The organism is Oceanobacillus senegalensis, assembly GCF_900176885.1.
Lineage (GTDB): Bacteria > Bacillota > Bacilli > Bacillales > Amphibacillaceae > Oceanobacillus > Oceanobacillus senegalensis.
Window position 1 is genome coordinate 2708834 of sequence record NZ_LT839648.1, and the last position, 57671, is coordinate 2766504.

At 36.3% G+C, this 57671-nt stretch carries 55 protein-coding genes, 1 pseudogene and 1 riboswitch (1 of these 57 cut by a window edge); of the genes and pseudogenes, 20 read left to right on the forward strand and 36 right to left on the reverse strand.

What is annotated here, in order from left to right:
- Positions 1-661: 661 nt before the first annotated feature.
- Complete coding sequence (locus CAO17_RS13075; protein WP_085993152.1) at positions 662-1534, reverse strand: nucleotidyltransferase-like protein; 873 nt, start codon at positions 1532-1534, stop codon at positions 662-664.
- 243 nt (positions 1535-1777) lie between these two features.
- Between CAO17_RS13075 and CAO17_RS13080 the strand changes: the two genes are divergently transcribed.
- Complete coding sequence (locus CAO17_RS13080; protein WP_085993153.1) at positions 1778-2152, forward strand: YgzB family protein; 375 nt, start codon at positions 1778-1780, stop codon at positions 2150-2152.
- Positions 2153-2300: 148 nt separating this feature from the next.
- Here the strand turns inward: CAO17_RS13080 and perR are convergent, their stop codons facing one another.
- From perR to CAO17_RS13105, 5 genes are all read right to left on the reverse strand, one after another.
- Entirely contained in the window at positions 2301-2741 is a 441-nt protein-coding gene (gene perR / locus CAO17_RS13085) for a peroxide-responsive transcriptional repressor PerR (RefSeq protein ID WP_085993154.1), read from the reverse strand.
- 268 nt (positions 2742-3009) lie between these two features.
- Entirely contained in the window at positions 3010-3570 is a 561-nt protein-coding gene (locus CAO17_RS13090) for a cob(I)yrinic acid a,c-diamide adenosyltransferase (protein ID WP_085993155.1), read from the reverse strand.
- A gap of 1 nt (position 3571) precedes the next feature.
- Positions 3572-4519, reverse strand: coding sequence for a D-2-hydroxyacid dehydrogenase (locus CAO17_RS13095; RefSeq protein ID WP_085993156.1), 948 nt, complete (start codon positions 4517-4519; stop codon positions 3572-3574).
- 280 nt (positions 4520-4799) lie between these two features.
- On the reverse strand, positions 4800-5267 hold the full coding sequence (bcp, locus tag CAO17_RS13100; protein WP_085993157.1) for a thioredoxin-dependent thiol peroxidase: 468 nt from the start codon (positions 5265-5267) through the stop codon (positions 4800-4802).
- Between the two features lie 55 nt (positions 5268-5322).
- Positions 5323-5760 carry an ion channel gene (locus CAO17_RS13105; protein WP_085993158.1) on the reverse strand — a complete coding sequence of 146 codons (438 nt, stop codon included), beginning with the start codon at positions 5758-5760 and terminating at the stop codon, positions 5323-5325.
- A gap of 185 nt (positions 5761-5945) precedes the next feature.
- Here CAO17_RS13105 and CAO17_RS13110 point away from each other — a divergent pair, with 185 nt between their 5' ends.
- Positions 5946-7235, forward strand: coding sequence for a glutamate-1-semialdehyde 2,1-aminomutase (locus CAO17_RS13110; RefSeq protein ID WP_085993159.1), 1290 nt, complete (start codon positions 5946-5948; stop codon positions 7233-7235).
- A 190-nt stretch (positions 7236-7425) separates the two neighbouring features.
- Here the strand turns inward: CAO17_RS13110 and CAO17_RS13115 are convergent, their stop codons facing one another.
- From CAO17_RS13115 to CAO17_RS13125, 3 genes are all read right to left on the reverse strand, one after another.
- Positions 7426-9195 (reverse strand): ABC transporter ATP-binding protein, encoded by a 1770-nt coding sequence (locus tag CAO17_RS13115; RefSeq protein ID WP_085993160.1) that lies wholly within the window; start codon positions 9193-9195, stop codon positions 7426-7428.
- Positions 9196-9276: 81 nt separating this feature from the next.
- Positions 9277-9804 (reverse strand): nucleoside tri-diphosphate phosphatase, encoded by a 528-nt coding sequence (gene ntdP / locus CAO17_RS13120; protein ID WP_085993161.1) that lies wholly within the window; start codon positions 9802-9804, stop codon positions 9277-9279.
- A gap of 150 nt (positions 9805-9954) precedes the next feature.
- Positions 9955-10416: a gamma-type small acid-soluble spore protein gene (locus CAO17_RS13125; protein WP_425435882.1), complete on the reverse strand. Its 462-nt coding sequence runs from the start codon at positions 10414-10416 to the stop codon at positions 9955-9957.
- 92 nt (positions 10417-10508) lie between these two features.
- On the opposite strand from CAO17_RS13125, the gene CAO17_RS21095 reads away from it, so the two are divergent.
- The gene (locus CAO17_RS21095) at positions 10509-10679 is read left to right on the forward strand and encodes a hypothetical protein (RefSeq protein WP_179151956.1); all 171 of its coding nucleotides are present in this window, start codon (positions 10509-10511) and stop codon (positions 10677-10679) included.
- 27 nt (positions 10680-10706) lie between these two features.
- On the opposite strand, the gene mutY is transcribed toward CAO17_RS21095, so the two are convergent.
- The gene (mutY, locus tag CAO17_RS13130) at positions 10707-11777 is read right to left on the reverse strand and encodes an A/G-specific adenine glycosylase (protein ID WP_085993163.1); all 1071 of its coding nucleotides are present in this window, start codon (positions 11775-11777) and stop codon (positions 10707-10709) included.
- Positions 11778-12043: 266 nt separating this feature from the next.
- On the opposite strand from mutY, the gene CAO17_RS13135 reads away from it, so the two are divergent.
- Positions 12044-13030 (forward strand): metal-dependent hydrolase, encoded by a 987-nt coding sequence (locus CAO17_RS13135; protein ID WP_085993164.1) that lies wholly within the window; start codon positions 12044-12046, stop codon positions 13028-13030.
- Positions 13031-13078: 48 nt separating this feature from the next.
- Here the strand turns inward: CAO17_RS13135 and CAO17_RS13140 are convergent, their stop codons facing one another.
- Positions 13079-13417 carry a YfhH family protein gene (locus CAO17_RS13140; protein ID WP_085993165.1) on the reverse strand — a complete coding sequence of 113 codons (339 nt, stop codon included), beginning with the start codon at positions 13415-13417 and terminating at the stop codon, positions 13079-13081.
- 193 nt (positions 13418-13610) lie between these two features.
- Between CAO17_RS13140 and CAO17_RS13145 the strand changes: the two genes are divergently transcribed.
- Positions 13611-14270 carry an SDR family NAD(P)-dependent oxidoreductase gene (locus CAO17_RS13145; RefSeq protein WP_085993166.1) on the forward strand — a complete coding sequence of 220 codons (660 nt, stop codon included), beginning with the start codon at positions 13611-13613 and terminating at the stop codon, positions 14268-14270.
- A gap of 44 nt (positions 14271-14314) precedes the next feature.
- Here CAO17_RS13145 and recX read toward each other — a convergent pair whose 3' ends face one another.
- Positions 14315-15133 carry a recombination regulator RecX gene (gene recX, locus CAO17_RS13150; RefSeq protein ID WP_085993167.1) on the reverse strand — a complete coding sequence of 273 codons (819 nt, stop codon included), beginning with the start codon at positions 15131-15133 and terminating at the stop codon, positions 14315-14317.
- A gap of 433 nt (positions 15134-15566) precedes the next feature.
- On the opposite strand from recX, the gene CAO17_RS13155 reads away from it, so the two are divergent.
- From CAO17_RS13155 to CAO17_RS13175, 5 genes are all read left to right on the forward strand, one after another.
- A complete protein-coding gene (locus CAO17_RS13155) occupies positions 15567-16124 on the forward strand; it encodes a GNAT family N-acetyltransferase (protein ID WP_085993168.1) in 558 nt (185 codons plus the stop codon).
- Positions 16125-16259: 135 nt separating this feature from the next.
- Complete coding sequence (locus CAO17_RS13160) at positions 16260-16388, forward strand: YfhE family protein (RefSeq protein WP_085993169.1); 129 nt, start codon at positions 16260-16262, stop codon at positions 16386-16388.
- A gap of 292 nt (positions 16389-16680) precedes the next feature.
- Positions 16681-17076 carry a GntR family transcriptional regulator gene (locus CAO17_RS13165; RefSeq protein WP_085993170.1) on the forward strand — a complete coding sequence of 132 codons (396 nt, stop codon included), beginning with the start codon at positions 16681-16683 and terminating at the stop codon, positions 17074-17076.
- The gene (locus tag CAO17_RS13170; RefSeq protein WP_143833762.1) at positions 17073-18182 is read left to right on the forward strand and encodes a DUF1648 domain-containing protein; all 1110 of its coding nucleotides are present in this window, start codon (positions 17073-17075) and stop codon (positions 18180-18182) included. The genes CAO17_RS13165 and CAO17_RS13170 overlap by 4 nt, the downstream gene beginning before the upstream one ends.
- Before the next feature lie 188 nt (positions 18183-18370).
- On the forward strand, positions 18371-18613 hold the full coding sequence (locus CAO17_RS13175) for a hypothetical protein (RefSeq protein WP_085993171.1): 243 nt from the start codon (positions 18371-18373) through the stop codon (positions 18611-18613).
- A gap of 514 nt (positions 18614-19127) precedes the next feature.
- Here CAO17_RS13175 and CAO17_RS13180 read toward each other — a convergent pair.
- Complete coding sequence (locus CAO17_RS13180) at positions 19128-19985, reverse strand: ComEC/Rec2 family competence protein (RefSeq protein ID WP_085994481.1); 858 nt, start codon at positions 19983-19985, stop codon at positions 19128-19130.
- A 459-nt stretch (positions 19986-20444) separates the two neighbouring features.
- Here CAO17_RS13180 and CAO17_RS13185 point away from each other — a divergent pair, with 459 nt between their 5' ends.
- Positions 20445-21644 carry a CynX/NimT family MFS transporter gene (locus CAO17_RS13185; RefSeq protein ID WP_085993172.1) on the forward strand — a complete coding sequence of 400 codons (1200 nt, stop codon included), beginning with the start codon at positions 20445-20447 and terminating at the stop codon, positions 21642-21644.
- 46 nt (positions 21645-21690) lie between these two features.
- Here CAO17_RS13185 and CAO17_RS13190 read toward each other — a convergent pair whose 3' ends face one another.
- From CAO17_RS13190 to CAO17_RS13205, 4 genes are all read right to left on the reverse strand, one after another.
- On the reverse strand, positions 21691-23829 hold the full coding sequence (locus tag CAO17_RS13190; protein ID WP_085993173.1) for an ATP-dependent Clp protease ATP-binding subunit: 2139 nt from the start codon (positions 23827-23829) through the stop codon (positions 21691-21693).
- 339 nt (positions 23830-24168) lie between these two features.
- Positions 24169-24966 (reverse strand): delta-lactam-biosynthetic de-N-acetylase, encoded by a 798-nt coding sequence (gene pdaA / locus CAO17_RS13195; RefSeq protein ID WP_085993174.1) that lies wholly within the window; start codon positions 24964-24966, stop codon positions 24169-24171.
- 75 nt (positions 24967-25041) lie between these two features.
- A complete protein-coding gene (locus CAO17_RS13200) occupies positions 25042-26355 on the reverse strand; it encodes a Na+/H+ antiporter family protein (protein ID WP_085993175.1) in 1314 nt (437 codons plus the stop codon).
- 183 nt (positions 26356-26538) lie between these two features.
- A complete protein-coding gene (locus tag CAO17_RS13205; protein ID WP_085993176.1) occupies positions 26539-27345 on the reverse strand; it encodes a YfkD famly protein in 807 nt (268 codons plus the stop codon).
- Positions 27346-27533: 188 nt separating this feature from the next.
- Between CAO17_RS13205 and CAO17_RS13210 the strand changes: the two genes are divergently transcribed.
- A complete protein-coding gene (locus tag CAO17_RS13210) occupies positions 27534-28700 on the forward strand; it encodes an MFS transporter (RefSeq protein ID WP_085993177.1) in 1167 nt (388 codons plus the stop codon).
- 588 nt (positions 28701-29288) lie between these two features.
- The gene (locus tag CAO17_RS13215) at positions 29289-31223 is read left to right on the forward strand and encodes a heavy metal translocating P-type ATPase (RefSeq protein WP_085993178.1); all 1935 of its coding nucleotides are present in this window, start codon (positions 29289-29291) and stop codon (positions 31221-31223) included.
- A 76-nt stretch (positions 31224-31299) separates the two neighbouring features.
- On the opposite strand, the gene CAO17_RS13220 is transcribed toward CAO17_RS13215, so the two are convergent.
- From CAO17_RS13220 to CAO17_RS13230, 3 genes are all read right to left on the reverse strand, one after another.
- On the reverse strand, positions 31300-32121 hold the full coding sequence (locus CAO17_RS13220) for a YihY/virulence factor BrkB family protein (protein ID WP_085993179.1): 822 nt from the start codon (positions 32119-32121) through the stop codon (positions 31300-31302).
- Between the two features lie 71 nt (positions 32122-32192).
- Positions 32193-32483 (reverse strand): hypothetical protein, encoded by a 291-nt coding sequence (locus CAO17_RS13225; RefSeq protein WP_085993180.1) that lies wholly within the window; start codon positions 32481-32483, stop codon positions 32193-32195.
- 15 nt (positions 32484-32498) lie between these two features.
- A complete protein-coding gene (locus CAO17_RS13230; protein ID WP_085994483.1) occupies positions 32499-32975 on the reverse strand; it encodes a low molecular weight protein-tyrosine-phosphatase in 477 nt (158 codons plus the stop codon).
- Between the two features lie 280 nt (positions 32976-33255).
- Between CAO17_RS13230 and CAO17_RS13235 the strand changes: the two genes are divergently transcribed.
- Positions 33256-34620 carry an alanine/glycine:cation symporter family protein gene (locus tag CAO17_RS13235; protein ID WP_085993181.1) on the forward strand — a complete coding sequence of 455 codons (1365 nt, stop codon included), beginning with the start codon at positions 33256-33258 and terminating at the stop codon, positions 34618-34620.
- 92 nt (positions 34621-34712) lie between these two features.
- On the opposite strand, the gene CAO17_RS13240 is transcribed toward CAO17_RS13235, so the two are convergent.
- Both CAO17_RS13240 and CAO17_RS13245 read right to left on the reverse strand, forming a co-directional pair.
- Positions 34713-35378, reverse strand: coding sequence for an SOS response-associated peptidase (locus CAO17_RS13240; protein WP_085993182.1), 666 nt, complete (start codon positions 35376-35378; stop codon positions 34713-34715).
- Positions 35379-35430: 52 nt separating this feature from the next.
- The gene (locus CAO17_RS13245) at positions 35431-36426 is read right to left on the reverse strand and encodes a glutaminase (RefSeq protein ID WP_085993183.1); all 996 of its coding nucleotides are present in this window, start codon (positions 36424-36426) and stop codon (positions 35431-35433) included.
- 874 nt (positions 36427-37300) lie between these two features.
- On the opposite strand from CAO17_RS13245, the gene mreBH reads away from it, so the two are divergent.
- From mreBH to CAO17_RS13260, 3 genes are all read left to right on the forward strand, one after another.
- On the forward strand, positions 37301-38308 hold the full coding sequence (gene mreBH / locus CAO17_RS13250; RefSeq protein ID WP_085993184.1) for a rod-share determining protein MreBH: 1008 nt from the start codon (positions 37301-37303) through the stop codon (positions 38306-38308).
- 330 nt (positions 38309-38638) lie between these two features.
- On the forward strand, positions 38639-39796 hold the full coding sequence (locus CAO17_RS13255; protein WP_085993185.1) for a CaiB/BaiF CoA transferase family protein: 1158 nt from the start codon (positions 38639-38641) through the stop codon (positions 39794-39796).
- Positions 39796-40992, forward strand: coding sequence for an acyl-CoA dehydrogenase family protein (locus tag CAO17_RS13260; protein ID WP_085993186.1), 1197 nt, complete (start codon positions 39796-39798; stop codon positions 40990-40992). Before CAO17_RS13255 ends, CAO17_RS13260 begins: the two co-directional genes overlap by 1 nt.
- A gap of 122 nt (positions 40993-41114) precedes the next feature.
- On the opposite strand, the gene CAO17_RS13265 is transcribed toward CAO17_RS13260, so the two are convergent.
- The 5 genes from CAO17_RS13265 to CAO17_RS13285 form a co-directional block, all read right to left on the reverse strand.
- Positions 41115-41432 (reverse strand): DUF3870 domain-containing protein, encoded by a 318-nt coding sequence (locus tag CAO17_RS13265; protein ID WP_085993187.1) that lies wholly within the window; start codon positions 41430-41432, stop codon positions 41115-41117.
- A 32-nt stretch (positions 41433-41464) separates the two neighbouring features.
- Positions 41465-42610: a saccharopine dehydrogenase family protein gene (locus tag CAO17_RS13270; RefSeq protein WP_085993188.1), complete on the reverse strand. Its 1146-nt coding sequence runs from the start codon at positions 42608-42610 to the stop codon at positions 41465-41467.
- A 109-nt stretch (positions 42611-42719) separates the two neighbouring features.
- Positions 42720-44213, reverse strand: a complete 1494-nt coding sequence (locus tag CAO17_RS13275; protein ID WP_085993189.1) for an aldehyde dehydrogenase family protein — start codon at positions 44211-44213, stop codon at positions 42720-42722.
- 23 nt (positions 44214-44236) lie between these two features.
- Positions 44237-45895, reverse strand: a complete 1659-nt coding sequence (locus tag CAO17_RS13280) for a thiamine pyrophosphate-dependent enzyme (protein WP_085993190.1) — start codon at positions 45893-45895, stop codon at positions 44237-44239.
- Positions 45892-47067, reverse strand: a complete 1176-nt coding sequence (locus CAO17_RS13285; protein ID WP_085993191.1) for an aminotransferase class I/II-fold pyridoxal phosphate-dependent enzyme — start codon at positions 47065-47067, stop codon at positions 45892-45894. Before CAO17_RS13285 ends, CAO17_RS13280 begins: the two co-directional genes overlap by 4 nt.
- Before the next feature lie 271 nt (positions 47068-47338).
- On the opposite strand from CAO17_RS13285, the gene CAO17_RS13290 reads away from it, so the two are divergent.
- The gene (locus CAO17_RS13290) at positions 47339-48682 is read left to right on the forward strand and encodes a sodium-dependent transporter (RefSeq protein WP_085993192.1); all 1344 of its coding nucleotides are present in this window, start codon (positions 47339-47341) and stop codon (positions 48680-48682) included.
- Between the two features lie 253 nt (positions 48683-48935).
- Complete coding sequence (locus CAO17_RS13295) at positions 48936-49100, forward strand: aspartate/glutamate racemase family protein (protein ID WP_085993193.1); 165 nt, start codon at positions 48936-48938, stop codon at positions 49098-49100.
- Positions 49101-49240: 140 nt separating this feature from the next.
- On the opposite strand, the gene CAO17_RS13300 is transcribed toward CAO17_RS13295, so the two are convergent.
- The 7 genes and pseudogenes from CAO17_RS13300 to CAO17_RS13330 form a co-directional block, all read right to left on the reverse strand.
- Complete coding sequence (locus tag CAO17_RS13300) at positions 49241-49909, reverse strand: hypothetical protein (RefSeq protein ID WP_085993194.1); 669 nt, start codon at positions 49907-49909, stop codon at positions 49241-49243.
- Positions 49910-50101: 192 nt separating this feature from the next.
- The gene (locus CAO17_RS13305) at positions 50102-51985 is read right to left on the reverse strand and encodes an ABC-F family ATP-binding cassette domain-containing protein (protein WP_085993195.1); all 1884 of its coding nucleotides are present in this window, start codon (positions 51983-51985) and stop codon (positions 50102-50104) included.
- Between the two features lie 41 nt (positions 51986-52026).
- Positions 52027-52179 carry a hypothetical protein gene (locus tag CAO17_RS13310; RefSeq protein WP_245831846.1) on the reverse strand — a complete coding sequence of 51 codons (153 nt, stop codon included), beginning with the start codon at positions 52177-52179 and terminating at the stop codon, positions 52027-52029.
- Between the two features lie 214 nt (positions 52180-52393).
- A complete protein-coding gene (ribH, locus tag CAO17_RS13315) occupies positions 52394-52864 on the reverse strand; it encodes a 6,7-dimethyl-8-ribityllumazine synthase (RefSeq protein ID WP_085993197.1) in 471 nt (156 codons plus the stop codon).
- Between the two features lie 51 nt (positions 52865-52915).
- Positions 52916-53512, reverse strand: a pseudogene (gene ribB / locus CAO17_RS13320) (3,4-dihydroxy-2-butanone-4-phosphate synthase); the annotation flags it as partial.
- A 13-nt stretch (positions 53513-53525) separates the two neighbouring features.
- The gene (ribE, locus tag CAO17_RS13325; protein WP_085993199.1) at positions 53526-54176 is read right to left on the reverse strand and encodes a riboflavin synthase; all 651 of its coding nucleotides are present in this window, start codon (positions 54174-54176) and stop codon (positions 53526-53528) included.
- A 155-nt stretch (positions 54177-54331) separates the two neighbouring features.
- Positions 54332-54478, reverse strand: a riboswitch (FMN riboswitch).
- A gap of 59 nt (positions 54479-54537) precedes the next feature.
- Positions 54538-55053 (reverse strand): TlpA family protein disulfide reductase, encoded by a 516-nt coding sequence (locus CAO17_RS13330; RefSeq protein ID WP_085993200.1) that lies wholly within the window; start codon positions 55051-55053, stop codon positions 54538-54540.
- Positions 55054-55313: 260 nt separating this feature from the next.
- Between CAO17_RS13330 and CAO17_RS13335 the strand changes: the two genes are divergently transcribed.
- Complete coding sequence (locus tag CAO17_RS13335; protein ID WP_085993201.1) at positions 55314-56303, forward strand: DmpA family aminopeptidase; 990 nt, start codon at positions 55314-55316, stop codon at positions 56301-56303.
- A gap of 54 nt (positions 56304-56357) precedes the next feature.
- Here CAO17_RS13335 and CAO17_RS13340 read toward each other — a convergent pair whose 3' ends face one another.
- Both CAO17_RS13340 and CAO17_RS13345 read right to left on the reverse strand, forming a co-directional pair.
- Positions 56358-57242 (reverse strand): RluA family pseudouridine synthase, encoded by an 885-nt coding sequence (locus CAO17_RS13340; protein WP_085993202.1) that lies wholly within the window; start codon positions 57240-57242, stop codon positions 56358-56360.
- Between the two features lie 208 nt (positions 57243-57450).
- On the reverse strand, positions 57451-57671 hold the 3' portion of the coding sequence (locus CAO17_RS13345; RefSeq protein ID WP_085993203.1) for an excisionase family DNA-binding protein. The gene runs 10 nt beyond the window's last position; the window shows 221 of its 231 coding nt (coding positions 11-231); its start codon lies off the right edge, out of view; its stop codon occupies positions 57451-57453.

A 57671-nucleotide genomic window follows, 5' to 3' on the forward strand; every position in this document is an offset into this window, starting at 1 on the left:
CTGTAAGTGACAGCCGAAGCCGTCTTTCAAACTCTCCATCATGCGATGAAAAGTATTATCCGGTATTAGCTCACGTTTCCGCAAGTTATCCCAATCTTACAGGCAGGTTGCCCACGTGTTACTCACCCGTCCGCCGCTCGTTCCACTAACGTCACCCCCGAAGGGGATCAGTTAGCTTCCCGCGCTCGACTTGCATGTATTAGGCACGCCGCCAGCGTTCGTCCTGAGCCAAGATCAAACTCTCCAAAAAAGTTTGATTTGCGATTAACACCAATTAATCACAATTTAAATTCTTAGCTTCAAAAATTGATACAGGGTTTAGAAATTATCATTTATCAGATTACCTGATATCCAACCTCTATTACCACTGACATCTGTTTCATACTGGTTGTTTTATTCAGTTTTCAAAGAGCAAATTTATTTAACGCTTTCTTACAGCGACAATTAATAATATATCACACGAAACATTAAGTTGTCAACATGTAATTTTTAATTTTTTGTCGTCAATTAAATTCATTATGTCTTTTAACGACAGGAAATACTTTAACACGGTTACGAAATGATGTCAATATTTTTCTTTATTTTCATTATCAACCTATAATAAAGTTGCTTTCAATTTCCGTAACCGTGTTTATCATATGCCATTTACCTAAAGGTGTTACTAAAAATCACTAATTTTATACTTACGTTGAAACACTCCTGTTCCTTTCGTTTCCTCTAAAACAGAAAGAATAAATTCCTTTTCTTCCAAATAGGATATGATTGCCGAAAGATCCAAAGTATATGGTTCTATTTCCGAAACATTCTTTAGTTCTGCATAAGACCATGGTTCATCCCTTGTTCTCATAATCTCTAAGAAATGCTCAGCAGATACTGCTGCACGATTATTAATTACATAGTCCATTGCGAGAATCATTAATTCAATTCGTTTTTTGATTTCTTCTCTGCTTTCAATAAATTCTTCATATAATTTATATATCTCTAAATCTATATTCTTTACTTGATTCCATACGGTTACTTCCGGATAAAAACCTTTTTCAATAACTGCTAATCTAGCAAGGTAGTGAAGGGAGTACAGGATTTTACTATTTGCATCCTTATAATTCCCAGATGAAAAGAGTTCCTTTGCTTCATTATAACTTTTTACTAATTTGCCAAACTCAATAGCTTTTCGTAAATTACGTTTTTGAGTTGGAAATGCTCTTAGTTCCTCCTTTAGATTATTAATATACTCATTCCTATCAAAAACAATCTTTCCATTAATTATCCATTCAACAGCTCTCCGATATGTACTTGTATCAATCCATTCCAATAATGTATCTTCTCTTACAATATGTAAAGCTGCTGTTTCACTTGCACTTTCGTAGTGCTTAACAAACCATGCTTGTTTTGCTTCTTTCACGATGATTAATAAAATCATATCAAAATCATCCGTTAGCGGGCTGTTCGGGTTTATTTTTTCTAATGTAAGGATTCCTAAGGTGTTTATATCACTAGCACGCTCCTGATAAATCGGTCTTAGGAAATTTTCCATCCTATTTTCCTCCACTCCCATAATTTCTAATTGCCAATTTAGATTTTACAACCATTATATTCTATCACTAAAAGCAAACAAAATTAATATTTGTTATTATATTTCGTTATATTTATGCGAATTCCTTTTTCAAAATGAAATTCGCAAATAATATGCTATACTAGACCATGAGGAAAAGCGAATCCAAATTCGATATTAGTGAAATAATAACACTTTTCGGGTGACTATCATAGGAGGAAAACCATGGCAGAACCAAGATTAGTCTATTCCAGCAAAATAAACAAAATTAGATCCTTTGCATTGATATTAATTTTCGTTGGGATTCTACTTATGTATGGTGGAATAATGGTTAAAAACATAGAATGGTTAATGCTAATCTTCTTTTTAATAGGAGTACTAGCCATTGTATTTAGTTGTATTGTTTATGTATGGATAGGTACGTTATCGTTACGAGCTGTATCGGTTGTCTGTCCAAATTGTGAAAAGCCTACAAAAATGCTTGGACGTGTAGACGCATGCATGCACTGTAAGCAACCATTAACGATGGATAAAGATTTAGAAGGAAAAGAATTTGACGAGAAATATAATTCTCCACGATACAAAAAAAAGAAATCATAAAAAAATCCAAATGTGACTTTTCACATTTGGATTTTTTTTATAAACGATGTACGGTGGATGTTGTCATTAAAATTTCATCATTTTTCTTTTCATATTATATTAGACAAAATAACACTATCTGTATATAAAATTGCTTTGTCATGATAGGTTAATGCTTTTGCGTTACTTTTTGGCAATCTTCACATAAACCATATATTTCTAGACGGTGATGACTAACATCAAATCCTGTTACTTGTTCTGCTAAAGCTTCAACCTCATCCAATGATGGATAATGAAAGTCAACGATTTTCCCACAGTCATTACAAATAACATGATAATGATCCGTTGTATTGCAATCAAACCGACTAGAAGAATCACCATAGGTCAGTTCCCGTACTAAACCAACTTCACGTAGCACACGCAAATTATTATAGACGGTTGCAACACTCATATTTGGAAATTTCCCTTCCAATGCTTTATAAATTTCATCCGCTGTGGGATGTATCATTGCATTTAAAAGATACTCAAGTACCGCATGACGCTGTGGAGTAATACGGACGCCTGATTCTTTTAATGTATCAATCGCCTCTTGTAATCGTTTATCAGACAAAGTCATCCACCTCACTTTCAATATATAAATGCCTATCTTATAATATTAATTAATTTATAATCTTTATAATCAGTTTACTCCTCCAAATAGTCTTCTGTCAATATAAGTAACTTAGTTATAGTAATAAAGCATGATGTGAAACCAACTATATCTCAGATTAAAGGAAAGGAATCCACTCACTGATTATATATCCACTAAATCTAAATATCCATTTCTTACTATCTCATAGTTCCCCATTTATATACGATATATGATGGTAGATAAACTTTTATACATCCGTTTTAAGTACTCGTTCTTCCCCACCTAGACATTTATTTACATAACGAGCTGCAACGAATAAAAAGTCCGATAAGCGGTTTAAATATTGTCGAACATTTGGATTATCCAGTTCATCTCCAAGCCCAACTACTGTTCGTTCTGCTCGCCTTACAACCGTTCTCGCTGTATGAAGGGCACTTGAACCCTTATTCCCTGACGGTAAGATGAAATTTTTTAGCGGTTCCAAATGACTATCCCATTCATCAATCTTAGCTTCTAATTCATCGATATGCTTCTGCTTTAACTTCCAGTTAACCTCTTTTCCTTTAGGGGTGGATAATTCTGCACCTACATGGAACATAACTGTTTGTACTCGATGCATCACTTCCAGAAAATCTGCTTTTCCATCCCATGATTCCTCTTCAATATAGCTTAAAGCAAGACCAATAAAGGAATTCGCTTCATCACAGGTACCATACGCTTCTACACGCATATGGTTTTTGGGTACACGATCCCCATAAACCAATGAAGTCAGTCCCTTATCCCCTGAACGAGTATATATTCTTGCCATATTAATACCCCCTTGATAAATTAATTTGATTAATATAACAATCTTTTCCTTCTATAAAACAATTCAAATTGTCTTCAAAAACTGCTAATGCACGCTTAACATATTCGGGAGAAACTCCAGAAAAATGTGGTGTAATCGTTATGTTCTCTTCCTTCCAAAATGGATGACTTTCCGGTAACGGCTCTTCTTTCACAACATCTAAGATAGCATGAGAAATTTCCTGTTTTCGTATTGCAGTTAATAAATCATCCTCAACAACCGCATCGCCTCTTCCCATATTTAAGAAGACCGCTCCATTTTTCATTTTTTTAAATTGTTCCCAAGCATAGATATCTTTTGTTTCACCAGTACTAGGCAATACAGATACAATAAAATCAGCCTTTGGTAAGACCTCATTTAGCATGTCCATCGAATAATTTTCATCGAAAAATTCAAGTGTTCTACCAGTTTTAGAAACTCCAATTGTATGCATTCGGAATGCTTTAGCTAATCTTGCAACTTCACTACCAATGGCTCCAGTCCCTACAATAATCATAGTCTTATTTGATATTTCATTTATCCGGACTGATTTATCCCAAACCTGTTTTTCTTCATTTCGAATAACTTCCTTAGCCTGTCGATATACTTGAAGGAGCATGGAAATGGCATACTCAGACATCTGTATCCCATGAATTCCACGTGCATTGGTTACTATAATATTTCTATTCTGCAGTACATCAAATGGCAAGCCATCAATCCCCGCTGAAAGAATTTGAATCCATTTTAATTTTGACGCACTTGCTAAAAGAGCTTCATCCACATCATCCCCAAAAGTTACATATACTTCAGCTTCACCGATATGTTGTTTCACTTCTTGAGCTGAATCACAGAAAACAAATGATTGATTAGGAAAGCTAGTCTGTAATTTATCCTGATGCTTTTTAGAAACCTTCGCAGAAAAAACTATCATTTTTATATCCTCCATAAACTTCTATTTCTCTTTATTGTACCTAAAACTATAAAAATTGGGAATTTATTTTATTCAAGTCAAACAGCATCCGATAATAATTATATCGTAGGTTAAAGGGCGGTAATACCCACACCTCAAAAATGGAGGAAAAATGAATCCTTTTAGGACCCTAAAAGCCCGATTCGTTTAGTCCTACTGAACATAGGTCTTAGGAAGGTTTTCCAACGACACATAAAAAAAGAGAAGCAACCAAACCGTCACTTCTCCCTTTATTCTATAATTATAAATTCTCCTTTATGAAAGTTAAGGCATCTTCTACATGTCCATCGACTTTTACTTTACGGTACTCTTTTTGCAGTACTCCTTCTTTATCAAGAATAAAAGTAGATCGCTCAATGCCGTAGTATTCTTTTCCAAAATTTTTCTTCAATTTCCATACACCGTAATCTTCCGCTAATTTGTGCTCTTCATCTGCTAATAGCTGAAATGGTAAGTCATGTTTAGCAATAAACTTCTGATGTCTTTCTACAGGATCTGGACTCACACCGATAATTACAGCATCCAATTCCCCAAAGCTTTCATGTTTATCACGGAAATCACAAGCTTCTGTCGTACAGCCTGGTGTCATATCTTTTGGATAAAAATAAAGGACAACATTTTTTCCGCGAAAATCAGAAAGACTTACATTTTCCCCATCTTGATTTGGTAGTGTAAAATCTTCTACTTGTTTGCCTACTTCTATTGTCACAGTTAATCCCTCCACTAAATTGTTATCATCACTATATCACAGAGAAACGGGTAATTCATTTTTCCCGGCTCTTCTCTTTCGTTTGAATTAATTTCATGACAAAGGCAGTTGGTAAGATATACCCAATTAATGCCTCTGTCACGGCAATGAACCGACCAATCCCAATGGGGGTAATATCTCCATAGCCAATCGTTAGTAAGGTTACACCACTAAAGTAAATCGAATGAATGATTGACCCTAATACACTAACCTGCCTCAATTCCCCGTTTTCTACTAAAATAATCCCTTGAAATGACAAAATGAAATATATTAAACCGAACCCTAGAATGACAATAATAAAAATAATCCATAAAGCAATAAAAAGTTCTGTTGAAAACCGTGTTCCCCCAACTTCTAGATTCACGTTTAAAATCTTTACTTTTATAAATTCCAGTAAACTCATAAAGATGACAAAGCAAATAAGAACAAAGATTACCCATGGAATAAGAAACATATTTCACTGCTCCTTTTATTTCTCAGTAATACATAATATATGCGAATGAAGGTGCTAGCTTGTCTACTTTTATAAAAAAGCTACACAGAAACAAAAAATTCATCTCTTTCGTTTTTGTCACCATTTTTTGGTATAGTTAGGAATGGAAACCATTTAGTGGTTGCACTATTAGGGGAGGAATATCAATGAATTTCACAAAATCTGAAGAACTACATCAAGAAGCCCTAGAGCATATTGTTGGGGGAGTAAACTCTCCATCGCGTGCATATAAAGCTGTTGGCGGTGGAGCACCTGTGTACATGGAACGTGGCGAGGGTGCTTACTTTTATGATGTAGATGGTAATAAATATATTGATTATTTAGCAGCATATGGACCGATTATTACTGGGCATGCCCATCCTCATATAGCAAAAGCAATTACAAATGCAGCAAACACGGGAGTCCTTTTTGGTACACCAACTAAATTGGAAAATCAATTTGCCAAAATGTTAAAGGATGCCATCCCATCTTTAGAAAAGGTTCGCTTTAATAATTCAGGTACAGAGGCAGTGATGACAACCATTCGTGTTGCACGTGCTTATACAGGTCGGACTAAAATCATGAAGTTTGCTGGATGCTACCATGGACATTTCGATGCAGTGTTAGTTGAAGCCGGATCGGGACCTTCTACATTGGGAACTCCAGATTCAGCAGGTGTCCCTTCAACAACAGCCAAGGATGTGATTACCGTTCCGTTCAATGATTTAGACGCACTAAAGGTGGCATTAGAAAAATGGGGAGATGACATTGCAGCTGTTTTAGTAGAACCTATTGTTGGGAACTTTGGTATTGTAGAACCGCATGAAGGATTCTTACAAGGAGTTAATGACCTAGCCCATAAAGCTGGTGCTTTAGTGATTTATGATGAAATCATCACTGCCTTTCGTTTTACATATGGAAGCGCTCAACAGTTATACGGAGTGGAGCCCGATATGACAGCAATGGGTAAAATAATCGGTGGAGGGCTTCCAATCGGTGCCTATGGTGGTCGTAAAGATATCATGGAACATGTTGCACCGCTAGGACCTGCCTACCAAGCAGGTACAATGTCCGGAAATCCAGCATCCATGGCATCAGGTATAGCCTGCCTAGAAGTTTTAGGACAAGAAGGTGTCTATGAAAAATTAGAAGAACTTGGAGCACGTCTAGAAAAGGGAATCTTAGAAAAAGCAAAAGAACACAACATTCGAATTACCGTAAATCGTTTACGCGGTGCATTAACAGTATTCTTTGGTGTCGACAAAGTAACCAATTATGCGGAAGCGGATGCAAGTGATGGAGAAGCATTCGCCAAATTCTTCAAGCTTATGCTTGATGAAGGAATTAACCTTGCCCCATCCAAATATGAAGCATGGTTCCTAACCATAGAACATACCGAAAAAGACATCGACCAAACCATCGAAGCAGTAGGACGGGCATTCTCAAAAATGGCTTAATGGTAACTTCGATGTAAGATATCGTCGTGATTAATAGGATGTCGGGTTCACATCGAGAATACCGGGAATCACGCTTATCAGGTTTCACATATCATTTCAGAAGTTCCAACCGCACCCTAATAAATTTTGGCATTCAAATCACCAAATTTTAATTAAAAAATGCTCCCCCAACTAATGGCGGAGCATTTTTTTAATTCTTCACTACCTCTTTTGTATTATCTAAGTTCTGAACCTGATATAAACTGTAATAACTACCTTGCTTTTGCATGAGTTCATCATGTGTTCCTATTTCTGTAATTTCTCCATTTTCTATAACCACGATGCGATCTGCATGGGTAATTGTTGCCAATCGATGTGCAACAACAAAAGTTGTTCGATCAGAAGCAAGTTTTTCCATCGTTTCCTGAATTAAATGTTCACTTTCTAAATCTAATGCAGAAGTTGCCTCATCAAAAATTAAGATAGGAGGATTTTTAAGAAAAACCCGGGCAATAGCTATACGCTGCTTTTGTCCTCCAGATAGCTTTACACCACGCTCACCTACAAGGGTATCATAGCCATTTGATAACCCTTGGATAAAATCATGTGCATTCGCCGCCTTAGCAGCAGCAACCACCTCTTCATCCGTTGCATTTGGATTTCCCATGCGTATATTTACAGCAATTGATTCACTGAATAAAATATTATCTTGTAATACCATACCGATATTATTTCTTAAACTTCTCGCATTAACATCACGAATATCGATACCATCTACTTTTATCGAACCTTGAGTCACATCATAGAAACGTGGAATTAAGCTGACTATCGTAGACTTTCCTCCACCACTCATACCTACAAAGGCTATGGTTTCTCCTTTTTCCACTTTTAAATTGATATTTTTCAATACATTGTCCTCATCCTCTTCATAGCGGAATGAAACATTTTTAATCTCAATATTACCTTCTACACGGCCAAGCTCTCTGGCATTTACTTTATCCTTTACATCATATTTTTCATTCATAAATTCCATGACACGGTCAATGGAGGCAATGGCCTGCACAAGAGTTGTTGATGAATTAATCAATCGGCGTAATGGGCTATACACCCTTTCCATATAGCCGACAAAAGCTACAAGTGTACCAATACTTAAGTTGCCACTAATCACTTGGTAGCCACCAAAGGCTACTACTAAAAGTGGTGCAAGGTCTGTTATTGTATTTGTTACCGCAAACGTTTTTGCATTCCAATCCACATGCTTCATTGCACGATGCAAAAACTCATCATTACGTTTACCGAATTGACTTTGTTCATATTCCTCCAGTGCAAAACTTCTTGTAACCGGTATTCCTTGTACTCGTTCATGAAGATGACCTTGAACCTCTGCCAACGCCTGAGATCTCTCCCGTGTTAAACGACGTAATTTCCCATAAAAATATTTGATGGAGAAACCAAATAAAGGAAATAGAATAATAGAAACAATTGTCATACCAACATCCATTGTAAGCATGATACCAATAGCAATAAATATTGTTATCAAATCTAGCCAAACATTCATTAATCCTGTTATCACGAAATTCTTCGTCTGTTCGACATCATTTATCACCCGGGAAATAATTTCCCCGGTTTTTGTCTGAGAATAGAATTTCAAACTAAGCTTTTGAATGTGATCAAACAGCCTATCCCTTATATCGTAAAGGACTTTATTCCCCACCCATTGTGCCAAATATTGTCGAACGTATTCGATAGGTGGACGTAATACAAGAAATACAACAAAAGCAATTCCCATAATCCATGCAAGTTCCGTTGTTTTTTCTGCATTTGTCATATCCCCTGCAGCAATAATATCATCAATTACATATTTCAGGATTAAGGGCATTAATAATGGAATACCAAATTTGATAATACCAACAATAATTGTCCAAAATATTTTCCATTTATATGGTTTTACAAACTGCAAATACTGCTTTACAGAACTCATCATTTATCTTCCTTTTAAAAAGTTATTTAATAAGAAAAGCCCTGCTACATTGGTGTAACAAGGATTTCATTCCTATTAGCTTTATCGATATGTTAAAAATCTTTCATACCAATTATCAACAAATTCAGGGGAAAAAGGACCTTTTCGTTGGCGGACCCACCTTAGTAAGTAATCCACATTGTTATGTAAAATCCGATCTAAAACAATGGGGTAATTCATTACTTGTTTATGTTCTTCATATTCATCCTCATCTAAGAGGTCATAGGTCATGTCTGGATAAACTTTAACATCTAAATCATAATCAATATATTTTAATGCTTCCTCATCATATACGAAAGGTGAACTAATATTACAGTAATAGTAGATCCCATCATTGCGAATCATCCCGATGATATTAAACCAATATTTAGCATGAAAATAACAGATTGCGGGCTCTCTTGTAATCCAAGTGCGGCCGTCACTTTCCAATACCGGTGTTTTATCGTTGGCACCGATTACTATAGACTCTGTTCCTTTTAACACTAAGCTGTTCTGCCATATTCTATGTAGTTGCCCATTATGTTTATAACTATGAATTTGTATTTTTGTTCCTGCTTTTGGAGCAACCATCTTATCTCCCTTTCTAATTGTTCCATGATACCTTTCATCTATTATATAGACAATACGCCTAAATATAAAGTGATTGCATTTCTAATTGAAAAAGAACCTCCTAACAAGATAGTTAGGAGGTTCTTTCAAAGCAAAGTAAATATGAAATATTTACTTTTTGTTAGCTTGAGATTGTTGGTTTTGTTTTCTTACTTCTTGAGCATTTGTCTCAGAAGCAAATTCAGTACCGAATTGGCCTGAACCTTTTGCTGCTTGTTGGTTCTGTTTTCTTACTTCCGCAGCGTTAGTTTCAGAAGCGAATTCAGTACCAAATTGTCCAGCACCTTGAGCAGCCTGTTGATTTTGTTGTTGCACCTTGTTAGCTTGAGATTGTTGGTTCTGTTTTCTTACTTCCTGAGCATTTGTTTCAGAAGCAAATTCAGTACCAAATTGTCCAGCACCTTGAGCAGCCTGTTGGTTTTGCTGTTTTACATGCTGAACGTTAGTACCAGAAGCTGTTTTTTTAGGATTTTTTGCCATTGATATCACCTCCGCACTAATTAATTTGTCCAGGAATAAGATTGTTATCCAATGAAAATGATTGTAAAAAAATGGATTTTTAACCTTCCCCATCTTACAGGTTTGGTAATAAGTCCCTAGAGATAAATTGTGAAAAATACATAACTTAGTAAAGAGTCAGTATTTCTCATAATGGAGGAAAAACGATGGATACACTAAGAGATTTTTCTGAGCTTTCCATGATGAGTAAAACAAAGTGGAAAGATGAGGAATTAGAATATTATCAACAATCCTTATCACAAGTACTACCATATATAAATGCGGAGGGTTTAAGCATTTTGCATGAAATAAACGAAGAATTACACAGCAGAAATTAAGAAAAGGCTCCCAACCTGGAGCCTTTTCTATTCTAAAAAATTTATCATTTTCTGATGGGAAACAGGAAATGGAAATTCTTCTATTTCCTCCTTGCTTACAAGTTTCAAACGTTCATCCTTCAATTCCGTAACATCTGTTTCAGCTTCAAATATATCTAAATCCCACTTCAAATGGGAAAACACATGATTTAAGCTGCCTTGCTTGTCTTTCACTCGAATAGAAATCCCGTATTCCTTCCGCATATAATCAACTACCCCATCCAAACCTACTTCCTTCATATGAATCATGGGGAACTGCCACAAGTTTGCTAAGAGACCTGAATCCGGTCGTTTTTCAATGATATATGAACCCGCTTTATTCTTTATTTGTAATACAATATAAGGAATAACTTTTTGCTTTTTCGTTTTTTTCTTTATTGGAAGCTTCTCCTCTACTCCATCTGCAAAGGCCCTGCAATATTCTTGAACGGGGCATAGGAGACATGCCGGTGATTTAGGTGTACAAATTGTCGCACCTAAGTCCATAATAGCTTGGTTAAAGGATGACGGGTCCTTCTCTGAGATAATCTCACGAATAATAGACTCCATTTTCTTTTTCGTTTTTGCTTGAGAAATATCGTCCTCTAACTTCAATACACGAGAGAAAACTCTCATAACATTCCCGTCCACAGCTGGTTCTGGTTGGTTGTAGGCAATGGATAAAATAGCCCCTCTCGTATAGGGACCGACCCCTTTTAATTTGCCCAATTCCTCTTTAGTATCAGGAACCTTTGCATCATAAGATTCCACAACTTCTTTTACAGCCGCTTGCAAATTCCTCGCACGTGAATAATATCCTAGGCCCTCCCATACTTTTAATACTTCCTGTTCTTCTGCTTCAGCTAGGTCATAAAGAGTTGGGAATTTTTCCAAAAAACGATAAAAATATGGAATAACAGTGTCTACCTTCGTTTGCTGTAGCATGATTTCAGAAACCCATACTTTATATGGATCCTGACTTTGTCGCCAAGGCAAATCCCGTTTATTTTCATAATACCAATCGAGTAAATCATGTTGAAAATCAAAACTGTTAAAGTTTTTTAATATTTGTGTTAACATACTTGCACTTCCTTTGTGGTACAATAATAACAGAAGCTTAAGCTCCCTTGCAGGCTATGAGTAATAACGTCCTGTCGCAACGTTCTTAAAAAGAAGTTTCGTCGGGCCAAGGATTTAAACGTGAACTTTCCTTAATAAGAATGATCGACAGCCACAATTTATTTAAGTTCTATGCTAAAATAAATATTTAAAATTACGTTCAAACTACATAATAGAACAATTCCACTAAATGTTCCTACTTTAAAATCCGAGGAGGACCTTAAAATATGGATACTGGAACACATATTGTAATGGGTGTTGCACTTGGAGGGTTAGCAACTATAGACCCTGTTGTGCAAAATGACCCAGCCCTTTTTCAAGCTGTATTAATTGGTACCATTGTAGGTTCTCATGCGCCAGACTTTGATACCATCTTTAAGCTAAAAAATAATGCTACCTATATACGTCACCATCGTGGCGCTTCACATTCCATTCCAGCCATCATCCTATGGGGGTTTCTTGTATCTGGAATCATTTTCATGTTTGTACCAGAAGTTAACTACCTTCATCTATGGCTTTGGACATTCTTGGCTGTCATCATCCATGTATTTGTTGATCTATTCAATGCATACGGTACTCAAGCATTTCGCCCATTTACAAGTAGATGGATTGCCCACGGTTTCATCAATACTTTTGATCCATACATTTTTATGTTGAATGTGGGTGGAATTGGTGCATGGGTATTGGGTGCAGACCCGAGGTATACATGGTTAGCTATCTATACTGTAATTGTTTTATATTACATCAAACGCTATATGGATAAAAGGGAAATTGTCAAAAAAATTAAAGACTTCATTCCTGAAACCGTACAAATTGCAACCTCTCCAACTATTAAACAAAATTATTGGCGTGTTGCCATCACAACAGAGGAAATGTTTTACGTAGCTACAGTTGAAAATGGGCATATCGAGATTGTAGATGAGTTCTCTAAAGTTCCACTACCAGAATCTCCTATCATAGAAAAAGCACTGACCGACAAAAACGTTGATTCATTTCTAAACTTTTCTCCTGTTTATCGCTGGGAAATTAACGAATATGATGATTATACCGAGGTTAGGTTTATCGATTTACGATACCGTTCAAAAGAATATTACCCTTTTGTTGCTGTGGTTCAAATCGATTCAACTATGGAAATTATCAGCTCCTACACGGGTTGGATTTTCTCAGAACATAAACTACAGAACAAATTACTTATTGAAGATAATCCGGTTTAATCCATAAAGTAACCCATATGAAAACAGCAGGCCTTCACCTGCTGTTTTTTAAGCACTTGCTACTTTTTTACCTAATAAGGAAATTGGTAATGCTTCTTCCTTTTCATATGTTTCGCCTAATAGGTTAATACGATGACCCCAAGCAAATACACCATTCAAATAATCAATTTTAAATGTATATCCAGGCTCCATTTTTAATTCATATACCTCATCAGATAAAAAGTCATCTGGATTCATCGTATATGCCATGGCAACTTGCATTTTTCTCTCATTAATTTGTACCTCTGATATATTTCCTAATTGCTCCGCCTTTTGAGCTTTTTCCTTCAGTGAAGCAATTTCTCTATATAATTCTTCAACCGAATAATCACTGTATCGATAATTCATGTGTATACTCCCTCCCTCCTTTATCATTTTACATTTTATTTCTACTTTAGGACAATAGAAATGGTAGATTTATTTTAAAGTATCTTACTATGCATGGTACTTCGCATTCTATCTATATTGCGTCCGAAACTTTTGTAAAACAGCTACTAAAAGCTCATACTAAAAACTAGAATCAAATTAGAGGAGGTAATCTATGCCTACTATAGCTATTACTGGAGCTGGGAGTGGTCTTGGTGAGGCCTTGTCCTATCATTATGCGAAGAACGGATATAAAGTTTATTTGTTAGGTAGAAGTGATTCAAAATTACAATTGGTGAAAGTTAAAATTATAAAAGTAGGAGGAGATGCAGAGGTTATTCCTTGCGATGTTCGGGAACCGGCTTCTGTCAGTATTGCATTTGAGCAAATACCTCAACTAGATGTTTTCATTAATAGTGCTGGAATAGGTGTTTTTGGTCCGATTGAAGACTATCGCATCGATGAAATTGAAAATATATTAGACACGAATGTAAAAGGTAGCATCCTTACAGTTCAGTCGGCCCTTCCACTAATCAAGGAAAGCAATGGACGAATTCTTACCGTTATTTCAACCGCAGGATTACGCGGAAAAGTGAACGAATCTATTTATGTGGCGAGTAAGTTTGCTGTACGTGGGTTTACCGAGAGTTTACAGAAGGAACTAGAGGATGCACCTGTCTCACTCACGGCTGTATACATGGGTGGCATGAATACACCATTTTGGAACAACTCTAATCATATTAAAGATCTTTCTAAACTAAAGGAACCTAAAACTGTCGCTGAACAGATTTTTAATGAAGATGACGGTAGAGCAGAAATATACGTGGATAGATAAGTAATAAAAACAGCATTCCATCCATTGTTGAATGCTGTTTTTATCTATTCAGTTCCTTCCACAAATTCATCTAAATAACGATTAATTAATTCCATCGTAAATCCTTTACGGTAAAGCCCCTCCTTTAATTTGTTTTTCAACATATATCCTTCATGTTTCCGAGCATGCTTTCGTAATAGCTTATCCCCCTGATAAACTACGGCCTCCCACTCCATATCTTCATTTTTTTCTTCTTTCATTTCCGATAAAACGTCTGTGATTATGGCTTGATTAAACCCCTTTTGTAGTATATTAGCTTGGATCTTTTGAATTTGTTTCTGAAAGGAATCCTTATTACTCTTCTGCAATTTTTTCTCAATTAACTTCGAAATTTTTTCATATTGAACTTCATAGGGATACTCTTCCACAGCATGACTCGCAATAAGACTAGCTACACCCTTATCCATTAACTCCTTTTTAATAAGGAGGGGGCCTTTGTACGAAGTATTCATTCGAGTACGAACAAACATTTCTGCAAATAGCTTATCATCTAATAATTTTTCCTTTATTAAACGTTCGATAATGATATCAATATGATCTGGCTCAACCTCTTTTTTCACGAGGTAGTCATTCATTTCCTTTTTTGTTCGCATTCTGTAACTTAGATAATTAATTGCCAATGAATACGACTTTTGGATTGTATCTTTTTCAATTAAAGTTTCGATTAGCGAATCATCCAGCTCAAGACCTTTTCGTAGTTGAAACTCAACCAGAATGGCTTCATCCACACTGAACCCATACACTTCTGTTTGTCCTTCACTTAAATAGATATTATAGCGATCCTTTCGTTTCTTTTGCGTGGTAATTCGGGTAATTTTCCTCAAACCGTCCACTCCCCTTTTGTTCATTTTATCATGGGATATATACTCAAGCGAAGAATGAAAATACTTAGTATAAATGTAAAAATGAACTTACAAAAATTTCAAGGAAAATTAAACAAAAAAACATTTTCATTTTTAAAAAAACATTGTAAAATGAGTGTATCAAATAACGAAAGAAGATGAATTTGAATATAATGGTTGTGTTAAAAAAGATTATTACTTAGCTATGATTTTTTAACCCATGCAAGTTACAATTACGAAGTAAATAGGGAAGGCAAATGGTGCGCCACCAGTATTTACTGGTTCTAGTGGGTTCGATTCCCACCCCGAATTTTTGTTGAACTCTAAATGAAAATTCGAGGGTGGGTCACTCACTACCGGCATGGTCTTTTTGCTGTGTTTTAGATACCCACCTGGAATGAGGAGGGTATTTTTTATGTTAAAAATTCGTGACTTACATGAAGTACCAGTATTATTTGACTTAATGATTCACCCTGAAGTGTTTCCCTATGTACGGCATAAAGCGAATACATTGGATGAATATTATTTTGTAACAAAAAAAACAATGGAAGCAGAAGATAACGCAAAGTTAATTTCACGTACCATTCTAGATGAATACCACCATCCTATTGGGACAATCAATCTATTTGATATTGAAGAAAATCATGGATTCTTAGCAACCTGGATTGGAAAGCCTTACTTCGGCAAAGGCTATAACAAACAAGCAAAAGAGGAATTTTTCAACGAATTATTTTTTTCAAAAGGGATTGATGGTATCTTCATGAAAGTAAGAAAAACCAATGCCCGTTCCTTAAAAGCAGCACAGAAATTACCATATGTTTCCATTGCTAATGAGTCATATATCAATGTATATCAAAAAATTAATGCATCTGATGATATCTTTAATTTATTTGTCATTACAAAAGAACACTATACAGCGTATCAACAATTCGCCACAGTTGAAGCAGCCTCCGGCGGTGAAGAAGTTTCCTAATAGGAAGTTCCTTTCGCTGAAGTTTTAAAGATTTATAAAATTGAACCAAAAATACCGACTATTTAAACTACGGAAAAATATGTATATTGCCCTCGTCCAAGGAGAAGCTAGAAAATAAAAAGCGAGGGATGCTTAATGGTTAAATACAATCCACAACATCGTGATAAGGTATTAAACAAAACACAGGAAGTACTTTATCAAAAGGAATTCAAACGTGCTAATCGAATTTATAACGAACTCTCCCAAAAAGGAAACCGAAGCTAACATGCTTCGGTTTTCCACTTTTCTACTACTCCAATCCTTTATCCACAGTATTTATCCACAAAATCATCAAAATTGTTAATAATTACATTAGAGTCTGCAAATTCAGTAAAAAGATATCCACAAACAATGTTTATAAGTTACTTTTCTGTCTGTTAATTCTGTTGATAAGTGGAACAAACCGACATATTTTCCAAAAAAATACAACAACCACCTATAGTCAATTTATCATTCTATCTGTTATACTATATATATAACAGATAGAATGATAATACCTAGGGAGGTGAAAAAATAATTGTTTATACAATTAGATTTAGAATCAACAGAACCAATATACATTCAATTACAGCATCAAATCATTGAAGGAATTGCCACTAATAAACTAAAGCCAGGAGATCCCTTACCTTCTGTTCGTTCATTAGCAGCTGATATAGGAATTAATCTTCATACGGTTAATAAGGCATATAAACAATTAAAGCAAGATGGGTTTATTCTTATTCATAGACAAAAGGGAGTTGTCATCAATCCTGAAGGGGTACCGAAAGCGGATGAAGGTTATAAAAAGGAGATACAATCTAAACTAAGACCATACATTGCTAACGCTATCTGTCGGGGAATTTCAGAAAAAGAATTTGTTAAGCTTTGTAAAGATATTTATCAAGATTTTAATAAGGAAGGTGAAGCAACGTGAATACACTTATGCTTATACTATTTTCCATTGTTCTATTACCAATTTACTCCATAACTATTTTTATCCCCTACTGGACAAGGAAAACAGAAAGCTTTGGTGTTTCTATTCCAGAGCAGATTTACCATACACCACAATTAAAAAAAATACGCCAACGTTATACCATTTTCACTGTAATAAGCAGTTTTATTGTTACCATCCTCTTTTTTACGATAGGTAGCATACTTATACAAAATGAAGAAATCTTAAGTCTATTGTTTGGTGTTCTTATCATTCTATATCTTCTAATCAGCTTTGTTATCTACATGAACTTTCATTTAGAAATGAAACAAATGAAAGCAGAGAAAAATTGGAATCAAGAAAAATCACAGAAGGTAATAATTCAGCTAGGTTTCCGCGAACATAACCTAACTCATTCCCATTTATGGTTCCTTGCACCTATTTTGATTGCAATCTTATTAATAATCGTCACCTTTCATTCGTATAATCTCATACCGAATCAAATTCCGACGCAGTATAACTTCAGTGGTGACGTAACAAATTGGGCTGAAAAGTCGTATAGAAATGTATTGCTCCACCCAGTCATGTTAATTTATATGTCATTTTTATTCTTATTTATCAATATAACGATTAGTAAGTCAAAACAACAAATAGATCCGAACAATCCAGAAGCATCCATCCAAAAAACTGTCATATTTAGAAGAAGATGGTCTATGTTTACAATTGTTTCAAACTATGTCTTAACCATTTTGTTTACAATAATGCAGTTATCCCTTATCTACCCTATTAATCGAAGTGGAATATCTATTTTATCATTACTTACAGCTGCTATTATCGTATTCGGCGCCATCGTCCTTTCCATTACAACAGGTCAAGGTGGTAGTCGTCTGAAACAATTTCAGGATATGGAAGGGAATCTGATAAACCGAGATGATGATCAATATTGGAAATTAGGTCAATTTTACTTTAATAAAAATGACCCATCCTTATTTTTGGAAAAACGCTTCGGTATCGGCTGGACGATTAATTTGGCTAGACCTTTATCATGGATTATCTTGCTAACTATCATTGGTCTTGCCATTGCATTACCAATCGTGTTTGGTGTTTAAAATCTTCCTTTCCCCCTAACATAACGAAGTAAATCACATTGATATGCTATCTTGATGAAAAAAATATATATCAATAAATATTACTAAGATGTATAATAAAGGTAAACAGAATTACATTTAACCTCACTATGTTACCAACAAAATATATTACAAATGTATGGAATTTCACAAAATGGGAGGGGTTACGTATGATTTGGACTGGAACCATAATCATTTCCATTACGCTCATTATTGCATTAATTGCGACAATCAATATCCTTAAAAGAGAGGAAAATAAAGCTAATGAACGAGGCGGAGATGCAGCTGAGGAGTTAAAACGATCACATGAGTATGAAACAAAATCATTATCTTCCAACATTAAAAATCTACTCTGGATTTATGCTGTTGTAATTATTTTATCTATCATAGCATTGGCATTTTACATTTTTTAACTATCATTTCCTTATCCTTGGACTTTATTCTGGTATTTTATCTAATAATGAAAAGAAAAACGACTCGGAGGAGTCGTTTTTTTCTTTCATTATTTACTTTTAAAAAGGCTATTTTCTAAAAGATTGTTGCTTTTTGCAAAAATAGATAGAATGCGTAGTAATGTTGCGCACGTTGATTTCCGCTTCGGAGGATTCAGACACGTGCTGTTCCCACAAGGCAAGGAAGGCATCGAGAGCGATACATCTTCGTAAGAAAAAGCGGTCTACTTTTTCAAGGAATCAACTTCCCTTCGCTCAAACCAACCACTTTATAAGAGAATAAATTTCATAAAATTCTGGTCAGATATTAAGCGTAGTGTATTTCCGTAGCGATCTTAGAGCACTATTAATCTTCGTCATGTACTGCGCATTTTTCTTCAAATGCCAAGTAAAAAAACAACAAAATATACAAGAAGATCCTTTAAAAAATACGCTCATAGGAAATATCATTATCATTCATCTAAAAGGTGTTTCTTTAGGCAGATTTTCTTATTATATTTTCTAGAGGACTACGATCAGGAAAGACATAATAATCCTTTCCATCCGTGCTAATCACTACATCTCCATACACCGCTGTCGAATAAATATTTGCATTTACTCGGTTAAGGTTATTAATCACCCGCCCCACTGGATGACCAAAATTATTATCGATGCCATATGATAATAAGGCCGTCTCTGGGTTTACTTCTTTTATAAACTCATAAGATGTACTCGTATCTGATCCATGATGTCCTATTTTAATAATTTCTGATTCTAAGTCATATTTCTCGATTAATTTTTCTTCCTGGGCCATTTTGGCATCACCCATTAGTAAAAAGTCCACTTCCCCATAGCTTACCTTTAAAACAATGGATGATCCATTATTTGACTTGTTATGATAATCATTTAAAACTTTAATTTTTAACGATGGGTCAATCGTAATTTCCTGATTTGTATCTGCTATATTTGTTGGAATATCCTGCTTACGAATCTCTGAAACATATTTTAAAAAGGACTTGGTTAAATGAATTTTTCCGGTATCTAGAATTTGTTTAATATTAAAGGATTTCATTACTTTAGAAAGACCACCGATGTGGTCATAGTCTGGGTGTGTTGCGATTAATAAATCAATGTCTTTTACTTTCTGTTTTCTTAAGTACTGTACTACCTTTTTGCCAGCATTTGGCGGACCTCCATCAATTAATATGTTTTTTCCTAAGGGGGTTTCAATGAATATGCTATCCCCCTGTCCAACATCAATAAAATGAACATCCATGCCTGAATTCACATCTGCTGAAACATGGACTGGTACTACTAATAATATGATGGTAATTACAATTTGTAATTTCTTCATAAATCCACCCTTTTTTTGTAGGAAAGATAAAGTAAATCTCCAATAAGTGAAGGGGTTCTTTTTCCCCCACTGAAACAAAAGAACAAAGGCTAAAATCGCAACGTCCATTGCAACGCCTCCTGAGATCTATTTCCTGTAACCCCGATCAAATCAGGATTTTAGGGGCAGTTTATCCCCACCTAAAAGGCTTCGTTTTTCTCCTTTTTCGAAGGGGATAAGCCCCTTAGCCAGGGATAAAATGTATAAGAAAATGATAAGATTAGTTTGGCTCCAAATAATGATTATTATGTTTGTTCTATTCAATTGTTATTAAATTGTAAACAAGTAATGAACTGTACAGATACAGATTTATTATGAAGTTAAATAATTTCTAAAATTTGTACTACCTTATTATTTGCGCTAAACTTTTTATATCAGTTATAAAACTTAAAAGATTTATAGAAATGTTGGGGGATAATTATGGGGGTAGAAAATGTACAGGCTACAACCAAAGAAAAAGTAAGCGTTCTATTAATTATAGGAGTATTATTATTTGCTTCTACCTTACGTGCACCTATAACAGCCGTCGGTTCTTTAGTTCCTGTCATTCGTGATAGTTTAGGAATAAGTAATGCAGTTGTTGGGATCATTACGACATTACCACTTCTTGCTTTTGCATTTGTTTCACCAATTGCACCTAAAATAGCCAATCGCTTAGGAATGGAAAAAACCATTTATCTATCCATGATGGTACTCACAATTGGGATGATAGTACGGTCAGTTACTGGCATTGGAACATTATTTATTGGTACTGCCATGATAGGAATTGCAATATCTTTTGGGAATGTTCTCTTACCAGGCTTTGTAAAAATGAGTTTCCCATTAAAAATTGGCTTAATGACTGGACTCTACGGAGTTTTTATGAACATATTTGGTGCACTAGCATCAGGATTAAGTGTACCTATTTCAAACATTGGAAATTTGGGTTGGCAGGGTGCTCTTTTAGTATGGGCCATTTTAATCATCGTCGCCCTCTGCTTTTGGTATCCACAACTTAAACAACCTATAGAATTACCAAAAATAGAACAAAATAGAAGAAAAACGAGTATGTGGACTTCTTTTACAGCTTGGCAAGTAACTTTTTTTATGGGGCTACAATCCCTCATGTTTTATACAATGATGACATGGCTACCAGAAATATTACAAACAAATGAATATTCATCCAGTGAAGCAGGATGGATGCTATCACTTATGCAGTTCTCACTTATCCCTCTAACATTTATCATGCCGATTATTGCTGATAAAATGAAGAATCAAAAACTATTAGGTGCTTTGACAGGAGTTATTTTTATTTGTGGTGTAGTGGGGTTGCTAAGTAATCATCCAGGATTAACTACTCTTTCCGTGATGTTAATAGGAGCAGGATGTGGTAGTGGATTTAGCTTATCCATGATCTTTTTTTCTTTAAGAACAAAGGATGGATATCAAGCCTCCGAACTGTCAGGTATGGCCCAATCGTTTGGATACTTACTAGCTTCCTTGGGACCAGTCGTTTTTGGTGGTTTACACGACTATACTAATAGTTGGATTCCTCCTTTGCTTATGCTTCTACTCGTTTCCCTTATTGTACTCATTGCTGGGTTCCTTGCTGGTAGAAGCAATATCATAAAAGAAAGATAGCCAATAAAGAACCCCACTGGTAGACCAGTGGGGTTCTTATCAAATGCTATACATTTTTAACAACTATTTCACCATCATCAAGCCCTACTTTTACATTGTCTACATTTTCTTCTTCCAAGATTAAGTCAGTTAGTTGATCCTCAATCTTGTCTTGAATTACTCTGCGTAAAGGTCTTGCACCAAAACGTGCGTCATAACCTAGTTTTACTAATTCACGTTTTGCTTCTTCGGTGATAGTAATGTTAATGTTATTTTCTTCAATGGTTTCTTCTAAATCTGTAAGCATCAAATCTACAATTTCTAACAAGTTATCCTCTGTTAATTCATTGAAGTTAATGATGGCATCAAAACGGTTTAAGAACTCAGGTTTAAAGTAGTTACTTAGGTTTTCTAATGTTGAAACAGATTCATGCGTATCTCTGTTAAAACCTACATTTACCTGTTTTACACCTGTACCGGCATTACTTGTCATGATGATTACTGAATCTTTAAAGCTTACAGTACGGCCTTGAGAATCCGTTAAATGCCCATCTTCCATAATTTGTAGGAACATATTTTGAGCATCTGGATGAGCTTTTTCAATTTCATCAAGCAAGATGATGGAATAAGGATTGTGACGGACTTTTTCTGTCAATTGACCTGCTTCTTCATGTCCAACATATCCTGGTGGTGAACCAATAATTTTAGAAATCGAGTGTTTTTCCATGTACTCACTCATATCAAGACGAATGAATGAATCACGAGTTCCGAATAACTCTTCTGCTAGAGCTTTCGTAAGTTCTGTTTTACCTACCCCAGTTGGACCTACAAATAGGAAGGAACCAATAGGTCGGTATTTCGATTTTAATCCAGCTCTGCTTCGACGAATCGCTTTTGCAACCTTCTGTACTGCTTCTTCCTGTCCAATAACTTTACCACTTAAATTGGCAGCAAGATTTTTCATTTTTTGTTGTTCGTCGCTTTGCATTTTTGTAACAGGGATTCCTGTCTTTTCTTCAACAATTAGTTGAATATCTGATATATCTACATGAAGGATTTTCTCTTTATCGTCGGCTTTTTCAAGTTGTTTTTGTAGTTGAATTTCTTGATAGCGTAAGTTAGCAGCTCGCTCGTAGTCTTCTTTTTCCGCTGCTTCTTGTTTTTCCTTAATAATTTCATCTAAACGATTCTTAATGGATGATGCATCACGTTGTGCATTTTTCAAATTTAATCGTGAACCGACCTCATCCATCAAATCAATGGCTTTATCTGGTAAGAATCGATCTTGAATATAGCGATTAGATAAAGTTACAAATGCTCGAATTACTTCATCAGAATAACTGACTTCATGGAACTTTTCATAACGGTCCTTAATACCATTTAAGATTTTCACAGCATCTTCAACAGATGGTTCTTTCACGATAATTGGTTGGAAACGACGTTCTAGTGCCGCATCTTTTTCAATTTGACGGTACTCTTTTAATGTTGTCGCACCAATTAATTGCATTTCTCCACGTGCCAGTGCTGGTTTCAAGATATTACCCGCATCCATTTGTGAGCTTTCTGCAGTTCCTGCGCCAACTAGAAGATGAATTTCATCTACGAAGACAATGACATCGTCACGCATTTTGATTTCTTCAATTAGTTTTTTCATACGTTCTTCAAATTGTCCGCGGATTCCTGTATTAGCAACTAATGAAGCAACATCTAAAATATAGATTTCTTTGTTCATTAGCTTAGAAGGTACATTACCCTCTATAATTTTTACAGCTAAACCTTCCGCAATAGCTGTTTTACCTACACCTGGTTCACCAATTAGTACAGGATTATTTTTATTTCTACGGTTTAATGTTTCAATCACACGTTTTATTTCAATATCTCTTCCAATTACAGGGTCAATCTCCCCTGCTCTTGCTGAATCTGTTAAGTTTTTACCTAATTGATCGAGTAAACCATCACGTTTATTCGATTGTCTTGTTTGCGTTCTAGTATTTCCTTTTGATGCACCACTATTTTGATAGAATTGGTTAGAAAATGCTTCAGAATTGCCAAATGGGAAACCAGAGAAGAAGCCAGATTGATTTAGCATTTGACTTTGGATTTCTTGGAAACAAGTATCACATAAATGCATTTCCATTTTTTGATTATTCATTTGCATTGCAGCGTTTATATTAGCTTCATTTACACCACATTTTTGACAAAGCATTTTCATTCCTCCTTAAATATTTACCTTTTATATATTACATTTAAAATGCTACTTTTTCTTAAATAAAGGTTAAAGATTTGTTATTTGACTTTGACTATCTTTGACCTTTAACTTCATTATACTCTGACCTTCTTTGACTTTCAAGTGTTTTGGTAAAATTTCTTTAAGTTATTTTCTATCTATTCTATCTCCATGCTTGATATGAAAGGTCTAACTTATGTTAGATTGGTGACTTTTTTCATTGTTAGAACCCGTAAAGGTCAAAATCCCTTAAACTGCAAGAAAACAAAAGGAGACAGATATGCTCTGCCTCCTTTTCAATATAATTAATGCACACTTCTAAAGCTCCAAAAAGTCTTTTGGAAGCGTATTTTTAAGTAATAAATGGTCTAGACTCTTAAATTCATATCCTTTTCGCTTTAAATCTTGAATAATTCGTTCCAACGCTTGGGCATTGTCTGAGGAAACAGCATGAAGCAATATAATTGCCCCAGGATGCATTTGTTTCATAGTTTGATCATAAGCATAACGCCATCCTTTTTGATCGCCCGTGTTCCAATCTTTAAACGTTAAGGACCAAAACACATGAGTTAACCCTAACTCATTGGCCCACTGTAATGTGCGTTCACTGAACATACCCCGAGGTGGTCTTAAAAATTTAATTTCCTCCTGGTCCGTATATTCAGCAACAACTTCTTCCAGAGACTCCAATTCTTTTTTCATGGATTCCTTGTTTACAACGGTTAAATCAGGGTGGTGATACGAATGATTTCCTATTATATGTCCTTCATCAACCATTCGCTTAACTAAATCAGGTTGACTTGTCACATAATGTCCTGTGACAAAAAAGGTTGCTGGAACATTTTCTTTTTTAAGTACGTCTAAAATTTCATCTGTATACCCTTCTTCATAGCCATTATCAAATGTTAAATAAATGACTTTATCTCCAGAAAGGTCCGCATAATAAGCCCCATACTTATCAAGCATCCCTTGATACTCTCCAATGTCTGGAACCTTATGTTCATCATTTTTTTTGAATCCCCACCCATACCCATTTGCTGCCGTATGAACAGGGTTCATCAATGCAAACAAAAAAGTAAGAGTAATGAGGAATGCTGTGTAAATACACTTTTGCATAACACACCCACCTTTTCTCTTACTTTTCCCGTAACATAAACAATTATTCCATTTTCTCTAACTATCTATTATAAATTATAGTACTATCGCCGCTATCCAACCAAAAATAAACAATGGTATATTAAAATGGATAAAGGTCGGGACAACGGTATCCCAAATATGGTTATGTCTTCCATCCGCATTTAGTCCTGCAGTTGGGCCAAGTGTGCTATCGGATGCTGGTGATCCTGCATCACCTAGTGCACCTGCTGTACCAATTAAAGCAATCGTTGCTAATGGGGAAAATCCTGCAGCCACACAAATAGGAACATACAATGTTGCAAGAATAGGTATTGTTCCAAAGGATGAACCAATACCTAGGGTAATTATTAAACCAACAAGTAACAAGATAAATGCTATCATTACTTTATTATCTCCTAAAATGCCAGAAGATACTTCGACTAAAGACGTAACTGCCCCTGTATCTTGGAGGACTTTGGCATAACCTGCCGCAGATAGCATAACAAATGCAATCATACCCATCATTTTTATTCCCTCTGTCATCACATCATCCACTTTATGGAATGGAACAACAACAAATAAGAACATAAATAGTAAACCAGTTAATGCACCTAAAATTAGGTTTCCAGTTATAATCTGTACAACAAAAGCAGCAATAATCGCTACAATCGTTAAAAAGTGTTTTTTATTAAATGTTACATTCTTTGGTTCCTGTTCCACTTCATCTTCCACTAAACTATCAACATCAGACGCTACTTCACTGCTGTCCTTACGATACGTTATAAAAACGGCAATAAGCAGTCCAACGATCATACCAGAACCTGGAACAATCATTGCTCGTGCAATGTCATTCATGGACACAGTCAACCCACTTTGTTGCACCGCATCAAAAATCGTCTCGTGGAAAATAAGTCCAAAACCAGCCGGAATAAGAATATATGGAGCCTTCAATCCAAAAGTTAATGAAACAGCTACTGCTCGACGATCCAAACGCATTTGATCAAATAATTTTAATAAAGGCGGTATAAGAATTGGAATAAATGCGATATGAACCGGGACTAAGTTTTGTGATAAAGATGCTACACCAGCAATAGCTAAAAGTAACATCGTTTTCTTCCCTGTCAAAATTTTAATTAAATAATTAACTAATATAGAGGTAATTTGTGAATAGCTAATGGTTACAGCAAAAGCCCCAAGCAGAATATAACTTAACGCTGTACTAGATTGGTCCCCCATTCCACTTACAAATAAATCTACTGACTTAGTCAGAGATAATCCTGACATTAATCCAGCAACAAGTGCTGCACCAATGATGGCTAATATAACGTTCACACGTAGTAAACTAAGTATTAACATAACGAGTACCGAAACAACGACAATCCATTCCATAATCGCTTTCCCTCTCCCTATTTTATTTTTCTATTTGTTTTTCTATTTCATTCCGTTTTAATACTTCATCATGATAAAGTATTAAAGAATTTTAATCAACCCTTTTATAAAGAGATAGAACAATAAGAAAATTAAGCCATAAAATAACCCCGAATGATTAATGAACTCATTCAGGGTTTCCTTTTATTTTACTTGGAAAGAGAAAGAAACATGGTCTTGGATAGGAATCCAACCACCGATTCCTTGTTTTGTAACATTTTTAATAACCAAAGATTTGCTTCCACCTTTTAATTCAATGAATACTTCTCCAAACGTTACTTGTCCTTTTTCATTTACTGCTGGAGCATATGCTTGCAATGTTCCATACTTTTCTACAGGAATATTATAGGAATTATCTTTCTTTGTATTTTTCCCAATGACAGTTTGATAAGAAAGTGGTAACTTTGTCTTCTCTTTTGCAACTAGCAACATCATTTTCTTCACATCATCTGGATTTTTAATTTTATTTGTTAAAGCACCTTTGATTTCTTTTTTCTCTTGCTGAATATAGCGCATTTCCTGATTACTCTCACCACTAAGATTATTTAGTTCATTCATATTGATTTTTTGATATTCCCAGTTAATATTAGTTTCTAGTGACTCATAGTTCAATGGCCAACGTCCCAAATAGACCATTCCTCGATAACCAATTGCTATTGGAGATGGTTTAAGCGTTGTTTCATTCAGCATTTTAATTAAGTCTGGATTTTCTATTGGTATTTTAACCTCTTCAATCAACTCTTTTGTTAATTCACTTGGCTCAATAACCTCTTGGTCTTCCGTAGAATTAGGGTAGGTATTTTCCTTCGCTATATCTAATACGTGACTAGGTATTTCAAATGGATTCTCTTGTTTCTTCTCCTCTTTTTTATCATCTTCCTTAGCAAAGCCGGTTATAGGGAATACGAGGGCAATAAAGCAGGCAATTAATGCAATTGTTAAACGTTTCATGATTTCCCATTCCTTTCTATATTCATCCAGCTTGAGTACCTATCTACCCTTATAATAGGCACTGGCTTTAGTTTCTAGTTTTTTCTATGGTATAAAAAATATACATCGTTAAAGGGAATTCCATTTGCTATTTATAACAGAAGCATTTAGATTAATTTTAGTATGTATTTAAAATGGAGGATATCACCATGGTTTCAGCTAATACACGTTTTTGGATTTTAATATTGCTTGTAACGATTTCAGGCTTTTCTCAAGGAATGTTATTACCACTTCTTTCAATTATTCTTGAGCAAAATAATATTTCCTCATCAGTTAATGGATTACATGCAACAGGAATATATATTGGTGTTCTTTTAGCATCACCTTTCATGGAAAAACCTTTACAGAAATTTGGGTTTAAACCAGTTATTTTAGTAGGTGGATTACTTGTCATTATTTCCATGGTGTTATTCCCATTTTGGCAAGCTTTGTGGTTTTGGTTTATTTTACGAGTAACGATTGGTATCGGGGACCAAATGCTTCATTTTGGAACCCAAACCTGGATTACAACCACAACTCCAAAAGAAATAAGAGGAAGACGAGTTGCTTATTATGGAATGTTTTTCGGATTAGGGTTTGCCATTGGTCCATTAATGACAAGACTTCTATCGATTAGTGAATCGGCACCATTTATCGTTTCCGCTTTATTAAGCTTAATCGTTTGGTCCACGATGCTTTTTGTTCGAAATGAAACACCAGCGCAAGATCCTCAAGCAACTACCGTACAATCCACTACGAATTCTCTTGGCCGTTTTTGGGAAACGGGAAAAGTCGCTTGGGTTGCACTACTTCCAGCTTTTGGATATGGATTTTTAGAAGCGACTTTACATAGTATCTTCCCCATCTATGGGCTAAGAATTGGTCACAATGTGAGTATTATTGCGCTAATTATTCCATGCTTTGCAGCAGGAAGCTTAATCACACAAATCCCATTAGGTATCCTTAGTGATAAAATCGGTAGAAGAAAAACCCTCCTTTTTGTATTGTCTGGAGGAGTCTTAAGTTTTATGCTCGCTGCGGCATTTGAAAGTTCTGTTTTTATTCTTTTCTTTACATTTATACTTGCAGGAATGTTAGTTGGATCTCTTTATTCCATGGGCATTTCCTATATGACAGATCTCTTACCTACCCCACTGCTCCCAGCTGGGAATCTAATGATAAGTATTGTTTTTAGTATCGGAAGTATTAGTGGTCCATTTTTAGGTGGAGTATTTGTAGATATTTTTCCTCACGTTTCGTTTTTCTATTTAATTGTCTGTGTTTTATTTATTGTTACTGCAGCAATTTATTTTAAAAGAGAACCTAGTAAAACCTAAAAAGAGTCTGGGACATAACTAAAGTGTTTAGCCCAAATCCGAACATTGCATCTTACTAGCGAAGGAAATACACGGAGACTCCTACGGCAAGAAAAGCCTAGGTGAGACTACGAAGAGCGATAGCTCGAAGTAGGCTCAGCAGCGGCCTAAGGTGCGGGTAGTGTATTTCCGTAGCGGATTATATGCACGACCATGTTCGGATTTCACATTGATATAAACACTTTTGTCACGTCCTCATTTTCTCAAATATAAGAATGCTGCAATTAGCTTCTCTCTGTCCCAACCACTATTTAACCAGATTCTTTTATTCCCTTCCATACTTGGTCATCTAATACCACTTTCTTTTCATTTTCTGCTTCATTTCTATCATTAAAACCTTCTTTCAATTATATAAATTCTAAATTAACTAAAATTTATTGCTGTAATTGTATTGACAACAATTAATATAATGATAAAATAACAATACATATTATATTATAATAATTATAAACAAGGGCGTTTCAGCTAAATATAATAAAGGTTTTATGAAATAACTATTGTTTTATGTGAATGATTATTATTCTCAATTAGATGGAGGTATTGATAATAATGATGACAGAATCAAACGCGTTGCAAAGTCCTAAATCCAATGCGTCCCCTTCCTTAGATAGTAAAAGCTTCACAAGCAGAGTAAAAGAACACTTAGAGTTAATCGCCGCATTGCTTAGTGGATTCCTTATTTTAATTACCTGGTCACTAGAAAGCACCCTTTCCGAGCCCATGTGGGTTATTCTACACATTATCGCCTTTACCATTGGTGGCTATGCGAAGGCAAAGGAAGGGATTACAGAGACCATTCAATCCAAACGTTTAAATGTAGAAATGCTAATGATTTTTGCCGCTATTGGTTCAGTTTCCATCGGATATTGGACAGAAGGTGCAATTCTAATTTTTATTTTTGCTTTATCAGGTGCTTTAGAAACATACTCTATGAATAAAAGTAATAAAGCCATTTCTTCTTTAATGGAACTCCAACCTGAGGAAGCAATTCGAATAGAAAATGGTCAGGAAAAAGTTGTTCCAGTTTCCTCTCTAAAAATCAATGATTCCATTCTTGTACGAGCAGGAGAACGGATCCCTGCTGATGGATTAATTAAAAAGGGATCAAGTGCCATCGATGAGAGTGCCATAACAGGTGAATCCATGCCTATTAATAAATTTGATTCCAATGAGGTATATGCTGGAACGGTTGCGTTGGATGGAACATTAACCATCGAAATCACAACCAAGCCAACTGAAACCCTATTCCAAAAAATAATTAATATGGTACAGAATGCACAAGAAGAAAAGTCTCCCTCCCAACTATTTATCGAACGCTTTGAAGGAACATACGTAAATATTGTATTAATTTCTGTTGCTGTTATGATGTTTTTACCTTATTTAGCTTTTGGTTGGTCATTATCAGATAGTATTTACCGTGCAATGGTTTTATTAGTGGTTGCATCTCCATGCGCACTAGTCGCATCAATAACACCAGCAACCCTTTCAGCAATTTCAAACGCAGCAAGAAAAGGAATTCTATTTAAAGGGGGAGTTCACGCGGAAAATCTAAATCATGTTAAAGCCATCGCATTTGATAAAACCGGAACATTAACAAATGGAAAGCCCAAAGTAACGGATGCGTATTTTGACCCTAGTTATGATGAGGAGGAAATTCGTGCCATAGTTGGTTCCATCGAAAAAGAATCAACCCACCCCCTCGCAAAAGCACTCACAGAATATAGTTTCAAGAATTATACAAATAAAACCGTAGAAGTTAAACAAATGAAAAATATTAGTGGTAAGGGAGTTACTGCTATCGTAAATAATCAAAATTGGCAAATAGGAAAACCAGAATTAGTAGGTAAGGAAAAAGCAAACCAATTTCTAAATGGAATTGCACCTAAGCTAGCTGAACAAGGAAAGACCATTGTGCTTGCAAAGGTGGACGGTCAAATTGTTGCTGTTTTTGCTTTAAAAGATACCATTCGAAATACGACAAAAAAAGCAATTAGCCAGCTAAAAGATGATGGTATCTATACTATTATGCTTACAGGAGATAATGATCTTACTGCCAAAGCTGTTGCCGATGAAGCAGGGATAGATTCTTACATCGCCAATTGCCTTCCACAGGAAAAAGTAAATCATGTGAAGGCATTACGAGACAAATACAGCAATATTGCAATGATTGGTGATGGTATAAATGATGCACCCGCACTCGCTACAGCAAACGTAGGGATAGCTATGGGCGAAGGAACTGACGTTGCTTTAGAAACTTCTGATATTGTACTTATGAAAAATGACTTAGCTAAACTAACCGATACCATTGCCCTTTCTAGTCGCATGAATCGAATTATAAAACAAAATATTGTATTTTCCCTAAGTGTTATCTTTATTCTTATTCTTACAAACTACCTGCAAGTACTAGATCTTCCGCTAGGAGTTATTGGACACGAAGGAAGCACGATATTAGTCATCTTGAATGGACTACGATTATTAAAATAAGCAAAAAAATCGCTCAGACATTCTGAGCGATTTTTTTGCTTAATTTACTTATGGGAATAGAGTCTAACTATAGTACTTACTTTCCCCACTTATATTGATTAATCAATGAATTCACAATTCCACCAAGTATGATGATGATCCCGAACAAATAAAACCAAATCATTAAAATGATAATCGCACCCAGGCTTCCATACTTCACTGAATAGTTTGCGAACGTTGTAACGTAGAAGGAAAATCCAAATGAAACAACCTGCCATGCAATGGTACCTAATATACTTCCCCAAACCGCATCTCTAAAATATACATGTTTATTTGGGGCTAGTTTGTACAAAAACAGTAATACGATAAAAAAGATAATAGTAGATATCACCCAACGGAGGGTTTCCCAAACATTAAGGAAGTTTTCCGATAATCCAAAAAAAGCAAAAATATTTTCTCCTATAATCCTACCGAATACAGGGAGCAAGAGGGCAACAACAATTACTAAAACCATTGCAATCGTTAAAACGACAGCAAGTAACCTGGTGACAATAAAAGAGCGATTTTCATCAATGTTATAAGCTCGGTTAAATGCTTTTATAATCGCATTAATCGCATTTGAAGCTGCCCACAATGTACCAATTATCCCAATCGACAATAAGCCTCCACTATTTTGATTTAAAAGTTGCTCTAAATTGTTATGGATTAAGGTCATTACTTCTTTTGGTGCATAATGGTCAATGATATCTGTAATCATACCTTCGTTAATCGGTAAATATCCAATAAGATTAAGAAGAAATAATAAGAACGGGAAAAGTGATAGCAAGAAAAAATATGCTAATTGTGCGGCAAGTCCAAATGCATCTACATCATCTATTCGTTTGAAAAGTTGCTTACCGATTGCAATCAGATTTCCCATCAAATTCTCTCCTATAATTTAAAAAATCGGCCATAAGCCGATTTTTTTACTGTTGTTTACCCACTATTAATTTATTCTTTGGTACTATTTTTATTCGTAAATTTATCAATCGTTGTTTCAACTTGTTCCAATGCATTAATTGCATTATCCGCTCCACTTGCAACTGTTTCATTTAAACGATCCACCGTATTACGAACCGCCACAATTGCCTCTGATGGATGTTGTATATAATATGTAGAGCCAGATTTTGCTGATTCTAAGGTTGATTTTGCATAATCCCTAGTGTCCTTATCCAAAAGGGAGACAATTGTCCCTACTGTAGCTCCAATTACCATTCCTGAAATTAATCTGCGTTTGCCCATTTTCATTCTCTCCTTTTAGCTATGTAAGTGTTCCTTCTTAATTTGTTTTAATAATTGGAAACATCCCTCAGAAACTAGTTGATACGTATAATCAAAATTCCCAGTAAAATATGGATCTGGTACCTCATCTTCCTTCGGGTCTTCCACATAATCCATTAATTTTGCAATGACCGCTTCATTATTACTTTGATTACGAATACGTTTTAGTCCTTCTATATTTTGGTCATCCATTGCAATAATATAATCAAAATCATTCCAATCTTTTTCGGTAACTTTTCTTGCGACCATGCCTTCATAAGATATGTTTTGTCTATTTAATACCTCTCTCGTTCCTCGATGAGGCGGATTCCCTATATGCCAATCTCCTAACCCACCCGAATCCACTTCAATTTTACCAGATAAATTTTCTTTCCTTACCATATCCCTGAAAATTGCCTCTGCCATTGGGGACCTACAAATATTTCCTAGACACACAAATAAAATTCGTATCACTTGAATCACCTATCATTCGTTTACTCCTATTATAAGCAATTTATACATGGATTAGCAAAGATTAATACATAATATGACATTTATATCCATCTTTCTATTATATGTTTAAAATCACCATGAATAAATAAAAATATTATTATAATTTTCAAATTTCACTTGACTTTTAGTCCTATTTTACTGAATATTATATAATATAGGAATATTTACATCCAGAACATCAGCTTTGTGAAATCCTTATGCTGCATCAAAAAAAACTGAAATCACAAAGGGGGAAGTAATAATGCAAGAAATCATCAGTGCAATAAGTGGATTTGTTTGGGGGCCACCAACATTAATATTGATTGTTGGAACAGGTTTGTATCTTACATTTCGGCTTGGTTTTCTACAATTTAAAACCATGCCGTATGCCTTAAAACTGGCCTTTAGTCCAAAAAGACAGGATAAAGAATCTAAAGGTGATATCAGTCATTATGAAGCATTATCAACCGCTATGGCAGCAACGGTCGGAACAGGGAACATCGTTGGGGTAGCAACGGCAGTTATTCTTGGTGGGCCTGGTGCGGTATTTTGGATGTGGATTACAGCTCTTGTTGGTATGGCTACGAAATATTCAGAAGCTCTCTTAGCTGTTAAATATCGTGTCACTAACTCAAGAGGGGAAATGTCTGGTGGGCCAATGTACTACCTTGAAAAAGGACTAGGACAAAAGTGGCTCGGAGTTCTATTTGCTATTTTCGGTTCCGTTGCAGCATTTGGAATTGGAAACATGGTTCAATCTAAAGCAGTATCTGATGCATTAGCAGGTTCCTTTAGTATCCCACATTGGGTAACAGGAATTGTATTAACCATATTAGCTGCACTCGTTATTCTAGGTGGAATCAAAAGTATCGGTAAAGTAACAGCATTGCTAGTTCCATTTATGGCCTTATTTTATATTATTGCGGGTCTTATTATCATGGTAATGAATATAGACATTATTCCTGCAGCTCTAGGATTAATCTTTACTGATGCGTTTACAGCAAACGCTGTAGGTGGTGGTATATTAGGTACCGTAATTCGTTATGGGGTTGCACGTGGAGTATTCTCCAATGAAGCAGGTCTAGGTTCTGCCCCAATTGCCGCTGCAGCAGCTAAAACCGATTATCCTGGACGTCAGGCGCTTGTATCTATGACCCAGGTTTTAATTGATACAATCATCGTATGTTCTATCACTGGAATTACAATAGTAATGGCAAATATGTATTCTTCCGGGGATGTCGCTGGTGGAAACCTTACTGCTGTTTCCTTCTCTCATTTCCTAGGAGATATCGGTGGAATCATGGTAACTATCGCAATCGTTCTATTTGCCTTTTCAACCCTAGTTGGCTGGTCTTACTATGGTGAGAAATGTTTCTCTTACTTATTTTCAGATAAAGCTATTCCATATTATCGTGTAGTTTTTGTTGTTGCCATCATGTATGGGGCAATGGAAGAACTTAGCATAGTATGGGGTATCTCTGATATTATGAATGCTCTCATGGCAATCCCTAACTTAATTGGCCTCTTAGGGCTATCAGGTGTCGTTGTCTATGAAACAAAGAAATTCTTGAAGGTTGCAAAAGAAGAAAAAGAACAAGAAAAAGCAAAAAAGGCGGAATCTGCATAGTAATAGAAAAAAGTGCTCTCAAGGATGGGAGCACTTTTTATTGTTTGAATAGACGGCTATAAAGTAAGAAGAGTGCATGCCCTCTCCTTCCATCACGCAATTGGTTTGATACACATCTCATCATTATTCTTTGCAGCATTTACATGAGATGCAACACTATACGCCTTCATATCCTCTACGTCAATGGCATTTAAAAATTGACTTGCTTCTTCAGGTTGAAGCTTAGTTGGTCGAATCCATTCATTTTCCTTATCTTTAGGTAAAATAATTGGCATACGGTGATGAATCTCTTGCATGAATGGATTTGCTTCCTTTGTTAGAATAGTACATGTGAATAGAGTATTCTCCCCTTGTACCCATTTATCCCAAAGGCCTGCAAACGCAAATAATTTACGATTTTTCATCTGGATGCGTTTTGGTTGCTTGGTATCTCCCATTTTCTGCCATTCATAGAAACTATCAGCGACAACTAAGCAACGTTTCTGTGCCATTAATCGTTTGAAACTTGGTTTCTCATGGGCTGTCTCACTTCTGGCATTAATCATTTTATAACCAATCTTTTCATCTTTTGCCCATGAAGGGACTAATCCCCAACGTAAATAACCTGCTCTTTTTTCTCTTCCATCATGAATGATTGCTAAAACTTGTTGGCCAGGAGCGATGTTATAACTCGGATGATAGGAATCAATTGGCTGGTCTAATTCAAATTCCTCTAAAATCTCTAGTTCATCTGCTAATAATGTGTATCTGCCACACAATTTCCTTCACTCCTTTAACAGTTAGTTCAAAAAGTCCGGTAAAAGTAACACTTTAAAATATACTTAGATCCCATTGCTTAGCTATATGCCTAAGCAAACGGATTCCTGCAATACTGTTTCCCTGCTTATCTAATGCTGGTCCATAAACCCCGATACCACACCCTTCTAAGAATGGAAAATCTCCTTCCCGAAATCTTGGTGGTGCTATTGCCACAATACCACCTGAAACACCACTCTTAGCCGGAATACCAACATAAGCAGCAAATTTACCAGAGGCATTATACATTCCACAAGTAAGCATTAATGACTTCGCAAGGCGGGCAACTTGACGAGGAATAATCTCTAACCCTGTTTTCGGATCCTCCCCATCATTAGCCAACACCATACCTAATGTTGCCAGATCATTTATCGATATCTCAATCGAACATTGCTTAAAATAAGTTTCTAATGTCAATTCAAGATCAGACTCTAAATATTCCAATTCTAGTAAATAGTATCCAATCGCTCTATTCCTAATCGATGTTTTTCTTTCTGATTCATAAACCTCTTCATTCAACGAAGGACGATATCCTAAAATTTGCTCAAATAAATGTAACAATGGATTGAGCTTTTCGTTAGATGTTTTTCCATTTAGCATAGAGGTAATGGTAATTGCACCTGCATTAACAAATGGATTAAAGGGTTTTTTTACTTGCCTCATTTCCAGATGCATAATCGAATTAAATGCTTCCCCCGTAGGCTCCACATCAACTCGGTCCAATATATAGGAAACTCCCCTTTGCATACATGCTACAATAAATGTAAACACTTTGGAAATACTTTGAATGGTGAATGGAATCCCAACATCACCAGATTCAATCGTTACCCCATTGTTTCCAATAATAGAAATTCCTAGATGATGCTGATTCGCTTCCTGAAGTATCGGTATGTATGAGGCAACCTCCCCCTCTTTCGTATGCTTTCTATAAAATTTCACCCAGTCATCTACATAATTTTGAAGCCATTGTTCATTTGAATTAATATTTTGATTTGCTGCACCCTGTACCAAAATAACCACCTCACATGGTAGTTTGTGTATTTTTACAGGAAAATAACAAGAAAAGTCAAAAGAGATAACCTCTCACGATTATCTCTTTAAAACGTGTACCATTTTGTTAGGTTCATATGGATAGCGTAAAACTTTTGGTAAGCTTCCTTCAACCATTTTTTGGGTTTTCAACGCTAACTCGGTGCTTTTCAGTGTTTGATATTCTTCTAGATAAATTGGCTCAAATATGTACATTTGTATTTGTATATTCAATGATTTTTTTAGATACTTAACTTGGTTGTTCAAATAAATCTTTAATTGGTATTTGTCGCTTTTTTTTGAAGCTCAAATACCGTGCCTACAACTTGAATAACAGCTTAGATGTATGTTCTAATTATGTGTATCAAGTCATGCTCCTCCTTTAACCCTTTCACAACTCATTATACTATCGAACTACAAAAAAGGACAAAAGTTAAATAGATAACTAGCTTTTTTCCTACATAGTATTACAAAAACATTTTTAAAGTGACAGTTTATTACAAAATAATGATATTTTGTAAACAAAATGTTACTTGATTTAACGATTATTTCTGGTTTACTTATATATATAGCCTTTTAATGGGGAAGAATTTATTTTTTACAGGCTGTTCAAAAAGTCAGGTAAAATGACCTACTTTTTAAAAACATTATATTAGGAAATTTATATCATAACGGAATTACCCCCAAAAACCGTTACCCCGAAAAGAATTTCTTTAATGACAATACCCTATCTTAACAGTAAAATATAAATAATTATTTATATATGCTTTTAATTCACCTTTCTAACCCACTTAAATCAGATGAATTAAATCCTATATATTTTTATTAGAAAATGACAGCAATGGAGGATTAAATCATGTTTTCAAATGCAGAGATCGGAATTGATTTAGGAACTGCAAATATTCTTATATATACCAAATCAAAGGGAATCGTCTTAAACGAACCATCCGTAGTAGCAATTGACATAAATACAAAACAAGTTGTAGCAGTAGGTGCTGAAGCAAAAGAAATGATTGGTAAAACACCACAAAATATAATACCCATCCGCCCATTAAGGGATGGCGTTATTGCTGATTATGACGTCACAGCTCAATTGCTAAAATCATTATTAAAAAAAGTAAGCAAAAAGGCTGGTATTTCTACAAGGAAGCCAACTGTTGTAGTTTGTACACCTTCTGGCAGTACATCTGTAGAGCGACGTGCAATTCATAATGCCGTAAGTAGTTATGGAGCAAAGAATGTCCATCTAATTGAAGAACCTGTCGCAGCTGCAATCGGATCTGATTTACCAGTGGATGAACCGATTGCTAACGTGGTAGTTGATATTGGTGGAGGAACATCAGAGGTTGGGATTATTTCCTTTGGTGGTGTTGTTGCATGCAATTCCGTCCGTGTAGCAGGAGATCGCTTAGATGAAGAAATTATTCAGCATATTCGAAAGAACTATAATGTTTTAATCGGAGAACGCACCGCAGAATCTATTAAAATGGAAGTTGGATATGCGCATCCTAATCACGAAGAAAAAAAAATGGAAGTACGCGGTCGTGATATGGTTACAGGGTTACCAAAAACAGTAACTATTACTTCTATGGAAATTTATCATGCTATTAAAGAATCCCTTGAGCAAATATTAGATGCAATTCGTCTAACACTGGAACAATGTCCACCAGAATTAAGTGGCGATATCGTGGACAATGGAATTGTTCTCACTGGTGGAGGAGCTCTTTTAAATGGAATAAAGGAGTGGTTATCCACTGAAATTAATGTACCAGTCCATATCGCACCTAACCCATTAGAATCTGTTGCAATTGGAACTGGACGGGCTCTAAAAATGATTACGAAATTACAAAAGGCAGCTAAATAATAAAGGAAACTTACCCATGCATTATTACAATGTGTGGGTTTCCTCAAAATATAGTATAATATTCTAAAAAATAATTTTTAATAGATAGAAAACGTTTACAAAATTAAAAATATAGTTTATAATATAAATCAATAAATCATTAAGGATTTTCTTATACAATCCTTAAACCTACTAATAAGTTACTGCCTAATCTGTTCGCATTCCTTTTCCAGGTCTGTTCCAACAGATATAAGCCAGTTCAATGTAATTTACAGAATATCTGTAATTTATTTGAACTGGCATTTTTTTATTTTATATAGTCGTTAAATAACAATAAAAAGAGGTGAACGTATGCCTGGAGCACTTGAAAAAATTCGTATTCTTGATCTTTCAAGAGTATTGGCTGGTCCCTATTGTACAATGATTCTTGGTGATTTAGGAGCTGAGGTTATAAAAGTAGAAGCTCCTGGAGGTAGTGATGAGACTAGGAAATGGGGCCCCCCTTTTCAGAATGATGTCAGTGCCTATTACCTTAGTGCTAATCGCAATAAAAAAAGCATTACCGTGGATCTAAAATCTGATAATGGAATTAACACAATTAAGGAACTCGCACAAAACAGTGATGTTGTAATAAACAATTTTAAAACAGGAACGATGGAGCGGTTCGGAATTGGTTATGACACTCTTTCCCAGCTAAATCCTCAGCTTGTATACTGTTCAATTACTGGCTTTGGTGAAACAGGTCCATATAAAGATATGCCTGGTTACGATTTTATCATTCAAGCGATGAGTGGATTAATGAGCATAACTGGAGACGAACAGTCCGGCCCCCAAAAACTTGGTGTTGCTATCACTGATGTCTTAACCGGTTTGTATGCTTGTATTGGCATTCAAGCTGCCTTACTAGAGCGGACGCAATCAGGTAAAGGGCAAAAGCTTGATATTTCTTTATATGACTCCGCCGTTAGTTCACTCGTGAATATTGGAAGCAATTATTTAACGTCTGGACAAATACCTAAACGTCTTGGAAACGAACATGCCAACATCGTCCCCTACCAAACGTTTCCAACAGCTGATGGAGAAATAGTCATTGCGGTAGGTAATGATAACCAGTTCCATAAGCTATGCCAGATTATTGGAAGGTCTTATCTAAGTAAAGATCAACGTTTTTCTACCAACCCCGAACGAGTAAAGCATCGAGAAGTATTAGTCCCACAATTACAGAAGGCTTTTTTATCCAAGCCAAGTGCTTATTGGCAAAAGAAATGCCAAAAAAATAAGATACCCTGCGGTCCCATACAAAATATAAAGGAAGTCACTCAAGATCCTCAGCTACGAGCAAGGGACATGTTTATTGATTTCCATCATCCAACAGCCGGTGCTATTAAAATGATTGGAAGTCCACTCAAACTGTCACGAACACCTATAACAGTGAGGCATCACCCACCAAATGCCGGTGAACATAACCATGAATTTATTACTAATAAGGATAGCGAGGAGAGGATATAATGAATTTTGAGTTTACAGAGGAACAAGAATTACTACGCAAGACGGTTAGAGAGTTTGTAGATAAGGAAATTATGCCTTATATGACGAAATGGGACCGGGAAGGAAAATTTGATCCTAATATTTATAAACGATTGAGAGATCTAGGACTAATGGGGGTCTGCATTCCTGAAACCTATGGCGGAGCTGGAATGGATTATAATTCACTCGCCATCGTATGTGAAGAGTTAGAGCGTGGAGATACCGCTTTTCGAACCGCAGTTTCTGTCCATACTGGATTAAATAGTATGACCTTACTCCAATGGGGAACAGAGGGACAAAAACAAAAATATCTAAAACCCCAAGCAGAAGGGGAAAAACTCGGTGCATTCGGTCTAACGGAGCCAGGAGCCGGATCTGATGTTGTGGCATTACAAACAACGGCTGTAAAGGATGGAGATTTTTATCGCTTAAATGGCCAAAAAACCTGGATTTCTCTATGCGATGTTGCTGATCATTTTATCGTATTTGCCTACACCGGCGACCGTTCTGAAAAACATAGAGGAATTTCTGCGTTTATCGTAGAACGCACATGGGATGGCTTTTCATCAAAGGCTATCAAAGGAAAGCATGGCATACGTTCTGGTAATACTGGAGAATTATTTTTTGATGATGTGAAGGTCCCTAAAGAAAATCTTCTAGGTAAAGAAGGGGAAGGTTTTAAAATTGCCATGTCTGCTCTAGATAATGGGCGCTTTACCGTGGCAGCCGGCGCTGTTGGTCAAATCATGGCCTGCCTGGAAGCAAGCGTAAAATATTGTGAGGAGCGTAAAACTTTCGGAAAGGAAATTGGCAAACATCAGCTGGTTCAACAAATGATTGCCAAAATGGAAGCTGGACTACAAATGAGTCGTCTACTCGTTTATCGTGCGGGGGAGTTAAAAAATCAAGGCAAACGGAATACGAGAGAAACCTCCCTTGCAAAGTGGCAGGCATGTGATTTTGCCAACAAGTCCGCAGATGATGCTGTGCAAATCCATGGTGCGTACGGCTATTCCGATGAATATCCAGTCGAACGCTATTTACGTAATTCGAAGGCCCCAGTTATTTACGAAGGAACACGTGAGATTCATACCATCATGCAGGCTGAATATGTATTAGGCTACCGAAAAGATAAACCTTTGAATCGAATGTTGCCCGCTTGGGAATCGGATGATTAAATAGAATATATAGAAAAAGGACCTACCATTTATGGATGGCAGGTCCTTTTGGTTAGGTTGTGAATCTTGTTAAATATTAGATATCGGGCTTGAGATACTCTTATCGGCTTTCCTCTCATCTTTTAGCTTCCTTCTCCAACATACCCCTCATATTGTTTCTGCAAATCCTTCAATGCGGATACTAACGCATTCCCCGCTTTTCCTAAATAATGCCGTTTCACTATCTGAATAGGTGCCTCAATCCCCTCTTGAAGACTGTGTCCTCTAAGCAATCGTTGAACAAAATCACGACCATGTTCCGTTGCTAGTGTACAATTTGCGGCGACAATTACACCATACTTTTTATCAATTTCGGCTGTGATGGTTAACGTATCATAGATGCTTTTTGCTGCCATTCCTGATGGGAGTCTAGCATGCCCTGCAATGAATACTGTTTTCATTTTATTCAGATCCCTTCAACTAGTTTACTAATTTACGATTTCTCCTCTATGACTACTCCCCGTTTGGCCATTTCCTTGATATACGTATTACCCGGAACAATTTTCTCTGGTGGGAAAACGCCTCTATCTATTATAACACCGCTACCTATCATTTGAGCAACAACTGATATCGTATTAGCAGTTGCACGTGCCATTGCCGTTACTTTCGTTGTTCTATCTTTGTAGGTTACCATTTCAAATGGATAGGTTGCTGATTTACCGTCCAACACACCAGAAACAATAACACGTAAAAGCACGACATCATCCTTATCCCCTAACTCAACAATCGGATCAAGCACTTTTAAAAAAACTTCTCTTGGATTAATCTTTTTTCCATTAACATTCACATCATAATCCTTACGAGTTAAATTTAAATCAACGAGTAATTTAAATTTCTCTGCATGACCCGGATATCGTATCGTTTTGTATTCTAATTCCTCTAGAGAGGGATACGAAAGAGATAGTGTAGATGTCCCTCCTGATGTATGAAAAGCTTCCAATGGAGCGAATCTCTCAAAATGAACCTCTTCTATTTCCGATAATGACGGGATTTCCTGTTTCATTCCATCCCTAATAATCAATGCAGAATCCGTATAATGGTCAAACACCCCTTCCATAGAAAAAACATGATTATATTCAAATGGAGGAGTTGGCCGTAAAGGGATTCCTCCAACATATAATTTTATTGATTTTACACTATCTAGTTTACTAGCACCATAGCCTGATAATATATTTATCATGCCTGGTGCCACCCCAAGATCCGGTATCAAAGTAACTCCAGCTTTCTTCGCATCATCATCCAGATCAAGCACCTTATCTGTTATATGACCAATATGCCCCCCTAAATCCACTGAATGAACTCCAACACGAATCGCCGACTTCGCTACCACCTCATTAAAGGAATAAAATAAGGCATTAATAATAACGTCAAACTTTTTCATGAAGCTTTCTAACTCTTGTCTTTTACTTGCATCTACCCGAAAGGCTTGCAGCTTAGAAGATTGCAAGGAATTACATACCGCTACCGCTCTATCCATATCCACATCAGCTAAGCCAACAGCCGTAACCCCTTTACTTTCCACTAAATCACGAGCTGCTTCCTTTCCCATTAAACCAGAACCTAAAACACCTACTTTCATTTTTATCCCTCCAGTATTACTAGTGTTGTCTTTTATCGGAGAATGAGGGGCGGTAATCCATGAACATCTATTTGGAATATTGTAGCTAAAGAACAAATCTAAAAATATGCTACTCTACATCAATCTGCGCTCGCTGTAATTTTCCACTATAGTCCACATATATTGCCTTCCACTCTGTAAATACATCCAACGCCTGAACACCAGAGTCACGATGCCCGTTTCCTGTTCCTTTTGTTCCACCAAATGGCAGGTGAATCTCCGCTCCAGTTGTACCAGCATTTACATAAACAATCCCTGTATCTAAATCACGTTGGGCTTGAAAAACACGATTGACATCTCGAGTAAAAATAGAGCTTGATAGACCATAAGATACGCCATTATTAACTTCAATCGCCTCTTCAAAGCTTTGAACAGGAATAAGTGAGACAACTGGTCCAAATATTTCTTCTTGTGCAATGCGCATCGTTGGCTCTACATCTGTAAATAAAGTTGGTATGAAAAAGTTTCCACCCATATAATCCGTTCCAGATAACTCATATCCACCTTCGAGCAATGTAGCTCCTTCTTTTTTACCAATCTCAATATAATCTTTTATCTTCTCTAGCCCTACTTTATTTATAATTGGACCAACCTTAATCGTTTCATTTAATCCATTTCCTATGGTTAGATGCTGCATTTGCTGAAGTAGTTTTTCCTCTAGTTTTTCTTTTACTGCCTCATGCACAATAACACGGCTACATGCGGTACAACGCTGCCCACTAGTTCCAAAGGCACTCCATAAAATCCCTTCAACCGCTAAATCTATATCCGCATCATCCATCACAATGACAGCATTTTTCCCTCCCATCTCTAAGGAGACCTTTTTCAACTTTCTGCCACAGTCTGCTGCAATATTCCGACCAATGTCATTAGATCCAGTAAAGGAAATCACACGAATATCATCATGATGTACCATCGCGTTTCCAACCATTTGACCGCTACCAAATACAACATTTATGACTCCATTAGGTAACCCCGCTTCCTCAAAAATCTTCGCCAATTCGTACGCCATGATTGGTGTTTCTGTTGCAGGTTTCCAAATTACAGCATTACCCGCTACAATCGCAGGAAATGACTTCCATGTCGCAATAGCAATCGGAAAATTCCATGGGGTGATAATCCCAACAACCCCAACTGGTGCTCGCTGGCTCATAGCAAATTTATTATTTAGTTCAGCAGGTGTCGTCTGGCCAAATAAGCGTCTACCTTCTCCAGCCATATAAAATGCCATATCAATCCCTTCTTGCACTTCACCTCTAGCCTCTTCCAGCACCTTTCCATTTTCCATCGTAAGTAACTGGGACAACCGTTCTTTTCTTTCCTTTAACAATGTTCCCACCTGGTACAAAATTTCTGCTCGCTGTGGTGCCGGAACTAGTGCCCATTCCTTTTGCGCCTTTTTCGCTGCTGCCACTGCATCATCTACACTGCCTGCATCAGAGAGCGGTACGTCAACAATCTCCTCACCTGTAGCTGGATTTATAACAGCAGTCGACTTCCTAACATCTACCCATTTTCCATCTATAAAATTAGATAACTTCGTTGTATCCAATGAAACGGCCATGGAATAATCCCCCTTTGAAACTACTAATTTCCCTTTTGAATTTGTTCAATTGTCCTTGAAACTGATATTTGCTCCTTCCCTGTCATTATTTCAATGACAGCCAGTTTCTCTTTACCTAAGACTTGATTGAGTGTTTTTTCAAATCCTTCTGGAGTTGATACCTGGTAACCCGTTACTCCCATACTTTCTGCTAATTCCTTAAATGATACAGCTCCTAAATCTGTGGCAATCACCTTCCCCGGATAATGCATTTCCTGATGCATACGGATGGTACCATACATATTATTGTTAAAAACAAGACATATGATAGGAATTTCAAACCTTACTGCTGTTTCTAATTCCATTACAGTCATCATAAAACCACCATCTCCGGATAAGGAAATGATAGATTTATCAGGAAAAGCTAATTTAGCTCCAAGTGCTGCAGGCATCCCATAACCCATTGCACCTGATGTTGGTCCAATATACGTATGTTTTTGGGTAAAGGAATAATAGGCATGAAGCCATCCAGCAAAATTTCCAGCATCGTTTGTTAATAAACTATCATCCGGTAACTTTTTCTGTAATAGATCAATGACATGCTTATTAATCGGGTCATCTGTAGATACTTTTAATTTACTAGCCTCCTCATAAGCATTTCTTCTCCTCTTCGCCCATGTTTTCCATGTTCTGTTGACATAAATATTTTCTAATAACAGCAACGCTTGCTCTATATCAGCAACAATGCCAACATCAGGAGCACTTACTTTTCCTAAGGTCCCATCATGGATGTCAATGTGAATCAGTTTCTTATCTGGAGGAAGGATGGAATAGTTTTGTGTCGTCACCTCGGATAACCTAGTTCCTAACGCCAAAATAGTATCCGCTTCATAAACAGTCTCTTGAATATTCGGATGAGTACCTAAACCAAGATGACCAACATACAATGGATGATTATTTGGGAAAATATCATGACGCCGAAAAGAGGTCATAACGGGAATTCCCCATTTTTCAGCACAAACCTTTAAATTATCCTCCGCCTGCGCACTTTTCACCCCACCACCAGCAATGATTAACGGTCTTTTCGCATGGGATAATACCTTTTCAACACTTTCTATTTCCGTTTCGGATGGAGCAGGTTTTGGTCGTGGAGTTACAGGACCAAAGCTTATTTCTACTTCTTCATTCAATACATCTTCAGGCAAGGAAATAACTACCGGTCCGGGTCTTCCTGATTGAGCAATTCGAAAAGCACGTTGAACAATTTCTGCAGTTCGTGTTGGATCATTTAATTCCATTGTCCATTTTGCCATGTGCTCGAAATGCCTATCTAAATCAATCTCCTGAAATCCTTCTCTCCCCTTAACTTCTCTTTTCACCTGACCTAAAAAGACCACCATTGGAGTGGAATCCTGATACGCGGTATGAATGGCAATCGCAGCATTACTCCCACCAACAGCCCTTGTTGCAAATACAACGCCAGGCTGAAAGGATGCCTTAGCATAACCTTCTGCCATAAAACCAGCGCCACTTTCATGCCTTGTCGAGATCACCTGTATCGAGTCCTCGTCATATAGAGCATCAAGTACTGACAAATAACTTTCTCCTGGGACACAGAAGACGTAACGAATAGATTCTAGTTTCATGCATTCCACAATGGCAGAGGCGGCAGTCATTGTTCTCCTTCCTACATATCTATTCATATTTCATCCACCTCATTCATTTTCCATAGCTTAAGTCTTCGGATTACTTCATCTAGGCGATTTAAGGTAACAGTTAACGCAATACGAACATACCCCTCTCCTTTTTCCCCAAAGGCAATTCCCGGTGTCACCATAACCCCTGTATTATCAAGCAATTCGTTTGCGAACCCCATTGAAGTGTAACCAGCTGGAACTTTTACCCATAAAAAAAAGGTACCTCTAGGCTTTTGTGTAGAAAAACCTAACTTCTGTAAAGCGGCATAGAGTTTTTCGATTCGTTTCTCATAAATACGATTGTTTTCTTGTACCGTTTGAAAATTACTCTCTAGCGCTACTTGAGCTGCTTTTTGAATGGCTAAAAACTGACTTGTATCTATATTGCTTTTTAAGGTTGCTAAAGATTGAATGAGATCCTTATTACCAGCCACATAACCAATCCTCCAGCCAGACATATTAAAACTTTTCGATAAGGAACCAAATTCAATTGCATATTCCTTGGCATTAGGTACTTCCAGGATGCTTGGAGCTTTATAGTCTTTACATGTAACCAATTGATAGGCAGCATCATTAGTGATGACAATTGAATGTTTTTTTGCGAGTGTTATAGCTTTATGGAAGGTATTTACATCAATCGTTGCAGTTGTGGGGTTATTTGGATAGTTTAGAAGCATTAACTTTGCCTCATCGGCATCATCTGTAGAAATGTTGTCAAAAAGTGGTTCATAATTCTTATTTAAAGGCAAATCAATCTTTTTGCCACCTGCTAAGTAAATTCCAGTTTCATAAACGGGATAAGAAGGATTCGCAATCAACACCTTATCACCAGGATTAATGACCGCCTGAATAAGGTTTACGATCCCCTCCTTACTGCCAATGAGTGCTAGAACTTCCTTTTCAGGGTCTAGTGAAACTCCATATTGATTTTTATAGAAAGAGGCTACTGCCCTCCTATATTCCAAGCTTCCACTATATGTGGAATACCGATGATTATTTGAATCCTTCACCGCTTCAGACAATGCCTGACAAATAAAATCTGGAGTCGGTAAATCCGGTGCACCGATCCCTAGATCAATCACATCGACACCTTTAGCTTCAAGTTGTTTTTTCTTTTGCTGAAACACGGAAAATAAGTAAGCTGGTAAATCTCTTACTTTATTGGAAGCAAACTGCATTTCCCATCCCCCTCTTTTTAGACTGTTTTCTTTCGTATCTTGTTATTTTTTTGTGTCGGTGTAAACTTTTTAGATAACAGCCTTGCCTTGAGTAAAACCAATTCTATCGAGTGAACATACGTATACACTACATTTTATTCAGCAAATGACAAAATATAATCTTAAAGTAAACCTAAAAATACGATAAAATATATTTAGTTTTTAATAGGAAATGCATATGTTATACTTATGGAATTGATATCATCAAGAAATTCAAGAAGGGATTTATTTTATGCAACGTAAAAAACAACAATGGTCTTCGAAAATTGGATTTATCCTATCCTCAGCAGGGGCTGCCATCGGTCTTGGTGCTATATGGAAGTTCCCATATATGACTGGTATGAATGGTGGGGGGGCATTTTTCTTACTCTTTATCGCGTTTACCGTGATTATTGGCCTGCCAATTTTAATTGCAGAATTTATTATTGGTAGAGGAGCTGGTAAGGAAGCAGTTAAGGCTTATAAAACCCTTGCACCGAAAAGCATCTCTTCCATGATTGGTTATTGGGGAGTAATTGGTGCATTTCTATTAATGTCCTTCTATAGCGTGGTTGGTGGATGGGTACTCCTATACAGTGCTTTATCCATACCGGGCATTATCATTCGAGAAGGTGCTAATTATCCAGATCTTTTTGCACAAATTACTGGAAGCCCTTGGATTACGATTCTAGGGTTAGCTCTATTTCTTCTTATAAATATAATCGTCGTTTCTTTTGGAATTCAGAATGGAATAGAGAAGGCAAGCAAGATTTTAATGCCACTGCTCTTTATCTTTTTTATTGTATTGGTTGGTCGTGCTGTTACATTTGAAGGAGCCATAGAAGGAATTCGCTTCTTCCTACAACCAGATTTCTCAAAATTAAATGCAGAGAACGTATTGTATGCCTTGGGACAATCCTTCTTTTCCCTAGCCGTTGGAATTTCGGTTATGGTTACGTACAGTTCCTACCTAGGAAAAGATATTAGTCTTCCGGCATCAGCTAGTTCAGTTTCCATCATGAATATCTTTGTTTCCCTATTAGCTGGCCTTGCCATTTTCCCAGTCGTATTTGCATTTGGTCTTGAACCAGCACAGGGTCCAGGATTATTGTTCATTGTCCTACCAGAGGCATTTAGCAGTATGCCATTTGGTGAAGTGTTCTTGAGTCTGTTTTTATTATTATTCTTGTTTGCTGTATTAACTTCATCCTTTAGCATGTTGGAGATTATTACAGCCGCATTTTCCAATAACAAAAACCGTTCTCGTAAGAAAGTAGCAAGCGTTGCTGGACTACTAGTATTCATAGCGGGGATTCCTGCCGCATTATCATCTAACATACTATCCGACTTTACAATTTTTGGTAAAACCGTATTTGATGCAACTGACTTTCTAGTAAGTAATATTATGCTCCCTGCTGGATGCTTGTTTATCGCTCTGTTCATTGGCTTTAAAATGGATAAAGCTTTGGTTAAACAGGAATTCACCTTAGGAAATCACTTAAATGGTGGGATATATAATATGTGGTACCAGATCATGCGATGGCTTGTTCCAGTTACCATTATTATCGTATTCCTATCTACTTTAGGGGTTGTGTAAATATTACTAAAATTTAGGACTTGAAAATTTTTATTGTCAACAAGCTAACTTCCTACATTTCATAAAGGTCTAACACTCTGTTTATATTTTTTATACCGGTGTTACATGTAAAATTCCACAACCTAGGTAAGGTTGTGGAATTTTTATCGGTTTAATCCCTACTGCTCATAATACGTATCAAATTATCAATTTTTTTAGTATATAGATATAAAAATTGGTAAAGTAATGGTTGTTGTAATTCAACTGTGTCATAATGATCATCAAGGAAATGATTAATAGGGACGGTATTCAGGGAATTATTTTAGGCTGTACAGAACTCCCTATGTTAATCAAAAATGAGGATTTATATATCCATTCATTAAATACAGCAGAAATTCATATTAATAAAATTATCGATACAATTTTTAACGAAGAATAATCTCATTCTTCAATTAGGTCCATAGTTATTCTTATTTCGTTTTATAATTAATTGGAACAAAAAAGAACTGCACCAAAATTGCTGGACGCAATTACAACAATCAGAGGTGCAGTTTTTGTATGTTCATTTTCTCTACTACATTAATCTTCATCAAACTGATAGAGCAATTCGTATTTTGTTTCATCAAGTAGTTCTGCCACATGGATACGTATACCATGTCCAAAGACAACCTCATCTTCTGTCATTGCAACAATCATGGCCTTTGTTTCATTTTGTACATCAAGATAAATATCACCAACAACTGGTTTTAGTGTATCATCGTTTTCTGCTAAGTAAGAAATTGATTCATCCTGTAATTGCTGCTCCTCGGGTACAAGCGACTTATCATAATACGCAATTTCCTGACTCGCTTCTGATTTGCCTGGTACCATCACAACGTACTCGTGATGTTTAACACCATTATCCCGAGTTGTTACAACATTGCCATCCTCGACGCTTTCTACCTTTTCGATTTCATTAAGCGAATAATGATCTAAAAAGTCTGGTGCTGGCTTAACAATTAAAATGTAATCACCTGGATTTGGTTTCGCATTACGATCGATTGTATACCGCTTTCCATAAAAAATAAATGTATCATTATGCTGTGGTTTATAAAGTTGTATTTCACTCGCTTGTGTTAAAACCTGTTGCATATCCTTTAAACGATATAAGTGAATCGAACGTTTAAACATTGGTTTCACGGAATACACTTTATGCAATTCATTCTTATAGAAAACAAATTGACCTTTCCTTACTTGAAATAGTTTCATAATGCTCCTCCTATTCGTTTCATATAATCGATTAATAGTATCAAAAGTAATAATTGCAAAATTCTACTAGTACCAGGCGAATTACGACTTCCTCCATCATATTGCCATAAACCGAAAAGTGAGTAAGCCGCCTCAAGACAATCTTAGTTTATTTTCCACTAAAATCAGGAAAATAAACATGGTTATAGAGATTTAGCCATTTTCTATTTCTTCAACTAATAAGGATAGCTCTTCCCATCGCTCCATTTTTGCTTCAAGCTCTGTTTCCACCTTTTGCTGGTCTTTATATAAATCCTGTACTTTTTCTGCGTTACTTCCCGCTTCAACAATTGCTGTTTGAATGTTTTCGATGCTCGATTCAAGCTCGGTAATCTCATCTTCAATCGTTTCCCATTCTTTCCTCTCCATATAAGATAGGCGTTTCTTTTGGTTCTTCGGTTTTGGTTTTTCTTTTACCTTTTCTTGATTAGCCTGTTGACGTTTGTCTTGTTCCTTCTTCTCTAAGAATTCACTATAATTTCCAAAGAATTGACCAATCCTGCCATTCCCTTCAAACACAAATAAATGATCAACGACCCGATCTAAGAAATAGCGGTCATGAGAAACCGTAATCACGACACCTGGAAATTGTTCCAAGTATTCTTCAAGTACTCCAAGCGTTTGTGTATCTAAATCATTGGTCGGCTCATCCAAAAATAAAACATTTGGTTCTGTCATTAAAACCCTTAACAAATATAGTCTACGGCGTTCTCCACCGGACAATTTACGAATATACGTATATTGCTCGGGCCGAGAAAATAAAAATCGCTCAAGCATTTGCTCCGCTGTAATGACTTGTCCATCTTTTGTGTGAATCACCTCAGCAACTTCCTTGATATAATCAATCATCCGTAAACTATCATCCAGTTCTTCATCACCCTGTGTATAATAGCCAATTTTCACAGTTTCACCAATTTCAATTTCTCCATCATCCACTTCTAATCGGTTAGCCATGATATTTAGTAAGGTTGACTTACCACTTCCATTTGGTCCGATAATGCCAATCCTGTCACCAGGGACAACTATGTGACTAAAGTCCTTAATCAAAGTTTTCCCTTCAAACGCCTTTGTAATATCTTTTAACTCAATGACTTTCTTTCCTAGTCTAGTGGAAGCTACTTGAAATTCTACATTCTGATTCTTGGTATCAAACGTTTTCTCCTTCATATCATGGATGCGTTCGATTCGCGCCTTTTGCTTTGTTGAACGTGCTCTTGCTCCACGTTTTAACCATGCAAGCTCCCGTCTCAGTGTGTTCTTATGCTTTACTTCGTTACTAGCCTCCAATTCTTCACGTTCCGCCTTCTTTTCTAAAAACAATTGATAATTGCCTTCATAACTGTAAAGGTTTCCTTTATCAAGTTCAAATATTTTATTAGTTACTCGATCTAAAAAATAACGGTCATGTGTTACAAGAAGTAAGGAGCCTTTATACGTTTGTAAATACTTCTCCAGCCATTCCACCGTTTCATTATCCAAATGGTTTGTCGGCTCATCAAGAATTAATAGGTCAGCAGGCTGAATCAATGCTTTCGCAATCGCCACTCGCTTCTGCTGGCCCCCAGATAATTCCACTACTTTCTTATCAAATTCAGTTATTCCAAGCTTGGTTAACACCATTTTTGCGGTTGTATTGGCCTCCCAAGCGTCTTCTTCATCCATCTTTTGCTGCATTTTCATAAGCTTGTTTTGCGCTTCAGGCTTTTCTGGGTCTTTCTGCAACATCAATAATGCTTCCTCATATTCCCGCATTAATTTCATATTGGCTGCTTCACCATAGTAAATTTGCTCAATGACTGTTAAATCAGGGTCGAGTTCTGGATCTTGTGCTAAATATTCAATGTGATAATCTTTCGGATGCTGGATGGTTCCCTTTTCAGCAGAATCCACACCTGCAATCACCTTTAAAAATGTTGATTTCCCAGTACCATTTACCCCGATGACACCAATACGTTCATTTTCCGCAATGGTACATGTAATATCACGAAATAATATTTTTTCTCCATATGACTTATATAAATTTTCAATGGTTAGCATAACTATCTTCCTCTTTTACTGAAAGTGTGTTTATTAGCTGATTAATTCTTCCCTTTTCTTTGACGTATTGCTTCTTTCACTATACCTACTATTAAGAATAACATCCAAGAAGTAACCAGATAGAAAATCAACTTACTACCTTGGTTCATATCATTAAAGAAGACTAACATGGCAAGCCAGATTACTGCAATCAATGCTAGTTGTCCTAATAGAAGTTTAATTGTAATCTCCCCCGTTTCTCCTCTTACTTTCTACTATAGTTTAGCCCAAGTTTACGACTTGGGGAAGTAACACCTTTTAAAAATTCCGATTCATTGATAAAACTATATGGCATCATCCTTCAACTGCGAAAAACAACCAAACGAAAAAGCCGAGTATGCGATGGTCTTCGCTTTACCCGACTGTTTCTTACTGCTCCATTAATTTTATGATATTTGCCATTTCAATCGCAGTTACGGCTGCTTCGGATCCTTTATTTCCAGCTTTCGTACCAGCCCTTTCAATTGCTTGCTCAATGGTTTCTGTTGTTAGGACACCAAATATGACTGGCTTCCCGCTTTTCACAGAAGCATTTGCAACACCTTTTGCTGCTTCATTACAAACATAATCAAAATGTGGAGTAGACCCACGAATCACTGTTCCTAAAGTAATAACCGCATCATATTTACTATTATCCGCCATTTTTCCTGCAATAAGTGGAATCTCAAATGCTCCAGGAATCCAAGCTACATCAATATTTTCCTCATTAACCCCATGTCTTTTTAATGAATCAATTGCTCCGTCTAAAAGTTTGTTTGTAATAAATTCATTAAATCGTGCCACAACGATACCAATTCTTAAATCAGTACCTACTACGTTTCCGTTCATTGTGTTTACCATTTTTCTATCCCCTTCACTTCGCCTATTTTTTTAATTATGAACAGCTATACCTTGTTTTTTTCGATAAGCAATTAAGTCTGCTACTGTTATGAAAGTTAAATCAAAATCTTTTGCCATTTTCTTTAAATCAGGCATACGTGCCATGGTACCATCATCTTTAATAATTTCACAGATTACTCCGGATGGAAAAGCTCCACTTAGTATCGCTAAATCAACAGCTGCCTCGGTATGACCAGTACGTGTTAAAACTCCACCTTCTTTAGCAATTAGTGGAAAAACATGGCCAGGCCTTTTAAAATCCCCGGCCTTCGTCATTGGTTCTGTCATTGCTTTAATCGTTAGAGCTCTCTCCTGTGCACTGATTCCTGTTGTTGTATCATTATGGTCAATAGAAACAGTAAAAGCAGTCCCTAGTGGATCCGTATTTTCTTTAACCATTCGATCTAGCCCTAATCTTTCAGCAAGGTCTGGTTGTATTGGTGTACAAACTAACCCCTTAGCATGTGTAATCATAAAATTAATAACTTCGGGTGTGATTGTTTCAGATAACGCTACTAAATCACCTTCATTTTCTCGATTTTCATCATCACTAACGATAATCGGTTTTCCTTGTTGTAAATCACGAATCGCCTCTTCGACTGTATTCATCTCCAACCCCTCCTTACATGAAGCCATTATTTTTCAGAAATTCTTGGTCTAATTTGCCCTCTTTTTTCGTGTACTCATTCCGAAGCATATTATGAACATATTTTGCGAGCATATCACATTCAATATTCACAATATCGCCCTTACCTTTTTCACCAAGGATTGTTTCCTCGACTGTATGTGGAATTAAAGAAATAATAAATACGTTTTTATCGACACCAAATAAGGTCAAGCTTGTTCCATCCACCGTTATCGAACCCTTATGAAGTAGGAATTGCGCTAATTCCTCCGGTATTTCTATATCATAATAAATTGCATTTTGGTCTTTATGTTTCTTCACAATTTCCCCTATACCATCTATGTGTCCTGAAACAAAATGTCCACCAAATCTACCATTTGCTGCCATTGCACGCTCCAAATTCACTTTTGAACCTTGTTTAAGGTCTTGTAATGATGTCGCCTTTATCGTTTCCGGCATGGCATCCACTTGAAAATAATCGGATGAAAAATTTGTGACCGTTAAACAGATTCCATTTACAGAGATACTGTCACCAAGATGTACATCCTCTAAGATTTTCTTAGAACCGATTGTCATTTGCACTGCTTCTTCAGAAACATTTTGGATTTTCTTTACGGTACCAATTTCTTCGATTATTCCAGTAAACATACTAATCCTCTCTTCTCTTAAAAAAATATAAAAAAGCCTCCGATTTAAATCCATCGGAGGCTTGTTGTGTCAGAATGTAGAATTTTAGATAGTAAAGTAGAAAAGTATATACTTGTACTACAAATCAACGCTTTTATATAAAAGCGAACTGTCCAAAATTCCTTCTCCCATCCAGACTTTAACTGTCGGTTCTGGATTTTCACCAGATCAGCCGCTTGGCTAAAAAGCCGCACGGGTCACGGACTTAGAAGTATTACTTCTTCACCGTCGGTAGGGAATCTCACCCTGCCCCGAAGGAACTATTGTAATTTTTCTTTATTATACATTGTTTCGCCCAATATTTCAATAGCTTAATTTTAATTTACTTCATTTTTTGCAATTCCTCTACCATTGTATCATATTCCATTGCTCCAAAAGCTTTATGACGTATTTTCCCTTCTGAGTCAATCATAAAAGTTGTGGGAATTGGATTAATCCGATATGCGGTTGAAATAGAACCGTCCTGATCTAACCCTATTGGAAACGTTAATCCAAATTGATTCACAAATTTTTTAACGTCATTCTTATTAATTTCCGTATCTGTTAAATTCACTGCTAGTACCACTACTTCATGATTTTCATGAAATCTCTGCATATCCGGCATTTCTACCCGACAAGGCGGACACCATGTAGCCCAAAAATTTAGCATAACTGGCTTACCTTGTAAATCCGATAGCTTCATTTTTTCTCCATCCATTGTTTCGACTTCAAAATCTGGAGCTACATTTCCAATTTCAAGTCCAACATTACCTTCCTGATCTTCAGCCGCTAGGTTTCCAGCTATAAACACCACCAAAAAGGCTCCTAAAAATAATGGTATCCAACGAATTTTTTTCATGTTCATTTCCTCCAAACGATAGATATCTTTATTGTTTCACAGCAACCTATGCTTCATACCATTCCCCTGCCTCATATCAGTTAATCGAATGATTTGCTATAATAGAGATAAAGTGAACTTTCAATCTTTGAAGGGGGCTCTTTCATCCCCCACCTAAACTGATTCGTTTCCCTCCATTTTTGAGGATGTGGGGGTATTTCTGCCCTTAACCTGCGATAAAATAGTATCTATTAATAATATATTTAAAGGAGTAACTATCTATGCAACTTCCAAAAGGGAATAACAATTGCATGACAGATGTAAAAGACATTCGAGTTGGACATATTACCCTATATGAAAAAATCGATAAAGAAAATACGATATGTACCGGAGTTACAGCGATTCTGCCTCATGGAGGTAATCTATATAAAAATAAAGTTCATGCATCGAGTGCTGTTATCAATGGCTTTGGGAAGTCTACCGGACTGATTCAATTAGATGAACTTGGTCTATTAGAATCTCCCATCATGTTAACAAATACATTCAGTGTTGGTTCTGTGCAACAGGGCACGCTTCAATACATGTTAGACGAAAATAAAGATATCGGTGATAATACAAGTACAATTAACATTATTGTAGGTGAATGTAATGATGGGTATTTAAATTCTATTCGACTACCGTCCGTAAAGCCAGAGCATGCTATTCAAGCTATAAACAAAGCCACCACAAAACCGGTAGAGGAAGGAGCTGTTGGTGCTGGAAAAGGAATGGTGTGTTTTGGACATAAAGGGGGAATTGGAACATCCTCCCGAATTGTTACTGCTGGCGGAAAAACTTTCACAGTTGGTGTGCTTGTTCTAAGTAATTATGGTAGTCGTGATGATGCATTATTTGCAAATCTCGGAGATAAGAAAGTAAACACGCCGGACGGTTCAATTATGATGATTATTGCAACGGATGCCCCTCTTTATGACCGTCAGTTAAAGCGACTTGCCAAACGCACTGCAGCTGGACTTGGAAGAACTGGAAGTCATATAGCCCATGGTAGCGGTGACATAGCAATTGCGTTTTCTACCGCAAACACCTATCAACATTATAGTGATTCTCCAATAGAAACGATTGCTTATATAAGGGATAGTCATCCTCTTATGAACCAGCTTTTTAAAGGGGTAGTGGAAGCAACTGAGGAAGCAATCGTTCGGTCCTTGAAAATGGCAGAAACAACTGAAGGTAGAAACGGAAGGATTGTAGAAAAGGCTCCAATAGAATAACGTATGTTAAATAATTTAGGAGGACCTTCCACTTTTAGTCCTCCTGAATTATCATTATTTAGCCTTTTTCATAAATAACTTTGGGACATCAGCGCGAAACAACATAAACTGATTTGTTCGTGGATGGTAAAAAGATAGAATTTTTGCATGCAATCCTAGTCTTCCGATTACATTCTCTTTGGATCCATATTTTTTATCCCCAACAACCGGATGACCTAAATCCCTCATATGCACGCGGATTTGATTCTTTCTACCAGTTTCCAGCTGCATCTCTACTAATGAATAATCTTTATTTCCTTGAATTTTTTTAAAGTGTGTAATAGCTAATTGTCCATTATTTTTCAAAGAACTAGAAAACATATAATGTGTCTTCGTTTCCTTTAACCATGATTTAATGGTTCCTTTGTTCTGCTTCAACTCCCCTTCAACTAATGCCACATAAGTTCTTTCTTTTACAAGCTTCTTCCAATTATCTTGTAGCTTTCGTTTGGTCTTTTCACTTTTAGCAAACATCATCACACCAGAAGTGTCTTTATCTAACCGATGCACGATAAAAATACGATTTGCTGGGTGTTCTCTTTGAACATACTCCATTAGCTGATGATGAGCAGTTAAATTCCTCTCTTTCTCTGTAGCAATGGAAAGAAGACCTGCATCTTTATTAATAACAATAATATCCCGATCTTCGTATAAGATTGACATCCCGACCAAAACAGTTTCTTTTTTCGCCTCATTATTTTTTAGAACCGACACAGTTTGTCCAGGCTTTAAAGGATAATTATGTTTTGTTTCCATGTGTTCATCTACTGTAACCTGTCCCCTAGTCAGGATTGATTTCACCGAATTTCTACTTCGGTTGGACATAACTTTAAGTAAAAACTTTAATAGTTCGGTATTTTCATCCACTGTAAAATTTAATCTTTTGTTCTGATGAGCCATATGTATTCTCCTTGTTGTTTAATTTTAATGAAAGGTTGTTCTATAAGTTTTTTTCACAAAATCTATGGGAATCTGCAGTAGAATTAACTTTCTTCTCTGTTTATCAGGTGTAATGTACGGTAAAAACCCTCAAAAAAATGTTAAGTACAAGCTAAATCCTTCTTTCTTTAGCTTATACTTAACATTAAAATAAAACACGTAAACAAATTTAATCTTCATCTTTTACATCAATGTCTTCTGGAATTGGTTCATTTAAATATTCTTGTATCATGATACGGTATTTTTCAACTTGCTCAAAATGGGTTGTAAATTGTTCTTGATTGATAAGGTACTGCTCACCGTCATGGACTGCACGAATCCGTCCTTGGAGTACTAATGCAGATATTTTGGACTCTGGCATAGATAAATTTTCTGCAGTTTCCTGAATGG

Excerpts from the sequence above, each read along its gene's own strand:
- CAO17_RS13075 (WP_085993152.1), bottom strand. The coding sequence starts at position 1,534 with ATGGAAAATTTCCTAAGACCGATTTATCAGGAGCGTGCTAGTGATATA.
- CAO17_RS13080 (WP_085993153.1), top strand. The coding sequence starts at position 1,778 with ATGGCAGAACCAAGATTAGTCTATTCCAGCAAAATAAACAAAATTAGA.
- CAO17_RS13090 (WP_085993155.1), bottom strand. The coding sequence starts at position 3,570 with ATGGCAAGAATATATACTCGTTCAGGGGATAAGGGACTGACTTCATTG.
- CAO17_RS13095 (WP_085993156.1), bottom strand. The coding sequence starts at position 4,519 with ATGATAGTTTTTTCTGCGAAGGTTTCTAAAAAGCATCAGGATAAATTA.
- CAO17_RS13105 (WP_085993158.1), bottom strand. The coding sequence starts at position 5,760 with ATGTTTCTTATTCCATGGGTAATCTTTGTTCTTATTTGCTTTGTCATC.
- CAO17_RS13110 (WP_085993159.1), top strand. The coding sequence starts at position 5,946 with ATGAATTTCACAAAATCTGAAGAACTACATCAAGAAGCCCTAGAGCAT.
- CAO17_RS13115 (WP_085993160.1), bottom strand. The coding sequence starts at position 9,195 with ATGAGTTCTGTAAAGCAGTATTTGCAGTTTGTAAAACCATATAAATGG.
- ntdP (WP_085993161.1), bottom strand. The coding sequence starts at position 9,804 with ATGGTTGCTCCAAAAGCAGGAACAAAAATACAAATTCATAGTTATAAA.
- CAO17_RS13125 (WP_425435882.1), bottom strand. The coding sequence starts at position 10,416 with ATGGGGAAGGTTAAAAATCCATTTTTTTACAATCATTTTCATTGGATA.
- CAO17_RS21095 (WP_179151956.1), top strand. The coding sequence starts at position 10,509 with ATGGATACACTAAGAGATTTTTCTGAGCTTTCCATGATGAGTAAAACA.
- mutY (WP_085993163.1), bottom strand. The coding sequence starts at position 11,777 with ATGTTAACACAAATATTAAAAAACTTTAACAGTTTTGATTTTCAACAT.
- CAO17_RS13135 (WP_085993164.1), top strand. The coding sequence starts at position 12,044 with ATGGATACTGGAACACATATTGTAATGGGTGTTGCACTTGGAGGGTTA.
- CAO17_RS13140 (WP_085993165.1), bottom strand. The coding sequence starts at position 13,417 with ATGAATTATCGATACAGTGATTATTCGGTTGAAGAATTATATAGAGAA.
- CAO17_RS13145 (WP_085993166.1), top strand. The coding sequence starts at position 13,611 with ATGCCTACTATAGCTATTACTGGAGCTGGGAGTGGTCTTGGTGAGGCC.
- CAO17_RS13155 (WP_085993168.1), top strand. The coding sequence starts at position 15,567 with ATGTTAAAAATTCGTGACTTACATGAAGTACCAGTATTATTTGACTTA.
- CAO17_RS13160 (WP_085993169.1), top strand. The coding sequence starts at position 16,260 with ATGGTTAAATACAATCCACAACATCGTGATAAGGTATTAAACAAAACA.
- CAO17_RS13175 (WP_085993171.1), top strand. The coding sequence starts at position 18,371 with ATGATTTGGACTGGAACCATAATCATTTCCATTACGCTCATTATTGCA.
- CAO17_RS13180 (WP_085994481.1), bottom strand. The coding sequence starts at position 19,985 with ATGAAGAAATTACAAATTGTAATTACCATCATATTATTAGTAGTACCA.
- CAO17_RS13185 (WP_085993172.1), top strand. The coding sequence starts at position 20,445 with ATGGGGGTAGAAAATGTACAGGCTACAACCAAAGAAAAAGTAAGCGTT.
- CAO17_RS13190 (WP_085993173.1), bottom strand. The coding sequence starts at position 23,829 with ATGCTTTGTCAAAAATGTGGTGTAAATGAAGCTAATATAAACGCTGCA.
- pdaA (WP_085993174.1), bottom strand. The coding sequence starts at position 24,966 with ATGCAAAAGTGTATTTACACAGCATTCCTCATTACTCTTACTTTTTTG.
- CAO17_RS13200 (WP_085993175.1), bottom strand. The coding sequence starts at position 26,355 with ATGGAATGGATTGTCGTTGTTTCGGTACTCGTTATGTTAATACTTAGT.
- CAO17_RS13205 (WP_085993176.1), bottom strand. The coding sequence starts at position 27,345 with ATGAAACGTTTAACAATTGCATTAATTGCCTGCTTTATTGCCCTCGTA.
- CAO17_RS13210 (WP_085993177.1), top strand. The coding sequence starts at position 27,534 with ATGGTTTCAGCTAATACACGTTTTTGGATTTTAATATTGCTTGTAACG.
- CAO17_RS13215 (WP_085993178.1), top strand. The coding sequence starts at position 29,289 with ATGATGACAGAATCAAACGCGTTGCAAAGTCCTAAATCCAATGCGTCC.
- CAO17_RS13220 (WP_085993179.1), bottom strand. The coding sequence starts at position 32,121 with ATGGGAAATCTGATTGCAATCGGTAAGCAACTTTTCAAACGAATAGAT.
- CAO17_RS13225 (WP_085993180.1), bottom strand. The coding sequence starts at position 32,483 with ATGGGCAAACGCAGATTAATTTCAGGAATGGTAATTGGAGCTACAGTA.
- CAO17_RS13235 (WP_085993181.1), top strand. The coding sequence starts at position 33,256 with ATGCAAGAAATCATCAGTGCAATAAGTGGATTTGTTTGGGGGCCACCA.
- mreBH (WP_085993184.1), top strand. The coding sequence starts at position 37,301 with ATGTTTTCAAATGCAGAGATCGGAATTGATTTAGGAACTGCAAATATT.
- CAO17_RS13255 (WP_085993185.1), top strand. The coding sequence starts at position 38,639 with ATGCCTGGAGCACTTGAAAAAATTCGTATTCTTGATCTTTCAAGAGTA.
- CAO17_RS13260 (WP_085993186.1), top strand. The coding sequence starts at position 39,796 with ATGAATTTTGAGTTTACAGAGGAACAAGAATTACTACGCAAGACGGTT.
- CAO17_RS13265 (WP_085993187.1), bottom strand. The coding sequence starts at position 41,432 with ATGAAAACAGTATTCATTGCAGGGCATGCTAGACTCCCATCAGGAATG.
- CAO17_RS13270 (WP_085993188.1), bottom strand. The coding sequence starts at position 42,610 with ATGAAAGTAGGTGTTTTAGGTTCTGGTTTAATGGGAAAGGAAGCAGCT.
- CAO17_RS13275 (WP_085993189.1), bottom strand. The coding sequence starts at position 44,213 with ATGGCCGTTTCATTGGATACAACGAAGTTATCTAATTTTATAGATGGA.
- CAO17_RS13280 (WP_085993190.1), bottom strand. The coding sequence starts at position 45,895 with ATGAATAGATATGTAGGAAGGAGAACAATGACTGCCGCCTCTGCCATT.
- CAO17_RS13285 (WP_085993191.1), bottom strand. The coding sequence starts at position 47,067 with ATGCAGTTTGCTTCCAATAAAGTAAGAGATTTACCAGCTTACTTATTT.
- CAO17_RS13290 (WP_085993192.1), top strand. The coding sequence starts at position 47,339 with ATGCAACGTAAAAAACAACAATGGTCTTCGAAAATTGGATTTATCCTA.
- CAO17_RS13295 (WP_085993193.1), top strand. The coding sequence starts at position 48,936 with ATGATCATCAAGGAAATGATTAATAGGGACGGTATTCAGGGAATTATT.
- CAO17_RS13300 (WP_085993194.1), bottom strand. The coding sequence starts at position 49,909 with ATGAAACTATTTCAAGTAAGGAAAGGTCAATTTGTTTTCTATAAGAAT.
- CAO17_RS13305 (WP_085993195.1), bottom strand. The coding sequence starts at position 51,985 with ATGCTAACCATTGAAAATTTATATAAGTCATATGGAGAAAAAATATTA.
- ribH (WP_085993197.1), bottom strand. The coding sequence starts at position 52,864 with ATGGTAAACACAATGAACGGAAACGTAGTAGGTACTGATTTAAGAATT.
- ribE (WP_085993199.1), bottom strand. The coding sequence starts at position 54,176 with ATGTTTACTGGAATAATCGAAGAAATTGGTACCGTAAAGAAAATCCAA.
- CAO17_RS13330 (WP_085993200.1), bottom strand. The coding sequence starts at position 55,053 with ATGAAAAAAATTCGTTGGATACCATTATTTTTAGGAGCCTTTTTGGTG.
- CAO17_RS13335 (WP_085993201.1), top strand. The coding sequence starts at position 55,314 with ATGCAACTTCCAAAAGGGAATAACAATTGCATGACAGATGTAAAAGAC.
- CAO17_RS13340 (WP_085993202.1), bottom strand. The coding sequence starts at position 57,242 with ATGGCTCATCAGAACAAAAGATTAAATTTTACAGTGGATGAAAATACC.